This window comes from Hydrogenophaga pseudoflava (genome assembly GCF_031020795.1).
GTDB classification, from domain to species: domain Bacteria; phylum Pseudomonadota; class Gammaproteobacteria; order Burkholderiales; family Burkholderiaceae_C; genus Hydrogenophaga; species Hydrogenophaga pseudoflava_A.
This window is the reverse complement of record NZ_JAVHJP010000002.1, coordinates 389,118-445,542: the sequence shown is the minus strand read 5'-3', so window position 1 is coordinate 445,542 and position 56,425 is coordinate 389,118. Positions and strand designations below refer to the sequence as shown.

52 protein-coding genes and 2 tRNA genes (2 of these 54 only partly in view) are annotated in these 56,425 nt (G+C 66.0%); 16 read left to right on the top strand and 38 right to left on the bottom strand.

Translation table 11 applies throughout. From position 1 onward, the window contains the following. On the top strand, positions 1-1,807 hold the 3' portion of the coding sequence (locus RCO38_RS07835; RefSeq protein WP_308327735.1) for a M3 family metallopeptidase. The gene continues 275 nt to the left of window position 1, outside the view; the window shows 1,807 of its 2,082 coding nt (coding positions 276-2,082); the start codon falls outside the window, past its left edge; it ends in the stop codon at positions 1,805-1,807. A 35-nt stretch (positions 1,808-1,842) separates the two neighbouring features. Beyond that, on the top strand, positions 1,843-2,514 hold the full coding sequence (locus RCO38_RS07830; protein WP_308327734.1) for a glutaredoxin family protein: 672 nt from the start codon (positions 1,843-1,845) through the stop codon (positions 2,512-2,514). 39 nt (positions 2,515-2,553) lie between these two features. On the opposite strand, the gene rpiA is transcribed toward RCO38_RS07830, so the two are convergent. Next, the gene (gene rpiA / locus RCO38_RS07825) at positions 2,554-3,225 is read right to left on the bottom strand and encodes a ribose-5-phosphate isomerase RpiA (RefSeq protein ID WP_308327733.1); all 672 of its coding nucleotides are present in this window, start codon (positions 3,223-3,225) and stop codon (positions 2,554-2,556) included. Positions 3,226-3,265: 40 nt separating this feature from the next. Here rpiA and RCO38_RS07820 point away from each other — a divergent pair, with 40 nt between their 5' ends. Then, positions 3,266-4,345 (top strand): quinone-dependent dihydroorotate dehydrogenase, encoded by a 1,080-nt coding sequence (locus tag RCO38_RS07820; protein WP_308327732.1) that lies wholly within the window; start codon positions 3,266-3,268, stop codon positions 4,343-4,345. On the opposite strand, the gene RCO38_RS07815 is transcribed toward RCO38_RS07820, so the two are convergent. From RCO38_RS07815 to uvrB, 13 genes are all read right to left on the bottom strand, one after another. Further along, a complete protein-coding gene (locus RCO38_RS07815; RefSeq protein WP_308327731.1) occupies positions 4,346-5,458 on the bottom strand; it encodes an NAD(P)/FAD-dependent oxidoreductase in 1,113 nt (370 codons plus the stop codon). Positions 5,459-5,518: 60 nt separating this feature from the next. Next, positions 5,519-5,593 (bottom strand) — tRNA-Val (locus RCO38_RS07810). Positions 5,594-5,684: 91 nt separating this feature from the next. Next, positions 5,685-6,401 carry a DNA polymerase III subunit epsilon gene (dnaQ, locus tag RCO38_RS07805; RefSeq protein ID WP_308327730.1) on the bottom strand — a complete coding sequence of 239 codons (717 nt, stop codon included), beginning with the start codon at positions 6,399-6,401 and terminating at the stop codon, positions 5,685-5,687. Continuing rightward, positions 6,401-6,739, bottom strand: a complete 339-nt coding sequence (gene fdx, locus RCO38_RS07800; RefSeq protein ID WP_308327729.1) for an ISC system 2Fe-2S type ferredoxin — start codon at positions 6,737-6,739, stop codon at positions 6,401-6,403. Before fdx ends, dnaQ begins: the two co-directional genes overlap by 1 nt. 5 nt (positions 6,740-6,744) lie before the next feature. Continuing rightward, positions 6,745-8,616 carry a Fe-S protein assembly chaperone HscA gene (hscA, locus tag RCO38_RS07795; RefSeq protein ID WP_308327727.1) on the bottom strand — a complete coding sequence of 624 codons (1,872 nt, stop codon included), beginning with the start codon at positions 8,614-8,616 and terminating at the stop codon, positions 6,745-6,747. A 41-nt stretch (positions 8,617-8,657) separates the two neighbouring features. Next, positions 8,658-9,176: a Fe-S protein assembly co-chaperone HscB gene (gene hscB, locus RCO38_RS07790; protein ID WP_308327726.1), complete on the bottom strand. Its 519-nt coding sequence runs from the start codon at positions 9,174-9,176 to the stop codon at positions 8,658-8,660. A gap of 8 nt (positions 9,177-9,184) precedes the next feature. Beyond that, a complete protein-coding gene (iscA, locus tag RCO38_RS07785) occupies positions 9,185-9,508 on the bottom strand; it encodes an iron-sulfur cluster assembly protein IscA (protein WP_066151399.1) in 324 nt (107 codons plus the stop codon). 8 nt (positions 9,509-9,516) lie between these two features. Next, on the bottom strand, positions 9,517-9,903 hold the full coding sequence (gene iscU / locus RCO38_RS07780; protein ID WP_066151401.1) for a Fe-S cluster assembly scaffold IscU: 387 nt from the start codon (positions 9,901-9,903) through the stop codon (positions 9,517-9,519). 21 nt (positions 9,904-9,924) lie between these two features. Continuing rightward, the gene (locus RCO38_RS07775; protein WP_308327725.1) at positions 9,925-11,142 is read right to left on the bottom strand and encodes an IscS subfamily cysteine desulfurase; all 1,218 of its coding nucleotides are present in this window, start codon (positions 11,140-11,142) and stop codon (positions 9,925-9,927) included. Between the two features lie 102 nt (positions 11,143-11,244). After that, positions 11,245-11,781 carry a Fe-S cluster assembly transcriptional regulator IscR gene (gene iscR / locus RCO38_RS07770; RefSeq protein ID WP_066259878.1) on the bottom strand — a complete coding sequence of 179 codons (537 nt, stop codon included), beginning with the start codon at positions 11,779-11,781 and terminating at the stop codon, positions 11,245-11,247. A gap of 169 nt (positions 11,782-11,950) precedes the next feature. After that, positions 11,951-13,894: a sensor histidine kinase gene (locus RCO38_RS07765; RefSeq protein WP_308327724.1), complete on the bottom strand. Its 1,944-nt coding sequence runs from the start codon at positions 13,892-13,894 to the stop codon at positions 11,951-11,953. After that, entirely contained in the window at positions 13,891-14,586 is a 696-nt protein-coding gene (locus RCO38_RS07760) for a response regulator transcription factor (protein ID WP_308327723.1), read from the bottom strand. The genes RCO38_RS07765 and RCO38_RS07760 overlap by 4 nt, the downstream gene beginning before the upstream one ends. 93 nt (positions 14,587-14,679) lie before the next feature. Further along, positions 14,680-16,767 (bottom strand): excinuclease ABC subunit UvrB, encoded by a 2,088-nt coding sequence (gene uvrB, locus RCO38_RS07755; protein ID WP_308327722.1) that lies wholly within the window; start codon positions 16,765-16,767, stop codon positions 14,680-14,682. A gap of 105 nt (positions 16,768-16,872) precedes the next feature. Here uvrB and RCO38_RS07750 point away from each other — a divergent pair, with 105 nt between their 5' ends. The 3 genes from RCO38_RS07750 to rsxB all read left to right on the top strand — a co-directional run bounded on the left by RCO38_RS07750 (position 16,873) and on the right by rsxB (position 20,380). Beyond that, a complete protein-coding gene (locus tag RCO38_RS07750; protein ID WP_308327721.1) occupies positions 16,873-18,081 on the top strand; it encodes an amino acid aminotransferase in 1,209 nt (402 codons plus the stop codon). Between the two features lie 219 nt (positions 18,082-18,300). Then, the gene (locus tag RCO38_RS07745; RefSeq protein ID WP_308327720.1) at positions 18,301-19,677 is read left to right on the top strand and encodes a polyhydroxyalkanoate depolymerase; all 1,377 of its coding nucleotides are present in this window, start codon (positions 18,301-18,303) and stop codon (positions 19,675-19,677) included. A 46-nt stretch (positions 19,678-19,723) separates the two neighbouring features. After that, positions 19,724-20,380, top strand: a complete 657-nt coding sequence (rsxB, locus tag RCO38_RS07740; RefSeq protein ID WP_308327719.1) for an electron transport complex subunit RsxB — start codon at positions 19,724-19,726, stop codon at positions 20,378-20,380. 1 nt (position 20,381) lies between these two features. Here rsxB and RCO38_RS07735 read toward each other — a convergent pair whose 3' ends face one another. Both RCO38_RS07735 and RCO38_RS07730 read right to left on the bottom strand, forming a co-directional pair. Further along, on the bottom strand, positions 20,382-22,694 hold the full coding sequence (locus RCO38_RS07735) for a methyl-accepting chemotaxis protein (RefSeq protein WP_308327718.1): 2,313 nt from the start codon (positions 22,692-22,694) through the stop codon (positions 20,382-20,384). A gap of 88 nt (positions 22,695-22,782) precedes the next feature. Beyond that, the gene (locus tag RCO38_RS07730; protein WP_308327717.1) at positions 22,783-23,118 is read right to left on the bottom strand and encodes a hypothetical protein; all 336 of its coding nucleotides are present in this window, start codon (positions 23,116-23,118) and stop codon (positions 22,783-22,785) included. A 127-nt stretch (positions 23,119-23,245) separates the two neighbouring features. On the opposite strand from RCO38_RS07730, the gene RCO38_RS07725 reads away from it, so the two are divergent. Next, positions 23,246-23,617 carry a cupin domain-containing protein gene (locus RCO38_RS07725; RefSeq protein WP_308327716.1) on the top strand — a complete coding sequence of 124 codons (372 nt, stop codon included), beginning with the start codon at positions 23,246-23,248 and terminating at the stop codon, positions 23,615-23,617. Positions 23,618-23,687: 70 nt separating this feature from the next. Here RCO38_RS07725 and RCO38_RS07720 read toward each other — a convergent pair whose 3' ends face one another. The 5 genes from RCO38_RS07720 to scpA form a co-directional block, all read right to left on the bottom strand. Next, a complete protein-coding gene (locus tag RCO38_RS07720) occupies positions 23,688-24,179 on the bottom strand; it encodes a VOC family protein (protein ID WP_308327715.1) in 492 nt (163 codons plus the stop codon). Then, on the bottom strand, positions 24,176-26,227 hold the full coding sequence (accC, locus tag RCO38_RS07715; protein WP_308327714.1) for an acetyl-CoA carboxylase biotin carboxylase subunit: 2,052 nt from the start codon (positions 26,225-26,227) through the stop codon (positions 24,176-24,178). The genes RCO38_RS07720 and accC overlap by 4 nt, the downstream gene beginning before the upstream one ends. Before the next feature lie 323 nt (positions 26,228-26,550). Next, positions 26,551-28,083 carry an acyl-CoA carboxylase subunit beta gene (locus tag RCO38_RS07710; RefSeq protein WP_308327713.1) on the bottom strand — a complete coding sequence of 511 codons (1,533 nt, stop codon included), beginning with the start codon at positions 28,081-28,083 and terminating at the stop codon, positions 26,551-26,553. A 35-nt stretch (positions 28,084-28,118) separates the two neighbouring features. After that, complete coding sequence (gene meaB / locus RCO38_RS07705; RefSeq protein ID WP_308327712.1) at positions 28,119-29,123, bottom strand: methylmalonyl Co-A mutase-associated GTPase MeaB; 1,005 nt, start codon at positions 29,121-29,123, stop codon at positions 28,119-28,121. Further along, complete coding sequence (gene scpA, locus RCO38_RS07700; RefSeq protein WP_308327711.1) at positions 29,120-31,276, bottom strand: methylmalonyl-CoA mutase; 2,157 nt, start codon at positions 31,274-31,276, stop codon at positions 29,120-29,122. Before scpA ends, meaB begins: the two co-directional genes overlap by 4 nt. A 135-nt stretch (positions 31,277-31,411) precedes the next feature. Here scpA and RCO38_RS07695 point away from each other — a divergent pair, with 135 nt between their 5' ends. Then, positions 31,412-32,047, top strand: coding sequence for a GntR family transcriptional regulator (locus tag RCO38_RS07695; RefSeq protein WP_308327710.1), 636 nt, complete (start codon positions 31,412-31,414; stop codon positions 32,045-32,047). Positions 32,048-32,063: 16 nt separating this feature from the next. Beyond that, the gene (locus RCO38_RS07690) at positions 32,064-32,954 is read left to right on the top strand and encodes a Dyp-type peroxidase (protein WP_308327709.1); all 891 of its coding nucleotides are present in this window, start codon (positions 32,064-32,066) and stop codon (positions 32,952-32,954) included. Positions 32,955-32,960: 6 nt separating this feature from the next. On the opposite strand, the gene RCO38_RS07685 is transcribed toward RCO38_RS07690, so the two are convergent. The 5 genes from RCO38_RS07685 to RCO38_RS07665 form a co-directional block, all read right to left on the bottom strand. Then, positions 32,961-33,416, bottom strand: a complete 456-nt coding sequence (locus RCO38_RS07685; RefSeq protein ID WP_308327708.1) for an FKBP-type peptidyl-prolyl cis-trans isomerase — start codon at positions 33,414-33,416, stop codon at positions 32,961-32,963. A 10-nt stretch (positions 33,417-33,426) separates the two neighbouring features. After that, the gene (dusA, locus tag RCO38_RS07680; RefSeq protein WP_308327707.1) at positions 33,427-34,452 is read right to left on the bottom strand and encodes a tRNA dihydrouridine(20/20a) synthase DusA; all 1,026 of its coding nucleotides are present in this window, start codon (positions 34,450-34,452) and stop codon (positions 33,427-33,429) included. Positions 34,453-34,522: 70 nt separating this feature from the next. Further along, entirely contained in the window at positions 34,523-35,260 is a 738-nt protein-coding gene (gene phbB / locus RCO38_RS07675) for an acetoacetyl-CoA reductase (RefSeq protein ID WP_308327706.1), read from the bottom strand. A gap of 47 nt (positions 35,261-35,307) precedes the next feature. Further along, positions 35,308-36,489 (bottom strand): acetyl-CoA C-acetyltransferase, encoded by a 1,182-nt coding sequence (locus tag RCO38_RS07670; protein ID WP_308327705.1) that lies wholly within the window; start codon positions 36,487-36,489, stop codon positions 35,308-35,310. A gap of 75 nt (positions 36,490-36,564) precedes the next feature. Next, positions 36,565-38,394: a PHA/PHB synthase family protein gene (locus tag RCO38_RS07665; protein WP_374694524.1), complete on the bottom strand. Its 1,830-nt coding sequence runs from the start codon at positions 38,392-38,394 to the stop codon at positions 36,565-36,567. Positions 38,395-38,520: 126 nt separating this feature from the next. Here RCO38_RS07665 and RCO38_RS07660 point away from each other — a divergent pair, with 126 nt between their 5' ends. Further along, the gene (locus tag RCO38_RS07660; protein WP_308327704.1) at positions 38,521-38,820 is read left to right on the top strand and encodes a hypothetical protein; all 300 of its coding nucleotides are present in this window, start codon (positions 38,521-38,523) and stop codon (positions 38,818-38,820) included. On the opposite strand, the gene pgeF is transcribed toward RCO38_RS07660, so the two are convergent. From pgeF to RCO38_RS07640, 4 genes are read right to left on the bottom strand one after another with little or no spacing between them, the layout of a single operon-like run. Beyond that, positions 38,740-39,525: a peptidoglycan editing factor PgeF gene (pgeF, locus tag RCO38_RS07655; RefSeq protein ID WP_308327703.1), complete on the bottom strand. Its 786-nt coding sequence runs from the start codon at positions 39,523-39,525 to the stop codon at positions 38,740-38,742. The two genes, RCO38_RS07660 and pgeF, sit on opposite strands and share 81 nt — an antisense overlap. Next, positions 39,525-40,166, bottom strand: coding sequence for a maleylacetoacetate isomerase (gene maiA / locus RCO38_RS07650; RefSeq protein WP_308327702.1), 642 nt, complete (start codon positions 40,164-40,166; stop codon positions 39,525-39,527). Before maiA ends, pgeF begins: the two co-directional genes overlap by 1 nt. Next, positions 40,163-41,083 (bottom strand): ribose-phosphate diphosphokinase, encoded by a 921-nt coding sequence (locus RCO38_RS07645; RefSeq protein WP_308327701.1) that lies wholly within the window; start codon positions 41,081-41,083, stop codon positions 40,163-40,165. Before RCO38_RS07645 ends, maiA begins: the two co-directional genes overlap by 4 nt. Then, positions 41,083-42,654 carry a thymidine phosphorylase family protein gene (locus tag RCO38_RS07640; protein ID WP_308327700.1) on the bottom strand — a complete coding sequence of 524 codons (1,572 nt, stop codon included), beginning with the start codon at positions 42,652-42,654 and terminating at the stop codon, positions 41,083-41,085. Before RCO38_RS07640 ends, RCO38_RS07645 begins: the two co-directional genes overlap by 1 nt. An 83-nt stretch (positions 42,655-42,737) precedes the next feature. On the opposite strand from RCO38_RS07640, the gene RCO38_RS07635 reads away from it, so the two are divergent. From RCO38_RS07635 to RCO38_RS07610, 6 genes are all read left to right on the top strand, one after another. Further along, a complete protein-coding gene (locus RCO38_RS07635; protein WP_308327699.1) occupies positions 42,738-44,123 on the top strand; it encodes an aromatic ring-hydroxylating dioxygenase subunit alpha in 1,386 nt (461 codons plus the stop codon). Beyond that, positions 44,123-45,598 carry a glutamine synthetase family protein gene (locus RCO38_RS07630; RefSeq protein WP_308327698.1) on the top strand — a complete coding sequence of 492 codons (1,476 nt, stop codon included), beginning with the start codon at positions 44,123-44,125 and terminating at the stop codon, positions 45,596-45,598. Before RCO38_RS07635 ends, RCO38_RS07630 begins: the two co-directional genes overlap by 1 nt. A gap of 16 nt (positions 45,599-45,614) precedes the next feature. Further along, the gene (locus RCO38_RS07625; RefSeq protein WP_308327697.1) at positions 45,615-45,944 is read left to right on the top strand and encodes a 2Fe-2S iron-sulfur cluster-binding protein; all 330 of its coding nucleotides are present in this window, start codon (positions 45,615-45,617) and stop codon (positions 45,942-45,944) included. A gap of 31 nt (positions 45,945-45,975) precedes the next feature. Further along, positions 45,976-46,671 (top strand): fumarylacetoacetate hydrolase family protein, encoded by a 696-nt coding sequence (locus tag RCO38_RS07620; protein WP_308327696.1) that lies wholly within the window; start codon positions 45,976-45,978, stop codon positions 46,669-46,671. Positions 46,672-46,755: 84 nt separating this feature from the next. Beyond that, positions 46,756-47,814: a TRAP transporter substrate-binding protein gene (locus tag RCO38_RS07615; protein WP_308327695.1), complete on the top strand. Its 1,059-nt coding sequence runs from the start codon at positions 46,756-46,758 to the stop codon at positions 47,812-47,814. Positions 47,815-47,879: 65 nt separating this feature from the next. Next, positions 47,880-48,434, top strand: a complete 555-nt coding sequence (locus tag RCO38_RS07610) for an NUDIX hydrolase (protein ID WP_308327694.1) — start codon at positions 47,880-47,882, stop codon at positions 48,432-48,434. A gap of 14 nt (positions 48,435-48,448) precedes the next feature. Here the strand turns inward: RCO38_RS07610 and RCO38_RS07605 are convergent, their stop codons facing one another. From RCO38_RS07605 to rpmI, 8 genes are all read right to left on the bottom strand, one after another. Continuing rightward, a complete protein-coding gene (locus tag RCO38_RS07605; RefSeq protein ID WP_308327693.1) occupies positions 48,449-50,947 on the bottom strand; it encodes a membrane-bound PQQ-dependent dehydrogenase, glucose/quinate/shikimate family in 2,499 nt (832 codons plus the stop codon). A gap of 223 nt (positions 50,948-51,170) precedes the next feature. Beyond that, positions 51,171-51,247 (bottom strand) — tRNA-Pro (locus RCO38_RS07600). Positions 51,248-51,282: 35 nt separating this feature from the next. Further along, positions 51,283-51,732: a MerR family transcriptional regulator gene (locus RCO38_RS07595; protein WP_308327692.1), complete on the bottom strand. Its 450-nt coding sequence runs from the start codon at positions 51,730-51,732 to the stop codon at positions 51,283-51,285. Between the two features lie 203 nt (positions 51,733-51,935). After that, on the bottom strand, positions 51,936-52,262 hold the full coding sequence (locus RCO38_RS07590; protein WP_308328070.1) for an integration host factor subunit alpha: 327 nt from the start codon (positions 52,260-52,262) through the stop codon (positions 51,936-51,938). 38 nt (positions 52,263-52,300) lie between these two features. Beyond that, positions 52,301-54,727, bottom strand: coding sequence for a phenylalanine--tRNA ligase subunit beta (gene pheT, locus RCO38_RS07585; protein WP_308327691.1), 2,427 nt, complete (start codon positions 54,725-54,727; stop codon positions 52,301-52,303). Between the two features lie 20 nt (positions 54,728-54,747). After that, on the bottom strand, positions 54,748-55,800 hold the full coding sequence (gene pheS, locus RCO38_RS07580; RefSeq protein ID WP_308327690.1) for a phenylalanine--tRNA ligase subunit alpha: 1,053 nt from the start codon (positions 55,798-55,800) through the stop codon (positions 54,748-54,750). Between the two features lie 118 nt (positions 55,801-55,918). Then, positions 55,919-56,278, bottom strand: a complete 360-nt coding sequence (rplT, locus tag RCO38_RS07575) for a 50S ribosomal protein L20 (RefSeq protein ID WP_066151478.1) — start codon at positions 56,276-56,278, stop codon at positions 55,919-55,921. 24 nt (positions 56,279-56,302) lie between these two features. Next, a protein-coding gene (gene rpmI / locus RCO38_RS07570) for a 50S ribosomal protein L35 (RefSeq protein WP_066151481.1) crosses the window boundary here: on the bottom strand, positions 56,303-56,425 show its 3' portion. It continues 81 nt past the right edge of the window; 123 of the gene's 204 nt are visible here — the last part of the coding sequence; its start codon lies beyond the right edge, outside the window — the gene reads right to left on this strand; its stop codon occupies positions 56,303-56,305.

Here is a 56,425-nt window from a genome sequence, read left to right as displayed (position 1 = left end):
AGCGCTGCCCCGGGTGACCGAGTTCTGGACCCGGCTGGGTGCGGACGAGCGTCTCTACGCCAAGTACAAGGCCATGGACGTCACTAGGCTGAACCCGGAACAGGCACAGGCCCACCGCAATGCCATGCGGGGATTCGTGCTGGGTGGCGCCGAGCTGCAAGGAGTGGCCAAGCAACGGTTTGCCTGGCTGCAGGAACGTCAGGCGGAACTCGCCCAGAAGTTCAGCGAAAACGCCTTGGACGCCACCGATTCGTTCAGCCTGTATGTGCCATCGGCGGACCTCGACGGTGTGCCGGCGGATGTCCAGCAGGCCACCCTCGCGGCAGCTCAGGCCGACGGCCAGGCCGGTCACAAACTCACCCTCAAGATGCCGTGTTACCTGCCGGTCATGCAGTTTGCTCACAGCAGTTTGTTGCGAGAAAAGCTCTACCGTGCGTACGTGACCCGGGCCAGCGAGCAGGCCGAAGGCGATGCCGCCCGCTTTGACAACACAGCCATCATGGCGGAGTTGCTTGCACTGAGGCACGAGGAGGCCCAGCTGCTGGGGCATCGCCACTTTGCTGATGTCTCCCTCGTGCCGAAAATGGCCGAGTCGCCCGAACAGGTGATCGGTTTCCTGCGGGATCTGGCCCGCAAGGCCCGGCCCTTCGCGGAACAGGACGTCAAGGATCTGCGCGAGTTCGCTGCTCGCGAATTGGGCTTCACTGATCCTCAGCCCTGGGACTGGCCCTACATCGGCGAAAAGCTCAAGGAAGCCCGTTACGCCTTCAGCGACCAGGAGATCAAGCCCTATTTCACGGCACCGAAGGTGCTTGCGGGTCTGTTCCAGATCGTCGAGACCCTGTTCGAAGTGAGCATCTGTCGGGACCAGGCCCCGGTATGGCATCCGCTGGTGGAGTTCTACCGCATCGAGCGTTCCACACCCGCTGGCGCCGAACTGGTCGGCAAGTTCTACCTGGACCCCGCGGCCCGCAATGGCAAACGTGGCGGCGCCTGGATGGACGATGTGCGGGCCCGCTGGTTGCGGCCTGATGATGGCAGCGTGCAGACGCCGGTGGCGCATCTGGTCTGCAACTTCGCCGAGGGCATCGAAGTCAACGGCGTCCGGCAGCCCCCGCTGCTCACGCACGACGACGTGATCACGCTGTTCCATGAGTTCGGCCACGGCCTGCACCACATGCTGACCCGGGTCAACGAACGTGACGTCTCCGGTATCAGCGGTGTCGAATGGGACGCGGTTGAGCTTCCCAGCCAGTTCATGGAGAACTTCTGCTGGGAGTGGGACGTGCTCAAGCACATGACGTCGCACGTGGACACGGGCGCGCCCCTTCCGCGCGAACTCTTCGACAAGATGCTGGCGGCCAAGAACTTCCAGAGCGGCCTGCAGACGCTGCGCCAGGTCGAGTTCTCCCTGTTTGACATGCTGCTGCACAGCCAGCCAAGCCCGGTGTCCAATGGCGAGGGCATACTGGCGCTGCTGGCGCAGGTGCGAGATGAAGTGGCCGTGCTGCAACCGCCGGCCTACAGCCGCACCCCCCACACCTTCAGCCACATCTTCGCGGGCGGCTATTCCGCCGGCTACTACAGCTACAAGTGGGCGGAGGTGCTCTCGGCCGACGCCTACGCCGCCTTCGAGGAGGCCGCCCGCGCCAGCGGTCACGGCCCGCTGGACGTGGCGACTGGCCGGCGCTACCGTGAAGCCATTCTGGAGGCGGGAGGAAGCCGCCCGGCCATGGAGTCGTTCAAGGCCTTCCGTGGCCGCGAGCCAGGTCTGGATGCGCTGCTGCGCCACCAGGGCATGGCCTGAACCACCACCATCGATTTCTTTCGAGGACACAAGACATGCGCCCCCACTGCCGCCACCTCGCCTCCGCTGCCCCCAGCCTCGTGGCTGCCGTCACGCTCCTGGGAGCTCTGGTCACGCCGCTGGCGTCGGCGCAAGGCGTCTACCGGATCGTGGGTCCCGATGGCAAGGTCACCTATTCCGACCAGCCGCCACCGGCAGCCTCCAGCGCCCGCCCGGTGGCTGGAGCGGGCGGGACCGGATCGTCCGGCCCTGCCCTGCCCACCGAGGTGCGGCAAGCGGCCGGTCGCTACCCTGTGACCCTGTATTCGGGCAACGACTGCGCGCCGTGCGACAGTGGCCGCAGCTTTCTCAGCGCCCGAGGCATTCCTTTTTCCGAAAAAACCGTCAACAGCAGCGACGACTTCGCTGCCTTCAAGCGCCTGAGCGGCGCGAGCAGCCTTCCGCTGCTGACCATTGGCGGGCAGCAACTCAAAGGCTACTCGGCGACGGAATGGGGTCAGTACCTGGACGCGGCGGGATATCCGAAGAAGTCGGTGCTGCCGCCCGGTTACCGCCGCGAAGCCGCCTCCCCGTTGGTGGAAGCCAAGACGGCGCCCCCACCGGCCACTCCGGCCACCAGAACGCCCGCCGGCCAACCGGCCCCGGAAGCACCGCCGGAAGTCCCTGTGACGCCGCCAGCCACCAATCCCAGCGGCATCCGCTTCTGAGCGAGCCACCGGGGGCGGCCGCCCCCCCTTGCCGACGGATCAGAACGTGAGCGTGCGCACCCCACCCGGGGTGCCCAGCAGGCACACGCTGGCTTTCTGATGGGCAAACACCCCGACGGTCACGACACCGGGCCACTGGTTGACTTCGCACTCGAAGGCCAGCGGGTCACCGATCTTCAGGCCCGTGACGTCCAGGATGTGCTGACCGTTGTCGGTCACCAGCGGATGGCCATCCTTGATGCGGAGTTTCGCGGAACCGCCCATGGCCCCGAACTGGCGCGCCAGACGGGCTGCCGCCATCGGAATCACTTCGACCGGCAGCGGAAATGCTCCAAGCACCGGCACCATCTTGGACTCGTCGGCGATGCAGACGAAACGGCCGGACATCGCGGCCACGATCTTCTCGCGGGTCAGTGCGGCCCCCCCGCCCTTCACCATGTAGCCCTTCGCATCGATTTCGTCGGCCCCGTCGATGTACACCGACAGCCCCTCCACCGCCGACGCCTCCAGCACAGGAATGCCGAGCGCCTTGAGCCGCGCAGTGGAGGCCTCCGAACTGGACACTGCACCGGGAATGCGGTCCTTGATGGATGCCAGGGCATCGATGAATTTGTTGACCGTGGAGCCGGTACCGACCCCCACCACTTCGCCCGGCGTCACGTACTGAAGGGCTGCCTGGCCGACCAGGGCTTTGAGTTCGTCTTGGGTCATTTGAGAGAATCAGGGTTTACGCGAATTTGTTGATTATCCGATGTCACTTCTGCCCTACGCGCTCACCCGCCCGCTTCTCTTCGGTCTGGACCCTGAAACTGCGCACGAGTTGACGCTCGACAACATCGCGCGTTTCCAGCACTCGCCGCTGAGCTGCCTGTGGAGCGAGTCGCGCATCGACGACCCCGTGACGGTAGCCGGGCTGAGGTTCCCGAACCGGGTCGGTCTGGCCGCCGGGCTGGACAAGAACGCACGCTGCATCGACGGCCTGGCGGCCATGGGCTTCGGTTTTGTGGAAGTTGGCACTGTCACGCCCAAAGGCCAGCCGGGGAATCCCAGGCCGCGCATGTTCCGCATTCCCGAGCGCCATGCGCTGATCAACCGGCTCGGCTTCAACAACGACGGCCTGGACGCCTTTCTGGCCAACGTTCAGAAGGCGCGGTTTCGAAGCAAGGGCGGCCCTGCCCCCATGCTGCTGGGCCTGAACATCGGAAAAAATGCCGCCACGCCCATCGAGCAGGCCACCAGCGACTACCTGACTTGCCTCGATGGCGTCTACCCGCACGCCGACTACGTGACGGTCAACATCTCCAGCCCGAACACCAAGAACCTGCGCAGCTTGCAGAGCGACGAAGCCCTGGACGCGCTGCTGGGCGCGGTGATGGAGCGGCGCGAGCGCCTGGCGCAACGCCATGGCAAACAGTCTCCGGTGTTCCTGAAGATCGCCCCGGACCTGGACGACGCGCAGATCGGCGTGATCGCAGCGACCCTTCAGCGCTACGGCTGCGACTCCACGGGCCAGCCCAACCAGCGCCTGGGGGTGATCGCCACCAACACCACGCTCAGCCGCGATGCAGTGGCCGGTCTGGCCCATGCCGAGGAGGCCGGAGGCCTCTCGGGAGCGCCGGTTCTGGCTGCCAGCAACCGGGTCATTCGGCAGCTGCGCGGGTCGCTGGGGAAGGGGTTCCCCATCATCGGCGTGGGCGGTGTGCTCAGCGGCGACGATGCCGTGAGCAAGGTGCGCGCAGGGGCGGACTTGGTGCAGATCTACACCGGCCTGATCTACAAGGGTTCTTCCCTGGTACGCGAGGCCGCCCAGGCCCTCAAGGCCGCCCACTGATCAGCGCAACAGGCGCTCCACACGCTCCGCAATGGCCAGACAACTGGTCAACCCCGGCGATTCGATGCCGAAAAGGTTGACCAGCCCAGGCACCCCGTGGACCGTCGGTCCGTCGACGCGAAAATCGGCCGCAGGTTCGTCGGGCCCGTTGATCTTGGGGCGCATGCCTGCATAACCCGGCAACAGGGCGCCATCCGGGAGTTCTGGCCAGTACTTGCGCACCTCGGCATAAAAGGCATCTCCTCGCGCAGGGTCCACCTCCAGGTCCTGAGGATCCTCGGTCCACTGCACGTCGGGACCGAACTTCGCCTGCCCGCCCAGGTCGATGGTGAGGTGAACGCCGAGCCCGGCCAGGTGCTGCGCCGGCTCAGGCGCCGGGTAAACCAGCCGATCGAACGGCGACCGCCCGGCCGCCAACGTGAAGTAGTTGCCTTTGGCGTACCACGCCCGGGGCACGTGCATAAGATCCAGCCCGATCGTGCGTCGCGCCAGGGCACAAGCGTCGAGCCCGGCGGCATTCACCACCGTTGCCGCGGACAGTTCGGTGCCATCGGCGGTCCGGACAACAAAACGCCCACTGGTCGAAACGACTTCCTCGACAGCGGTGTGGCAGACCACCATGCCGCCGGCGTTTTCCAGATCCCCCTGAAGGGCGAGCATCAGGCCGTGGCTGTCGACGATCCCCGTGGAAGGCGACAGCAGGGCCGCCGCGCAATGCAGGCGTTCTTCCAGAGACTGGGCTTCGGCGGCAGTAAGCCGCACCAGATCGTCCACGCCGTTGGCATGTGCCTTGGCCAGGATGCCCGGCAGACCGGCGACCTGTGATGGCGTGTGCGCCACGATCAGCTTGCCGCACCGGCGATGGGCAATGCCACGCGCCGAACAGTAGGCATAGAGCAGCTCGCGCCCGCGCACGCACAGCTGCGCCTTGAGGGAACCGGCCGGGTAGTAGATCCCAGCGTGGATGACTTCGCTGTTGCGCGAGCTCGTGCCCATGCCAATACCGGCCTCGCGCTCAATCACCAGGACCTCCCGCCCAGACAGCGCCAACGCCCGGGCCACCGCCAGCCCGACCACACCGGCACCGATCACCAACACGTCCACCTGGTCCATGCCCGTCTCCCTCGGCAGCCCAAAAAGAAAAAGCCCCAAGCGTTGGCTTGGGGCTTTGACTGGTGGGCGGTGCAGGGTTCGAACCTGCGACCCCTGCCGTGTGAAGGCAGTGCTCTACCGCTGAGCTAACCGCCCGAAAACCTTGTCTGACTTGTCGCCAGATCCGATTGTTCGGAAGCCTCGCATTATAGCCTGATATTTTAAGTTTTTCGCCGAGCACCGAAAATCAAGCTGCAGGAGCGAGTTGACGCCACAGGGTTTTGCCTTTGCAGGCCTTGTCGATGTCCGCCAGCACGGCGTCGTGTGCCGCAGCTTCCTGCTCGTTGGCTGTCAGCACCGGCAGTTCCAGGCGGCTCAGGTCGACCTGGACCAGCTCTTCGCCCACGCTCACCTCGGCCGGAGTGCCCTCTTCCACGATCAGGGCGTCTTGACCCCGGGTCATGTTGATGTAGACATCGGCCAGCAGTTCTGCGTCCAGCAAGGCGCCGTGCAGCGTGCGGCTGGAGTTGTCCACCCCCAGGCGGTCGCACAGCGCGTCCAGGCCATTTCGCTTGCCCGGGAACATCTCCTTGGCCATCACCAGGGTGTCGATCACGCCACCGACGTAGGCCTTGAGAGGCTTGCGGCCCAGACGCTCCAGCTCCTTGTTGAGGAACGAGATGTCGAACGGCGCGTTGTGGATGATCAGCTCAGCGCCAGAGAGGTAGTCGAGGATCTCGTCGGCCAGCTGCGCAAACTTGGGCTTGTCGCGCAGGAACTCGTTGCTGATGCCGTGGACCTTGAGCGCGTCCTCATGGCTGTCGCGCTCGGGGTTGATGTAGTGGTGCAGGTTGTTGCCGGTGAGCTTGCGGTTGAGCAGTTCGACGCAGCCGATCTCGATGATGCGGTCACCGTTTTCGGCCGACAGGCCGGTGGTTTCGGTGTCGAGAACAATCTGTCTCATCAGTGGTTCTCTTTGGCGTGGTTGATCGAGTATTTGGGGATCTCGATGGTCACATCCTGCTGCGCCAGGATCGCCTGACACGACAGGCGAGAGTTGGGCTCCAGGCCCCAGGCGCGGTCGAGCAGATCCTCTTCCGCCTCATCAAGCTCACCCAGGCTGTTGAAGCCTTCGCGCACCACCACATGGCACGTGGTGCAGGCGCAGCTCATATCGCAGGCGTGCTCGATCTTGATGTCGTTGTCCAGCAGCGCCTCGCAGATCGACGTGCCGGCGGGCGCGCTGATGCTGGCGCCCTGGGGGCAGTACTCGGGATGCGGGAGGATCTTGATCGTGGGCATGGGGTTCAGACTTCTTCGACTTTGCGGCCCGCGAGCGCTTGCTGGATGCCGCGGTTCATGCGCTGGGCCGCAAAGGGTTCGGTGCCCTTGGCAAGGGCCTGGGTGGCGGCTTCGATGTCGGCGGCGCTGCCATCGGCCGCCACCGAAGCCAGCGTGTGGATCAGGGCGTTGATGGCCTCGCGTTCCGCCGCGTCCAGCAGGTCACCGTCGGCAGCCAGCGCGCTGCGGGTGGCCGCGATCATGCGGTCCGCGTCAACACGGGCTTCGACCAGCGCCCGCGCCGCCATGTCCTGCTGCGCGGTGCTGAAGCTGTCCTGCAGCATGGCCGCGATCTGTTCGTCGGACAGGCCGTAGGCCGGCTTGACGTCGATCCTGGCTTCGACACCGCTGCCCTGCTCCTTTGCGGTGACCGACAGCAGGCCATCGGCGTCGACGGTGAACGTGACGCGGATACGCGCCGCACCGGCCGCCATGGGCGGAATGCCACGCAGCGTGAAGCGAGCCAGACTGCGGCAGTCGGCCACGAGATCGCGTTCGCCCTGCACCACGTGCAGCGCCAGCGCGGTCTGACCGTCCTGGTAGGTGGTGAAGTCCTGCGCACGGGCCGTGGGGATGGTGCTGTTGCGCGGCACGATCCGTTCGACCAGCCCGCCCATGGTCTCGATGCCCAGCGACAGCGGAATCACGTCCAGCAGCAGCAGGTCACCGTCCTGGCTGTTCCCAGCCAGGGCGTTGGCCTGGATGGCCGCACCCAGGGCCACCACTTCGTCCGGGTTGAGGTTGGTCAGCGGCTCACGGCCGAAAAAGCCACCCACGCTGCGGCGGATCACCGGCATGCGGGTCGAGCCGCCGACCATCACCACGCCTTGCACATCGTCCCGCGTCACACTGGCATCGCGCAGCACTTTGCGCACAGCGCTCATGGTGCGAGCGGTCAGCTCGGCGGTGCAGCTCTCGAATTCTTCGCGGCGCACCGACTGTTCAATGGCCCGACCGTCCACCTCGGCGCGGAACACCACCTCGTCGTGCGCGGTCAGCTGTTCCTTCACGCGCCGCGCCTCGCGGTGCAAGGCCGCGCGCTCGGCCGCATCCGCCACCGGCCCCAGGCCCGCCTGCTGCAGCACCCAGGCGGCCAGTGCCTGGTCGTAATCGTCGCCGCCGAGAGCCGAGTCGCCGCCGGTGGCCATGACCTCGAACACACCACGCGTCAGGCGCAGGATCGAGATGTCAAAGGTGCCGCCACCGAGGTCGTAGATGGCGTAGACGCCCTCGCTGCCGTTGTCCAGCCCATAGGCAATGGCCGCGGCGGTCGGCTCGTTGATCAGGCGCAGCACATTGATGCCGGCCAGTTGCGCAGCGTCCTTGGTGGCCTGGCGCTGGGCGTCGTCGAAGTACGCGGGCACGGTGATCACGGCGCCGAACAGCTCGTCGTCAAAGCTGTCTTCGGCCCGGAAGCGCAGCGTGGCCAGGATTTCGGCGCTCACCTCCATCGGGGTCTTGCGCCCGGCGACGGTCTCCACCACGGCCATGCCGTTGTCGTCGACAACGGTGTAAGAGAGCTTGTCCACGTCGACCACCTGATCGCGCCGACGCCCCATCAGGCGCTTGACCGAACTGATCGTGTTGGCCGGGTCACCGACCTGCGCGGCCAGCGCGTCGAAACCGATCTGGCGACCGGCCCCCCCGAGCTGGGGATCGAGGTAGCGCACCACACTGGGCAGGATGGCCCGCCCGTCGAGCGCCGGCAGGCATTCGGCCACCCCATGGCGCACCGCGGCCACCAGGGAATGGGTGGTGCCCAGGTCGATGCCGACCGCCACGCGCCGCTGGTGTGGGTCAAGGGACTGACCGGGTTCGGATATCTGCAGGAGTGCCATGGACGGAAGAGGGAAAACGGGTGAGAGACCAGCGCAACCCGCTATTGTCCCAGCTGTTCGAGACGGCTCTCGACGTCGCGCGCAAAACGCTCAACGAACATGAGGGCTCTGACCTGCCCGGCCAACGCGGCCCAGTCCTGCTGCACATCAGCGGTCTGCTGCAGCTCCCCCAGCAGGCGCTTGCGGGCAGCGGCCACCTCGTCGGCCAAGTCTTCCACCACGGAGGCCGAAGACGCCTCTTCGAGCGCCTCCCGCCATTCCATCTGCTGCATCAGGAAGGCCGGCGGCATGGCGGTGTTGTTCTCGGCCTGGACGGAAGCACCATGCAATTCGCACAGATAGGCCGCCCGCTGCAGAGGATCCTTCAGGCGCTGGTAGGCCTCGTTGATGCGGACCGACCACTGCATGGCCTGCCGCTGTGTCTGGGCATCGGCCGCCGCATGGCGATCCGGGTGCACCTCGCGCTGCAGGGCCTTCCAGCGTTCGTCCAGTACGGCGCGGTCAAGGGCGTACGCCGGTGGCAGTTCGAAAAGTTCGAAGTCGTTGGATTGGAGGTTCATTCCCGGAATTAGACCCGGAAACTCTCTCCACAGCCGCAGCGGTCACGCTCGTTCGGATTGTGGAACTTGAAGCCCTCGTTCAGGCCTTCGCGCACGAAGTCCAGCTGCGTGCCATCGATGTAGGGCATGCTCTTGGGGTCCACCAGCACCTTCACACCGTTCTCTTCGAACACCACATCCTCGGGCGCGATCTCGTCGGCGTATTCCAGCTTGTAGGCCAGGCCCGAGCAACCGGTGGTCTTGACACCCAGGCGCACGCCCACGCCCTTGCCCCGTTTGGCAAGGTAACGCGTGACGTGGCGGGCCGCGGCTTCAGAAATCGTGACGGACATGGCAGAGCTCAGTTCGCGTGCTTCTTGCGGTAGTCGTCCACCGCGGCCTTGATCGCGTCTTCGGCCAAGATGGAGCAGTGGATCTTCACCGGCGGCAGCGCCAGCTCTTCGGCGATTTCGCTGTTTTTCAGCGCGGCCGCCTCGTCCAGCGTCTTGCCCTTGACCCATTCGGTCACCAGCGAGCTGGAGGCAATGGCCGAACCGCAGCCGTAGGTTTTGAAACGCGCGTCCTCGATCACTCCGGTCTGCGGATTGACCTTGATCTGCAGCTTCATTACGTCGCCACAGGCGGGAGCACCGACCATGCCGGTGCCGACGGACTCGTCGCCCTTGTCGAACGAGCCGACGTTGCGGGGGTTTTCGTAGTGGTCAACGACTTTTTCAGAATAGGCCATGATGTTTTCTCCTTCAGACGTTCAGTGGGCGGCCCACTGAATGGTGGACAGATCAACGCCGTCCTTGAACATTTCCCACAAGGGAGACAACTCGCGCAGCTTGGCGACGTTGTCCTTGATGGTGGCGATCGCGTAGTCGATTTCTTCTTCGGTGGTCCAGCGGCCGATGGTCATGCGCAGACTGCTGTGGGCCAGTTCATCGCTGCGGCCCAGGGCGCGCAGCACGTAGCTGGGCTCCAGACTGGCCGAAGTGCAGGCCGAGCCCGACGACACCGCCAGGCCCTTGATGCCCATGATCAGCGACTCGCCCTCGACGTAGTTGAAGCTCATGTTCAGGTTGTGCGGCACGCGCTGCGTCTCGTGGCCGTTGATGAACACCTCTTCGATGTCCTTCAGACCCGCCACCATGCGGTCGTGCAGCGCGCGAATCCGCTTGTTTTCTTCGTGCATCTCTGCCTTCGCAATGCGATAGGCCTCGCCCATGCCCACGCACTGGTGGGTGGGCAGTGTGCCCGAGCGCATGCCACGCTCGTGGCCACCGCCGTGCATCTGCGCCTCGATGCGGATGCGCGGCTTGCGGCGCACGTACAGCGCACCGATGCCCTTGGGACCGTAGGTCTTGTGGCTGGTCAGGCTCATCAGGTCGACCGGCAGGCTCGTGAGGTCGATGTCCACCCGGCCGGTGGCCTGCGCCGCGTCCACATGGAAGATCACGCCTTTCTCTCGGCAGATCGCACCGATCGCCGCGATGTCCTGGATCACGCCAATCTCGTTGTTCACAAACATGACCGAAGCCAGGATGGTGTCGGGGCGGATCGCGGCCTTGAACGCATCCAGGTTGACCAGCCCGTCGGCCTGCACGTCGAGGTAGGTGACCTCGAAGCCCTGGCGCTCCAGTTCGCGGCAGGTGTCCAGCACGGCCTTGTGCTCGGTCTTGACCGTGATGAGGTGTTTGCCCTTGGTCTTGTAGAAGTGCGCGGCCCCCTTGAGGGCAAGGTTGTTGGACTCGGTGGCCCCCGAGGTCCAGACGATTTCGCGCGGATCGGCGTGGATCAGGGCCGCCACTTGCTCGCGGGCGGTTTCGACGGCCTTCTCGGCCTCCCAGCCCCAGGCGTGGCTGCGCGAGGCCGGATTGCCGAAGTGTTCGCGCAACCAGGGGATCATCGCGTCCACCACCCGCGGGTCGCAGGGATTGGTGGCGCTGTAGTCCATGTAGATCGGGAAATGCGGCGTGCTCATGGCGACAGTTCTTGAGTTATTTGGAATCGTGGGACCGGATGAAAGCCTGCCCTGAATGGGCGGACAGATCTGGCTCGGGACCGGTGCGGGCACCGGCCCCGCTCATTTGGAGAGGGCCGCGCCTCCGAGCGCGAACACCGAGTTCGGCGCATTGACGCGGATCGGCTTGACCACCGGGGCGCTGGAGATTGCCCGCTTAATCATGGGTGCGTTCTCCACCACCACGCCCTTGGCGATCTGTTCGTCCACCAGCGACTGCAGCGAAACCGAGTCGAGGAAGTCCACCATTTTGGCGTTCAGCTGGGCCCACAACTCGTGGGTCATGCAGCGGTTGCCTTCGCCGAGGCAGTTTTCCTTGCCCCCGCACTGGGTGGCGTCGATCGGCTCGTCCACCGAGACGATGATGTCCGCGACCGTGATTTCCGCGGCCTTGCGGCCCAGGGTGTAGCCGCCGCCGGGACCCCGGGTCGACTCCACCAGTTCGTGACGGCGCAGTTTGCCGAACAGCTGCTCGAGATAGGACAGCGAAATCTGCTGGCGCTGGCTGATGGCAGCCAGCGTGACGGGACCGTTGTTCTGGCGCAGAGCCAAGTCAATCATGGCGGTGACCGCGAAGCGGCCTTTGGTCGTGAGGCGCATGGGGTGCTCCTGTTCGTGAGGTTTGGCTGCCGTTGATGGTTGCACCGTCTGCCTTCTGGGCACACGTTCAACCGCTTCTCCACCCACCCGAGCCACACAGGGTGGCTGCAACGTCAACTCGGTATCCGACTGTTTTTATCGAGTATACACCAATAGCCCAGTGTTTCGCTCAGGCTTGGACCACTCCGGACTGTCCAGCCTCTGGTCGGGCCGGCTGTGCGTCGGCCCGCGGCACCGGGAAGAGGAACCTCACTCTTGTACCGGGCTGCGCGTCCTCGAACAGCACCTCCACACCGAGTTCGGCCGCTCTGAGACGGATGTTGCCCATTCCCCGCCCTCCGCCGCCGGTCGAACCGTCGTCGAGCCGCCCCAGCCCCACACCATCGTCGGACACGCAAAGCTCGACCTGCTCACCCAGATCACGGGTGCTCACAGTGACCCGCCGCGCCCGCGCGTGCTTGAGCACGTTTGCAAACACCTCCTGCAGGCAGCGGAACACATGCAGCACGCCCCGGGCCTCCAGGCCCGGAATCGGAGGCACCTCCTCCACCTGCCACACCAGTTCCACGCCCGCCGCCTGCATCGCCGGCGCAATGCGCTGCCGCAAGGTGCCCAGGATGGTCGGCAGGTCCCCGTCCATGGGTTCCAGGGAGTCCAGGGTCATGCGCAGGTCTTCCAGCGCATGGTGAAGCATGGCGGCCATCGCCGAGGTGTCGACATGGGGTCCACTGCCGCGGACCACGTTGAGCGCCTGGACCAGCTGGCTGCCCAGGCCATCGTGCATGTCGCGCGTGAGGCGGCGGCGCTCGGCCTCCAGCACGCGCTGGCTCTCCACCAGACGCAGACGCTCGAACAGCCGCTGCAGCTCACCTTCGCGCTCGCCCACCTTGCGCGAGAGCTCCGCGTTGAGCAGCCGGACCTGCTCCATGGCCGCCGACACCCTGCGCACCAGCACCCAGCCCAGGGCGTACATCAGCATCAGCGACCCCACGGTCATCCAGCGGATGTCGGCATCGCCGGGCAGCCCCATGTTCACCACCGCGAAGTCCCGCACTCCGGTGGCCATGGTGGCGGCACCAAACACGATGGTGAGCCGCTGGTTGGCATCCAGCCCCCAGCGCGCCCGGTGGAACAGCTTGACGAGCGCCACCGCCGACGTCAGCGTGATGACCGCCATCCAGAGCTGGTACATGGCGTAGCTGCTGAAGTACACGGTGACCGCCAGCCAGAAGGGACCGAGCCACAACAGCCCGTGCACAAAGTTGCGGATCAGGCCCTGCCGGTAGTCGAACAGGTCCCACATGAAGAGATACAGGAATCCGCAGTAGGCCGTGAACGAGAGCTTCTGCAGGTAGTACCAGAGCTCGAAGGACATCGGCGGCGTTTCCAGCGGCGTCAGCCCCAGCCGCACCGCCCAGGCGAAGGTCGCCGCGGCCAGCAGGCCGAAAAGCCGTTCGCGGGTGTTCAGCCACAGGAGCAGGGCCATCAGACCCAGCATCAGCGACACGGCGGCCACCATCCAGGTCACGTAGACCTGCCACCACATCAGGTCGGCGTGGCGCTGGACCAGCGCATCGGCCAGGCCGATCTGCACCTGCGACAGGCCGCTCTTGCGCAACGGCTGACCACGCACCTCGATCTCGATCCGGTTGTCCGCCGGCTCGGCCGCCAGCCAGGCGCGCGGCAGCTGCACGATCTGGGGCACCAGCGAGGTGTCCACGAAACCGTCGTACGACCAGAACCGGTCGGCCACCTCCTGGCCGTTGAGCCACACCCGGTACCGCGCTCCGACCCGCGGGAGCAGCATGGCCAGCGGGGCCTGGTCGCCATCGCTGTAGGACAGGCCGGCGGGCCAAGGCAACCTGTACCGCGCTTCGCCGTCCCAGCGAGGCGTCTGGTCGTCCCAGACATGCGGAAGCACCACCTCGGACACCTGCAGGACGCCCGCCTGCAGGCGCTCCACTTGGGCCTGCCGGACCACCTGGGCGCCCTCGACTGCACTGGTGCGCGAGACCCAGACCAGACCAGCGATGCCCACCGCCAGCAGCATGCCCGCCCACCAGTAGGCCGGCGTTGCCAGCAGCCGCCGCGTCAGGGCGCCTGCCCGGCTCACAGCAACCCCCGCTCCTGGGCGGCGCGGACCACCTGGACCCGGCTGTGAACCGCCAGCTTGCGGTAGAGGTTCTTGATGTGGGAGCCCACCGTGGCGGGCGATATGCACAGCCGCTGGGCAATCTCCTTGTTGACATAGCCCTGAGCCACCAGCCGGAGCACCTCGGTCTCCCGGTCCGACAGCAGCACCTCTTGGAGCTCCTGGGCAGCAGCCGGTGCATCCTGCACCCAGCGGAACTGCCGCAGCAGCATCCGCGCCAGCAAGGGGGAAATCGGTGCGCCGCCGGCCCGGATCTGCTCAATGGCGGTGATCAGCTCCTCGGGCGCACAGCCCTTGAGCACATAGCCTGTCGCACCGGCCTGCAACGCCGCCACGAGGCGGGACTCGTCTCCGAACACGGTGAACACCAGCAACTCGGCGTCGGGGTGTTCGACGGCCAGCCAGTGCAGCAGATCCTCGCCCCGCCCGTCGGGCAGACCGAGGTCGACCAGAAACACATTGGCGTTGGCGTGCAGCGCGTGCTCCAGCGCGTGGTGACGGCTGACCGACACGCCGACCAGTTGCCACTGCGGCCGGGACTGGAAGGCCTGCCGCACAAACGGAAGGATGGCGGGATCGTCTTCGATCAGGTAGATGCGCGTGTCATCGTCCGTCTGTGCGGACTGCTGCAACGCTCGCGGTGCGGTGTTCATGCGTGAACGAAAAGACTTGTTGCGGGCACCGCGACCTGGCACCTGGATGCCGACCCCAGCGCGGCGCCTCGGCCGGTATTGTGCGGCACGCCGTCAGGCCACCTTGTCCTCTCCTGCGGCACCGAACAGCCGTTCCTTGAGGCGAGCCAGCTGGTCGCGCACGGACGCGGCCCTCTCGAATTCGAGGTTGCGCGCGTGCTCCAGCATCTGCTTTTCCAGCCGCTTGATCTCCCGCGCAGCGTCCTTTTCGTCCAGCGCCTCCAGGTCGGCCTGCTGCGCGCTCGCGGCCGCGAGGCGGTCGGCCTCCCGGCCGGCCTTCTCGCTGTACACCCCGTCGATCAGGTCCTTGATGCGCTTGACCACTCCCTTGGGCGTGATGCCGTTCGCTTCGTTGAACGCGATCTGCTTGGCCCGGCGCCGCTCGGTTTCGTCCATCGCTTTCTTCATCGAGTCGGTGATGCGGTCGGCGTAGAGAATGGCCTTGCCGTTGAGGTTGCGCGCCGCGCGACCGATGGTCTGGATCAGGCTGCGCTCGGCGCGCAGGAAGCCTTCCTTGTCGGCGTCCAGGATCGCCACCAGGGACACCTCGGGAATGTCCAGGCCTTCGCGCAGCAGGTTGATACCCACCAGCACGTCAAAGGCGCCCAGCCGCAGGTCGCGGATGATCTCCACCCGCTCGACCGTGTCGACGTCGCTGTGCAGGTAGCGCACCTTGACGCCGTTCTCGGTCAGGTAGTCGGTGAGCTGTTCGGCCATGCGCTTGGTCAGCGTGGTGATGAGCACGCGCTCAGCCTGCTCCACCCGCAGCCGGATTTCCTGCAGCACATCGTCGACCTGGTGTGTGGCGGGCCGCACCTCGACCACCGGATCGACCAGCCCGGTCGGGCGCACCACCTGCTCCACCACGTTCCCGGCGTGGGTCTTCTCATAGTCAGCCGGTGTGGCGGAGACGAAGATGCACTGCCGCATGCGCACCTCGAACTCCTCGAACTTCAGCGGCCGGTTGTCGAGCGCGCTGGGCAGGCGGAAACCGTACTCGACCAGCGTGGTCTTGCGCTGCCGGTCGCCGTTGTACATGGCGTTGAGCTGGCCGATCATCTGGTGGCTCTCGTCCAGGAACATGATGGCGTCGCGCGGCAGGTAGTCGGTCAGCGTGGCCGGCGGGTCGCCCGGCGCGCTGCCGGCCAGGTGGCGCGAGTAGTTCTCGATGCCCTTGCAGTGCCCCACCTCGCTGAGCATCTCGATGTCGAAGCGGGTGCGCTGCTCCAGCCGCTGCGCCTCCACCAGCTTGCCCATGCCCACCAGCTGCGCCAGCCGCTCGCGCAGCTCCTCCTTGATGGCTTCCACGGCGCTGAGCACCTGCTCGCGCGGCGTCACGTAGTGGCTGCTGGGGTAGACGGTGAAGCGCGGGATCTTCTGCCGCACCTTGCCCGTGAGCGGATCGAACAGCTGCAGGCTTTCCACCTCGTCGTCGAACAGCTCGATGCGGATCGCCATCTCGGAATGTTCGGCCGGGAACACGTCGATGGTGTCGCCACGCACGCGGAACTTGCCGCGGCTGAAATCCTGCTCGTTGCGGCTGTACTGCATGCGCACCAGCTGCGCGATCAGGTCGCGCTGGCCGGCCTTGTCGCCCACGCGCAGCGTCATCACCATCTGGTGATAGCTCTCGGGCTTGCCGATGCCGTAGATGGCCGAGACGGTGGCCACGATCACCACGTCGCGCCGCTCCAGGATGCTCTTGGTGCAACTCAGCCGCATCTGCTCGATGTGCTCGTTGATCGCGCTGTCCTTCTCGATGAACAGGTCGCGCTGCGGCACATAGGCCTCGGGCTGGTAGTAGTCGTAGTAGCTGACGAAGTACTCGACCGCGTTCTTGGGGAAGAACTCGCGAAATTCGGAATACAGCTGCGCGGCCAGCGTCTTGTTGGGCGCGAACACAATGGCCGGGCGCCCGATGCGGGCGATCACGTTGGCCATGGTGAAGGTCTTGCCCGAGCCGGTCACGCCCAGCAGGGTCTGGAACACCTCGCCGTCCTCAATGCCTTCCACCAGACCGGCGATCGCCGTGGGCTGGTCGCCGGCCGGCGGGTACGGCTGGAACAGTTCGAACGGGGAATCGGGGAAGCGGACGAAGGTGCCGTCTTGCTTTTCCGTGATGACTTCAGAGAGATCCGGCATGGGCGCAGTCAACGAGTGGTGAGGAGCGGCCGTTAAAATTGGCCGAACCCGGCACACTACACCACGCCCGGACTCTTCGCTACTGACAACCCTCCGAGGATCTTCATGTCCCTGTTCTCCGCCGTCGAAATGGCCCCCCGCGACCCGATCCTGGGTCTGAACGAACAATTCGCTGCCGACACCAACCCCAACAAGGTCAACCTGGGCGTGGGCGTGTATTTCGATGACAACGGCAAACTGCCCCTGCTGGAGTGCGTGAAGGCCGCCGAAAAGGCCATGATGGACAAGCCGGCCGCCCGCGGCTATCTGCCGATCGACGGCATCGCCGCCTACGACGCCGCCGTGAAGGGTCTGGTGTTCGGCGCCGACTCCGACGTGGTCAAGTCCGGTCGCGTGGCCACGGTGCAGGCCATCGGCGGCACCGGCGGTCTCAAGATCGGTGCCGACTTCCTCAAGAAGGTCAGCCCCAATGCCACCGTGCTCATTTCCGACCCGAGCTGGGAAAACCACCGTGCGCTGTTCACCAACGCCGGCTTCGCGGTCGACACCTACCCCTACTTCGACCAAAGCGCCAACGGTGGCCTGGGCGGCATCAATTTCGATGGCATGCTGGCCAAGCTGAACAGCGCTGCCGAAGGCACCATCGTGCTGCTGCACGCCTGCTGCCACAACCCGACCGGCTACGACATCACCGCCGCCCAGTGGGACCAGGTGATCGCCGTGGTGAAGGCGCGCAACCTGACCGCCTTCCTGGACATGGCCTACCAGGGCTTCGGTTACGGCATCGCCGAAGACGGCGCCGTGATCGCCAAGTTCGTGGCCGCCGGCCTGAACATCTTCGTGTCCACCAGCTTCTCCAAGAGCTTCAGCCTGTACGGCGAGCGCGTGGGCGCCCTGAGCGTGGTGGGCAGCAGCAAGGAAGAAACCGACCGCGTGCTGAGCCAGCTCAAGATCGCGATCCGCACCAACTACTCCAACCCGCCGACCCACGGTGGCGCCATCGTGGCCGCCGTGCTGGGCAACCCGGAGCTGCGCGCCCTGTGGGAAAAGGAACTGGGCGAGATGCGCGTGCGCATCAAGGCCATGCGCCAGAAGCTGGTTGAGGGCCTGAAGGCCGCTGGCGTGAACAAGGACATGTCCTTCATCACCACCCAGATCGGCATGTTCAGCTACTCCGGCCTGTCCAAGGACCAGATGGTGCGTCTGCGCAACGAGTTCGGGGTATATGGCACGGACACCGGCCGCATGTGCGTGGCCGCCCTGAACAGCAAGAACATCGACTACGTCTGCCAGGCGATTGCCAAGGTGGTTTGATTTTTCTCACGCCTTCCACCCCAAAGCCGCTCATCGAGCGGCTTTTTTTGTGCCTCTTCGCACTGTTTGCCCGATCTGACCGTGCAAAACTTGGCTTTCGCCGCGGCCGATTCGTTTCACGAAGGTGACAATCCTGCGCTGCGAATTAGGTGTTATTCCCCTCTGGACTGGGGGAGCCACCTGCTATATTGCACTGCAACATAACCTTTTCCCACAGCCATGCTCTACCAGATCTACGAAACCCAGCGATCGATCATGGAACCCTTCGCCGACCTGGCCGAAGTGACCGCGAAGCTGTTCAGCAACCCCATGTCTCCGCTCGGTCAGCTGCCCATGGCGCAACGGATCTCCGCGGGCTACGACCTGCTGCACCGGCTGGGGAAGGACTACGAGAAGCCGACCTTCAGCATCCCGACGGTGAATGTGGACGGCGTGGAGGTCGCGATCTACGAGCGAGTGGAAATCGACAAGCCGTTCTGTGAGCTGCGCCGCTTCAAGCGCTTCTCGGACGACACCACGACCCTGGCCAAGCTGAAGGGCCAGCCGGTGGTGCTGATCGTGGCGCCGCTCTCGGGCCACTACGCCACGCTGCTGCGCGACACGGTCAAGACCATGCTCAAGGACCACAAGGTCTACATCACCGACTGGAAGAATGCGCGCCTGGTGCCGCTGTCGGAAGGCGAGTTCCACCTGGACGACTACGTCAACTATGTGGAGGAGTTCATCCGCTACCTGCAGAAGAACTACGGCAACTGCCACGTGATGAGCGTGTGCCAGCCGACCGTGCCGGTGCTGGCCGCCGTCTCGCTGATGGCTTCGCGCGGCGAGACCACACCGCTGTCGATGACCATGATGGGTGGACCGATCGACGCCACCAAGTCGCCCACCGCGGTGAACAACCTGGCCACCCAGCGCAGCCACAGCTGGTTCGAGAACAACGTCATCTACCGCGTGCCGGACAAGTTCCCCGGTGCCGGCCGCCGTGTGTACCCCGGCTTTCTGCAGCACACCGGCTTTGTGGCGATGAACCCCGACCGCCACGCCAGCAGCCACTACGACTACTTCCGCGACCTGATCAAGGGCGACAACGAGAGCGCCGAAGCCCACCGCAAGTTCTACGACGAGTACAACGCCGTGCTCGACATGGACGCCGACTACTACCTGGAAACCATCAACACGGTGTTCCAGGAGTTCAAGCTGGTCAACGGCACCTGGGACGTGAAGGGTACGAACGGCAAGACCGAGCGGGTCCGTCCGCAGGACATCAAGACCTCCGGCCTGCTGACCGTCGAGGGCGAGCTGGACGACATCTCCGGCTCGGGTCAGACCGCCGCCGCGCACGAACTGTGCACCGGCATTCCCAAGACCCACCAGATGCATTACGAGGCCAAGGGCGCGGGCCACTACGGCATCTTCAGTGGCCGCCGCTGGCGCGAGATGGTCTATCCGGTGGTCAAGAGCTTCATCCTGGCCCACCAGCCTGCCAAAACCGGCGACCTTGCAGCGCCCGCCCCGCGCGCCGCGGTGCCCACGGCTCCTGCGACGCCAGCGGCCAAGCGCCCTGCGGCCAAGAAAACCACGCGCAAGACCGCCTGACGGCCACCCCGGGGCGGCGGATGCCCCCCGGGTACACTCGCGCCCCATGAACGAACTGGCCCGGCGCATCGATGCCGCACTGCCCCAGACGCAGTGCACCCGCTGCGGCTACCCGGACTGCGCGAGCTACGCCCAGGCCGTGGCGGCCGGCGAGGCAGGTATCAACCAGTGCCCTCCCGGTGGCCGCGAAGGTATCGAGCGCCTTGCCGCCCTCACCGGCCGCGCCGCCACACCGCTCAACCCGGCCAACGGGATCGAAGGTCCGCTCACTCTGGCGGTGATCGACGAGGACTGGTGCATCGGCTGCACCCTGTGCATCAAGGCCTGCCCCACCGACGCGATCGTGGGCAGCAACAAGCGCATGCACACCGTCATCGAGCCCTACTGCACGGGCTGCGAACTCTGCATCCCGGTCTGTCCAGTGGACTGCATCTCGCTGGAAGTGGTGAGCGAGGAGCGCACCGGATGGGACGCCTGGACGCCCGCGCAGGCCCTGCAGGCCCGGGAACGTTACGCCCGGCACACGGTCAGGCTGGTACTTGAGCAGCAGGAGCACGAGGACCGCCTGGAGGCGAAGGCCCGCATGAAGCTGGCCGACCTGGCGGCGCACTCGCAGCACACCGACCCGGAGGTGCTCGACCGGAAACGCGCCGTGATCGAGGCCGCGCTGGCCCGCGCCCGCGAGCGCCGCGGCCTGGGCTGACTCAGACCGTCAGCGACTTGTAGACCCCGCAGCCGACGTACAGGTCGTCGACTTTGGTGACGTAGGACATCTTGGTCTGCACGGCTCCGCTCTGCGGATTGGTGATGTCGTACTCGACCCAGCCCGGCTCCAGTTCGGCCTGGGCCACGATGGCTTCCAGCAGCGAGGCACCGTCCACTCCCGGGATGTCCTGAACGCGGCCGCCCACCTTCTCCGGCTTGCCGCCGAAGGCGCGGTAAGCCCCGCTGCGGTCGAGCGCGAAGACGTACATGTCGCGGTCGTGGAAGTTCTGCGCCGGATCGGTGATCTGGTTCACGAAGCCCTCGCGCCCACTGCGGGCCCGCAGTTCGAGCGCCCGCTGGACCAGCCCCATCGCCTCCTCGGCCGCACCCTGCTGAAGCTGGAAGGACGACACGGCCTGCGCCAGCGTGGCGGCCCGGCCTTCGAGCTGGGTGGCCTGCTGGACCGCGCGCTCCACCATGCGGGCATTGCGCTGGGTGATTTCGTCGAGCTGGCCCACGGCGGACGAGATCTCGCTCAGGCCGCTGCTCTGCTCAGCGCTGGCGGAGGAAATCAGCGACATGTTGGCGGCCACGCCGCGCACCCCGTTGACGATCTCGGTCATGCTCGTGCCGGCCGCCCGGATCTGGGCCACGCTGGTCGTGACCTGCTGGCCGGAGGCCTCGATCAGCTCCCGGATCTCCCGCGACGACGCGGCCGAGCGCTGGGCCAGGCTGCGCACTTCCGCCGCCACGACGGCAAAGCCGCGCCCCTGCTCGCCGGCCCGTGCTGCCTCGACGGCGGCGTTCAGCGCCAGGATGTTGGTCTGGAACGCGAGGCTGTCGATGACGCCGATGATTTCGTTCATCTGCTGCGCGCTCTTCTGGATGCCCTCGACCGACTCGACCGCCCGCACCATGGCCTGTGCGCCGCTCTCGGCGATGTCGCGCACGCGGGAGGCCTGGGTGTCCGAGTCGCCCGCGGTCTGGGCGTTGCGCTGCACCGTGCTGGAGAGTTCCTGCACGCTGGCGGCGGTCTGCTCCAGGTTGGCCGCCTGCTGCTCGGTCCGATCGGCCAGCTCGCGGTTGCCCGTGGCCAGGCTCTTGCCGGCGTAGGCGACCAGGGCGGAGTTGCTGCGCACCTCGGCCACCATGGCCGACAGATTGCCGATCATGCCCTCCAGCTGTGCGGCCAGATCGGCCAGCTCGTCGCTGCCGCGGACCATCACATGCGCCCGCAGGTTGCCGCGGGCGGTTTCACTCATTACCTGGCTGACGTGCCGGAAGTCGATCACGAAGCTGAAATAGAACGAGGTGAGCAGGTAAGCCATGGCCGCCAGCCCCAGCACGGCAGCGCCGACAGCCTCCCAGCGAAGGAGCTCGGCCGCGTCCTTGCGTTCTTCCAGTCGCTGCGTCAGGCGGCCCAACACCGCGCTCTGGTAAGACTGAGCCGCTGAGATGGCCGCGGTGCCGGCGGCAAAGTAATCGGCGGCTGCGACCTTGCCCGAGCCATCGGTGGCGCCCAGCGCCAGCACCACGAACGCCTCGGAGGCCTTGATGGCCTCTTCGGCCGGAAGACCGGTCTCGCCGTAGCGTTGGGCGAAGGCGGTGGCGAACCGGAAGTCGTCCGTATCACCCGCGAGCGCCTGCAGCTGGGAGCGCAGGCCCACGCCATCACTGCCCACGCCTTCGGGGCGGCTGAGCAGCCCTGCGCCTTCTCCCCTCAGCCGGGCGATACGCTCGGTCCACGGCACTGCGCGGGAGACCACAATGTCCATGAGGAAGTAGCTTGCGGGATCGGGGTCGAACAGCAGGCTGGAGCGTTCGCCGGTCGTGTACATGAGCCGCTTGATGTCGGCAATGAGGGTGGTGTGGGTGTCGAACGCCTGTTCCCGGGAGAGCTTCTCGGTGTCCGCCAGGCGCTGCACACGCGCTTCCAGACCCCGCCAGTCTTGCGCGAGGCCAAACTCATCCCGCGCTGTCAACGCGGTGCCTGCGGCGGTCAGAGCGCCGGGCAGGGATTCGCGGGTCTTGTCGAGGGAGGAGCGCGCGGCCGAGCTGCCCGCCAGCAGCATGTTCGTCTGCCCCCGGTGGGTCTGGACCAGCGTCACCAGATGACCCAGTGCAGCGATGCCCTGTGCGCCCTGGATTTCATCGTCCAGGACATGGATGTCGTCCGAGATGCGTTGCACCAGCGACACGCACACCACCAGCAGCGGAATGACGATCACCATCGCAAGAATCCCCAGCTTGACGGGGAGTCGCAGTTTGCGCATCAGCCACACGCCGGGCGCGAAAGGTTGAAATCGAGGCATGGCCAGACAGCTCCTTATTGCGGATTTGGTTCTCTATCGGCAATCCAGCGGCGGCATTGAATAGGGAAGGACCCGGATGCGGTGCCCGTCAGTGAAACTGGGGCAGCCCGGACTGGCGGGCCTGGAAATGCCGGAACAGCTGCACCGACAGCAGCCTCAGGGTTTCATCGTCCAGGTTCTGTCCGTGAACCAGTTGCTGCAGCGCGTAGCACTTGTCGCTGAGCATCAGCGGCCGGCTGATCGACATGCCGTGACCAGCCATCCGCAGGCTGAAGGCCTCCAGCAGGTCGGCGGGCCAGGGCAGCGCCGGCTCTCGTTCGCGCCAGGCCGAAGGCTTGCTCGCCCACCGGTGGTCGCCTTGCGACATCTGGGGAGCGCGGCGAAGAGCGGTATCGTTCTGGCTCGGCGGTTCGTGGGTGCCCATGGCGGACTCCTCGGAATGTGGACAGGGGGACTCCAGCGTAGAACCAGAGACCTCCCTGCAATGCACCGAACAGCGCAGTTCTTCCGTGCCAGTTCCGCCCGCATGGACCCGGCGGCACAATCCGCGCATGACCGCGACCGCTCATCTCATCAAACTGACCGCCCGCCCAGCGGGCACGCCATCCCTCGACCACCCGCGCCCCGAGCGCCTGTTGCGCGGAAACCCCATGCGCGAAACCTGGAACCTGGTCGACGAGGGCCTGCCGGCCGGTCAGGTGTACTGCGGCGTCTGGCGCTGCGAGCCGGGGCACTGGCGCATTGCCATGGGACCGACCGAGCGTGAACTGTTCACCGTGCTCGATGGGCGCTGCCGGGTACACGATGCACGGGGCGGCTTTGAGGAAGCCGGGCCGGGAGAAGGCCTCTACATCCCGCCCGGATTCGAGGGCGCGTTCGAGGTGCTGGAGCCCCTGACCAAGACCTACATGATCTGCGAGTGAGGCCCTCGCGCCATTAAAAAACCCCGCCAGGCGTGTACCCGGCGGGGCTGTCTCCTCGGCTCTTGTGGGGTCAACCGGGCTGCATGGCCAGCTTTGCGAAAGCGTCCACCACCTCGGGTGGTGCCTGCACCAGTTCGATCAGCACGCCCTCGCCTGCGATCGGGAACGCCTCGTTGGCCTTGGGGTGCAGGAAGGTGATGTCAAAACCGGCGGCGCCCTTGCGGATGCCGCCGGGCGCAAAGCGCACGCCCTGGGCCGTGAGCCACTCCACCGCCACCGGCAGGTCGTCGATCCACAGGCCGATGTGGTTGAGCGGTGTGGCGTGCACGGCCGGCTTTTTCTCGGGGTCCATGGGCTGCATCAGATCCACCTCGACCTTGAACGGGCCGCTGCCGATGGCACAGATGTCTTCGTCCACGTTCTCGCGTTCGCTCTGGAAGCTGCCGGTCTTCTCCAGTCCCAGCATGTCCACCCACAGGGTCTGCAGGCGCAGCTTGTCGGGCCCACCGATGGCGATCTGCTGGACGCCCAGCACCTTGAAGGGACGTGGGGTACCTTTCATTTTTCGAACTCCACGATGGGCTGGTCGACCACCAGGGACTCGCCCTTGCCGGCCATGACCTTGGCCACCACGCCGTCGGCCGCGGCGAACAGCACGTTCTCCATCTTCATGGCCTCGATCACGGCCACCCGTTCGCCGGCCTGCACCTTCTGGCCGACCTGCACCGCCACGTCCACCAGCAGGCCCGGCATGGGCGAGAGCACGTATTTGCTCATGTCCGGCGGCGCCTTGAACGGCATCAGCCTGTGCAGTTCGGCCATGCGCGGGGAGACCACCATGGTCTCCAGCTTGGTGCCGTTGTGCTGCACCACCAGGGCCAGCGGGTTCTTGGCCGAGCCGCGCTCCATTTGCGCAGTGAAGGGCTGGCCGTTGCACTCGCCCGTGATGACGATGTCGTTCAGACGCGAGGGCGAGCTGATCTTGAAGCGCTTCTCGCCGACGGTAACGGAGGCGTAGCCGGTCTCGCCGACGAACTCGTCCACATGCACGGGGGTGTAGCCGTGCTGGCCGCTGGCCGAGAGACTGATGACCACGTAGTCCTTGCCCACCTTGACGCCGTAGCCAGGAAGCTGGCCCGAGATGCCGGTGGCGCGCTCACGGCTCTTGCGGCGCACGAACGCGGCCAGGGCCACGAGGAAGTCCGGATCGCTGTGCGGCACGTCCTCGGCACGGAAGCCGCTGGCGTAGTGCTGGGCGATGAAGCCGGTGTTGAAGTTTCCCGAGACGAAGTCCGGGTGCGCCAGCAGCGCGGCCTGGAACGGGATGTTGCTGTTGATGCCGCGGATCACGAAGCCGTTGAGGGCCTCGCGCATCTTGGCGATGGCGTCGTTGCGGTCCTTGCCGTGCACGATGAGCTTGGCGATCATCGAGTCGTAGTACATCGGTATCTCGCCGCCCTCGAACACGCCGGTGTCCACGCGCACGCCGTGCTTGTGCGCGGTGTCGGCCTGCCACATGGTCTCGGTCGGTGGCGTGAAACGCACCAGGCGGCCGGTGGACGGCAGGAAGTTGCGGAACGGGTCCTCGGCGTTGATGCGGCACTCCATGGCCCAGCCGTCGCGCTTCACATCGGCCTGGGTGAAGGTCAGCTTCTCGCCGGCCGCCACGCGGATCATCTGCTCCACCAGGTCCAGGCCGGTGATGCACTCGGTCACCGGGTGCTCCACCTGCAGACGGGTGTTCATTTCCAGGAAGTAGAAGTCCTGGTCCTTGCCGACCACGAACTCCACCGTGCCGGCGCTCTGGTACTTGACCGCTTTGGCCAGGGCCACGGCCTGCTCGCCCATGGCCTTGCGCGTGGCGTCGCTGATGAAGGGCGATGGTGCCTCTTCGATCACCTTCTGGTGGCGGCGCTGGATGGAGCACTCGCGCTCGTTGAGGTACAGCACGTTGCCGTGGCTGTCGCCCAGGATCTGGATCTCGATGTGGCGCGGCTGTTCGACGAACTTCTCGATGAAGATGCGGTCGTCACCGAAGCTGTTGCGGGCCTCGTTCTGGCAGGCGGTGAAACCTTCCAGCGCTTCCTTGTCGTTGAAGGCCACGCGCAGGCCCTTGCCGCCGCCACCGGCCGAGGCCTTGATCATCACCGGGTAGCCGATGCCCTTGGCGATCTCCACCGCCCGCTCGGCCGAGGGGATGGGGTCGTTGTAGCCGGGGATGGTGTTGACCTTGGCCTCGTTGGCCAGCTTCTTGGAGGCGATCTTGTCGCCCATGGCCGCGATGGAGTGGGCCTTGGGGCCGATGAAGGCGATGCCTTCCTTTTCGCAGCGCTCGGCGAAGGCCTCGTTCTCGGACAGGAAGCCGTAGCCGGGGTGGATGGCCTCGGCGCCGGTCTTCTTCGCGGCCTCGATGATCTTGTCGGCCACCAGGTAGGACTCGCGCGAGGGCGCCGGGCCCAACAGCACGGCCTCGTCGGCCAGGCGCACGTGGCGCGCTTCCTTGTCGGCCTCGGAGTACACGGCCACGGTGGCGATGCCCATCTTGCGGGCGGTGGCGATGACGCGGCAGGCGATTTCGCCGCGGTTGGCGATCAGGATTTTCTTGAACATGTCGGTCTCCTAGAAGGGAGCAAATGTGTTGTTGGTTCGACGGCGGTTCGCTGTGCCCGCCTTGGGCACGGTGTGCCTGCCTGCGCTCATGTCCCCCGCCGGCCTGCGGCCGGCTCCTCCTTTACTTCGCTGCGACAGGCACACCGCGCCCAAGGCTGCGAAGGAGGAAAAGGCGCTGCAGACCGAACGCAAGCCAACCGGCATCGGGTGGCGCGGGCGTTTTGCGCAGGTAAAGGAGGAGCGCGAAGCGAGGGGGACACGGAGCAAAACGCCCGCGCCACCCGATGCCGCGCCAGAGACGAGAAAAGCACACACGACAGACATCAGAGCGGAATGTTGCCGTGCTTGCGCCACGGGTTCTCGATCTTCTTGTCCTTGAGCATCACCAGCGAACGGCAGATGCGCTTGCGGGTCTCGGACGGCAGGATCACGTCGTCGATGAAGCCGCGCGCGCCGGCCACGAAGGGGTTGGCGAAGCGGGCCTTGTACTCTGCCTCGCGCTCGGCCAGCTTGGCCGGGTCCTTCTTCTCCTCGCGGAAGATGATTTCCACGGCGCCCTTGGCGCCCATCACCGCGATTTCGGCGTTCGGCCAGGCGAAGTTCACGTCGCCGCGCAGGTGCTTGGAGGCCATCACGTCGTAAGCGCCGCCATAAGCCTTGCGGGTGATCACCGTGATCTTGGGCACCGTGCACTCGGCGTACGCGTAGAGCAGCTTGGCGCCGTGCTTGATGATGCCGCCGTACTCTTGAGAAGTGCCGGGCATGAAGCCGGGCACGTCGACGAAGGTCACCACGGGGATGTTGAACGCATCGCAGAAGCGCACGAAGCGCGCGGCCTTGATGGAGCTCTTGATGTCCAGGCAGCCGGCCAGCACCAGCGGCTGGTTGGCCACGATGCCCACGGTCTGACCGTCCATGCGCGCGAAGCCCACGATGATGTTCTTGGCGTAGTCGGGCTGGATCTCGAAGAAGTCGCCGTCGTCGACCGTCTTGAGGATCAGTTCCTTCATGTCGTACGGCTTGTTCGGGTTGTCCGGCACCAGCGTGTCCAGGCTCTTGTCCATGCGGTCGATCGGGTCGCCGCTGGGGCGCACCGGCGCCTTTTCCCTGTTGTTGAGCGGCAGGTAGTTGTAGAGGCGGCGCAGCATCAGCAGCGCTTCCACATCGTTCTCGAACGCGCCGTCGGCCACGCCGCTCTTGCTGTTGTGCGTCACGGCGCCGCCCAGCTCCTCGGCGGTCACTTCCTCGTGCGTCACCGTCTTCACCACCTCGGGGCCGGTCACGAACATGTAGGAGCTGTCCTTGACCATGAAGATGAAGTCGGTCATGGCGGGCGAGTACACCGCGCCACCCGCGGAGGGCCCCATGATCATGCTGATCTGAGGGATCACGCCCGAAGCCATCACGTTGCGCTGGAACACCTCGGCGTAGCCGCCGAGCGAGGCCACGCCTTCCTGGATGCGGGCGCCGCCCGAATCGTTGAGGCCGATCACCGGGGCGCCGACCTTCATGGCCTGGTCCATGATCTTGCAGATCTTCTCGGCGTGCGCTTCGGACAGCGCGCCGCCGAAGACGGTGAAGTCCTGGCTGAACACGAACACCAGGCGGCCGTTGATCATGCCGTAGCCGGTGACCACGCCGTCACCGGGGACCTTCTGGTCCTGCATGCCGAAGTCCACGCAGCGGTGTTCGACAAACATGTCCCATTCTTCGAAGGTGCCTTCGTCGAGCAGCACCTCGATGCGCTCACGCGCGGTGAGCTTGCCCTTGCTGTGCTGGGCGGCGATGCGCTTCTCGCCGCCGCCCAGGCGCGCCGCCGCGCGCTTCTTTTCCAGTTGGTCCAGGATGTCTTGCATGGTGGTCTCTCCGGTGAAAACGGTGTCTTGCCGGTTCAGTCGAACCGTTCGAGCAACTGACGTGCGGCGGTGGAGGCGGCGAGCCCGCCACCCTGAACCTGCCGCGTGAAAATGTCCAGCGCCTCGCGCACCCGCGGGTGCTCGCGAAAGCGCTGCTTGAGGCCCGCGTCGATGCGCTCCCACATCCAGGCCGTGGCCTGCTGCTGGCGGCGTGCGGCCAGGCGGCCATTGGCGGTCTGCAGGCGCCGGAACTCGCTGACGGCGGCCCAGAAGGTGTCCACGCCCTGCCCGTGCAGCGCGCTGATCTGGATCACCTGCGGGTGCCAGACCTTTTGATCGTGGTGAACGTGATCCGGGTTGCCGTGCAGTCCGAGCAGGCGCAACGACGAGGTGATCTGCGCCCGCGCCCGGGTCGCGGCGTCGGGGTCGATGTCGGCCTTGTTGATGACCACGAGGTCGGCCAGCTCCATCACGCCCTTCTTGATCGCCTGCAGGTCGTCGCCCGCGTTGGGCAGTTGCAGCAGGCAGAACATGTCGGTCATGCCGTGCACCGCGGTTTCGCTCTGGCCCACGCCCACCGTTTCCACGATGACGACGTCGTAACCCGCGGCCTCGCAGACGAGCATGGCCTCGCGCGTCTTCTCGGCCACGCCGCCCAGCGTGCCGCTGCTGGGGCTCGGGCGGATGTAGGCCTTCTCGTGCACCGAGAGATGTTCCATGCGCGTCTTGTCGCCCAGGATGGAGCCGCCGGACACGGAGGAAGAAGGGTCGACCGCCAGCACCGCCACACGGTGGCCCTGGCCGATCAGGTGCAGGCCCAGCGCCTCGATGAACGTGCTCTTGCCCACGCCGGGTACACCGCTGATGCCGAGCCGGAACGCGCCGCCGGTGTGCGGCAGCAGCCCGGTCAGCAGCGCATCGGCTTGCTGGCGGTGGTCTGGGCGGGTGGACTCCAGCAGCGTGATGGCCTTGGCCATCGCGCGGCGCTGGACGGCCGCACCACCCGAGACGATGCCGGCCAGGATCTGCTCAGGGGTCAAGCCACGGCCTTCTTGATCTGTTCGAGAACGTCCTTGGCGCTGGCCGGGATCGGCGTGCCAGGGCCGTATACGCCCTTGACGCCGGCCTCGTACAGGTAGTCGTAGTCCTGGCGCGGGATCACGCCGCCCACGAACACCACGATGTCATCCGCGCCCTGGTCCTTCAGCGCCTTGATGATGGCCGGCACCAGGGTCTTGTGCCCAGCGGCCAGGGTCGAAACGCCCACGGCGTGCACATCGTTTTCAATGGCTTGGCGAGCGCACTCTTCCGGGGTCTGGAACAGCGGACCCATGTCGACGTCGAAGCCCAGGTCGGCGAACGCCGTGGCGACGACCTTGGCGCCGCGGTCGTGCCCGTCCTGGCCGAGCTTGGCGATCATCACGCGCGGGCGGCGGCCCTGCGCGGTGGCGAAGTCGGCGATTTCGGACTTGAGCTGTTCCCAGCCTTCGGCAGAGTCGTAAGCAGCGGCGTACACCCCGGTCACCTTCTGTGTGTCGGCGCGGTGGCGCCCATAGATCTTCTCCAGTGCGTCGGACACTTCGCCGACGGTGGCGCGCAGGCGGATGGCCTCGATCGCGAGGTCCAGCAGGTTGCCCTGGCCGCTCTCGGCAGCGGCGGTGAGCGCGTCCAGCGCCGACTGTACCGCCGCGCTGTCGCGACTGGCCTTGATGGTCTGCAAGCGGGCGATCTGGCTCTCGCGCACCTTGACGTTGTCCACCTCCAGGATGTCGATGGCGTCTTCCTGCTTGAGCTTGTACTTGTTGACGCCGACGATCACGTCCTTGCCGGAGTCGATGCGGGCCTGCTTCTCGGCCGCGGCGGCCTCGATCTTGAGCTTGGCCCAGCCCGAGTCCACCGCCTTGGTCATACCGCCCATGGCGTCGACCTCCTCGATGATCTTCCAGGCCTCGTCGGCCATCTGCTGGGTCAGCGTCTCCATCATGTAGCTGCCGGCCCAGGGGTCCACCACGTTGGTGATGTGGGTCTCTTCCTGGATGATGAGCTGTGTGTTGCGCGCGATGCGGGCGCTGAACTCGGTCGGTAGCGCGATGGCTTCGTCGAACGAGTTGGTGTGCAGCGACTGCGTGCCGCCGAAGACAGCCGCCATGGCCTCGATGGTGGTGCGCACCACGTTGTTGTAGGGGTCCTGCTCGGTCAGCGACCAGCCCGAGGTCTGGCTGTGCGTGCGCAGCATCAGGCTCTTGGGGTTCTTGGCGTTGAAGCCCTTCATGATGCGGCACCACAGCAGGCGGGCCGCGCGCATCTTGGCGATCTCCAGGTAGAAGTTCATGCCCACCGCCCAGAAGAAGGACAGGCGACCGGCGAACTCATCCACGTCCATGCCCTTGGCGATGGCGGTCTTCACATACTCCTTGCCGTCGGCCAGGGTGAAGGCCATCTCCAGCGCCTGGTTGGCGCCCGCCTCCTGCATGTGGTAACCCGAGATCGAGATCGAGTTGAACTTCGGCATGTTCTTGGCCGTGTACTCGATGATGTCGCCGATGATCTTCATCGACGGCTCGGGCGGGTAGATGTAGGTGTTACGGACCATGAACTCCTTGAGGATGTCGTTCTGGATGGTGCCGCTGAGCTTGTCCTGCGAGACGCCCTGTTCCTCCGCCGCCACCACGTAGCCAGCCAGGATGGGCAGCACCGCGCCGTTCATGGTCATAGAAACCGACACCTTGTCCAGCGGGATCTGATTGAACAGGATCTTCATGTCCTCGACCGAATCGATCGCCACGCCTGCCTTGCCGACGTCACCGGTCACGCGCGGGTGGTCGCTGTCGTAGCCGCGGTGCGTGGCCAGGTCGAAGGCCACCGAGACACCCTGTCCGCCGGCGGCCAGCGCCTTGCGGTAGAAGGCGTTGGATTCTTCGGCGGTCGAGAAGCCCGCGTACTGGCGGATGGTCCAGGGGCGCACCGCGTACATCGTGGCCTGCGGGCCGCGGATGTAGGGCTCGAGGCCCGGCAGTGTGTTGGTGTACGGCAGGTCCTTGGTGTCCTCGGCGGTGTACAGCGGTTTGACGCTGATGCCGTCGGGCGTGGTCCAGTTGAGCGCATTCACGTCGCCACCGGGTGCGGATTTCTGGGCCGCCTTGGTCCAGGCTTCGAGGCGGGCGGGGGCGAATTCGTTGGGTTTCTGGCTCATGACAGGGGCTCGCTCAGGCAGACGGACGGCGATCTGCAACAGATCAGTGCGTCGAGTTTACATCATTCATAATTATTGATGCAAAATATTCCAGCGGGCTTACAATGCGGGCTTGCTGTCACCGTCCCCATCTGCATGTCCGCCCTCTCCCTCGCCCCCCGCGCCCTGTACGAAGAAGTCGCCGAGCTGCTGCGCCAGCGCATCTTCCGCCGCGAGCTGGAGCCGGGCAGCTGGATCGACGAGCTCAAGCTGGCCGAGGAATACGGCATCAGCCGCACACCGCTGCGCGAGGCGCTGAAGGTGCTGGCGGCCGAAGGCCTGGTGACCATGAAGGTGCGCCGGGGCGCTTACGTGACCGAAGTGTCCGAGAAAGACCTGGCCGACGTCTACCACCTGCTCTCGCTGCTCGAATCCGATGCCGCGGGTGTGGTGGCCGAGCGCGCCAGCGACGCCCAGCGCGCCGAACTGCAGGCCCTGCACGCCGAACTGGAATCGGCCCTCCCCCACCGCGACCGATTCTTCGCCATCAACGAGCAGTTCCACATGCGGCTGCTGGAAATGGCCGACAACCGCTGGCGCCAGCAGATGGTGGCCGACCTGCGCAAGGTCATGAAGCTCAACCGCCACAGCTCGCTGTTCAAGTCGGGCCGGATCGAGGAGTCGCTGGCCGAGCACCGCGCGGTGATGGCTGCCCTGCTCGCACGCGACGCCGACCTCACCCGCCGGCGCATGCAGGAGCACTTCCGCAACGGGCTGGAGGCGGCGACCTGAGCCGATAATCCCGGGCATGAACATTGCCCTTCTCGCCCAGCCCGGCATCCTCGAACCCGTGCCCGCCCATGGGCGCTACCTCACCTGCCAGTTGCGGGTCGGCGCCGACCCGCGCGTGGTGCTCAAGCGGCTGGCCAGCCAGGCCAATGGCCGTGACACCGTGGTCGGCATCGGCGCTTCGCTGGTGCGCGAACTGGGCGCCCAGTTGCCAGGCTTGAAGACATTCACTGGCGTCGACGGCGCCCGCATCAAGCTGCCCGCCACGCCCACCGATCTCATGCTCTGGCTGCGCGGTACCGACCGCGGCGACCTGTTGATCCGCAGCCGCCACCTGGAAACCCTGCTGGCGCCGTCCTTCGACGTGACCGACATCACCGACGCCTTCAACCACAACCAGGGCCGGGACCTCACCGGCTACGAGGACGGCACGGAGAACCCCCAGGGCGACAAGGCTGTGGCCGCGGCCCTGCTGCCCGAGTCGGCGGGACCACTCGCGGGCAGCAGCTTTGTGGCCATGCAGCGCTGGCACCACCACATGAGCCGCTTCGAGGCCATGTCCAGGCAGCAGCAGGACGACACCATCGGCCGCGAACGCGAGAGCAATGAGGAACTGGAAGACGCGCCCGCCTCGGCCCACGTCAAGCGCACCGCCCAGGAAAGCTTCGACCCGGAAGCCTTCGTGCTGCGCCGCTCCATGCCCTGGGCCGAAGGCAACGACGGCGGCCTGGTGTTCGCCGCCTTCGGCTGTTCCTTCGACGCGTTCGAAGCCCAGCTGCGCCGCATGTCGGGGGCGGAAGACGGCATCACCGATGCGATGTTCAGCTTCACCGAGCCACAGACCGGCGCCTACTTCTGGTGTCCGCCAGTCCGGGACGGGCTGATCGACCTGCGCCCGCTGGGGCTTTGACGGGCCTCAGCGGCCGGCGATGCCCAGCAGTTCCACCTCGAACAGCAGCGTGGCATTGGGCGGAATCACCCCACCCGCACCGCGCTCGCCGTAGGCGATCTGGCTCGGGCAGGTCAGCTTGGCCTTGCCGCCGACCTTGATGCGTTGCACGCCCTCGGTCCAGCAGGGAATCACCCGGCCCAGGGGAAACTCGATCGGCGTGCCCCGCGCGTAGGAGCTGTCGAACTCCTTGCCATCGGGAAAGGTGCCCTTGTAGTGCACCTTGACCGTGTCGGCCGCCGTCGGGCTGGCGCCCGTGCCGTCCTTGAGCGAGCGGAACACCAGGCCGGTCTTGGTGACCACCGCCCCCGGTTCTTTGGCGGCGGCGTCCAGGATGGCATTCGGGGCAGCGCTCTGGGCCAAGGCGGCGACAGCGCACAGACCCACGGCAAGGGCCAGCAGGCGGGAAACGGTTCGGTTCATTCGGGTTCCTTCAGTGGATGGAAACGGGGACGCCGGGGGCGGTCTCGGCCTCGGGCTGACCGACATGGGCCTGGGCCAGTGTCCAGACCTCGCGGGGTGGCAAAGGCTTGAGACGGTGGTCGCTCCAGACTTGGCGCCACTTGCGGGCACCGTGCAGGCCGTGGCGCAGGCCCAGCATGTGGCTGGCGATCGAATACCAGTTCACGCCGTCTTCGGCGTGGGCGCGTTCCATGTAGTCGATCATCGCCAGTTCAACCTCTTCCCGCGTAGCCGCGGGGCGGCTGTCGTCACCATAGAAGCGCGCGTCCCACTCGGTCATCAGCCAGGGGTTGTGGTACGCCTCGCGGCCAATCATCGCTCCGTCGACACGCTGCAGGTGCGTTGTGATCTGTTCGTTGGTGGTGATGCCTCCGTTCACCGCAATGGTGAGGTCGGGGAAGTCCTGCTTCAGCCGGTAGGCCAGCTCGTAGCGCAGCGGCGGGATCTCGCGGTTCTCCTTGGGCGACAGGCCCTTGAGCCAGGCGTTGCGGGCATGCACCAGAAACACCTGGCAACCGCCCTCGGCCACCGTCCCGACGAAATCGCGCACGAAGTCGTAGCTTTCGACCTTGTCGATGCCGATACGGTGCTTGACCGTCACTGGAATGTCGACCACATCCACCATCGCTTTGACACAGTCGCGCACCAGGGCCGCCTCCCCCATCAGGCAGGCGCCGAACGCACCGCGCAGCACCCGTTCGCTCGGGCAGCCACAGTTGAGGTTGATCTCGTCGTAGCCATGGTCCTGTCCCAGCTTTGCACAGACGGCCAGGTCCGATGGTTCGCTGCCACCAAGCTGCAGCGCCACCGGATGCTCCTCGTCGTTGAAGAACAGGTGCTGGGCGGCGTTGCCATGGATCAGCGCGCCCGTGGTGACCATTTCGGTGTAGAGCAGCGTGTGGCGGGTGAGCAGGCGGTGGAAGTAGCGGCAGTGGCGGTCGGTCCAGCCCATCATGGGGGCGACCGACAGGCGCCAGGGAGAAACGGAAACAGACATGGGGCCGATTATCCCAGCGGGCAACAAAAAACCCGCCGAAGCGGGTTTCATGTCTGTGCCCTGTGCACCGTCACCCCATGTGCAGGCCGCCATTGACCGAGAAGTCGGCGCCGGTGGCGTAACCGCCCTCTTCGCTGGCCAACCAGGCGATGATGGAAGCGATCTCCGATGGCTCGCCCAGGCGCTTGACCGGCACCGTGGCGACAATCTTCTCCAGCACGTCCGGGCGGATGGCCTTGACCATGTCGGTGCCGATGTAGCCCGGGCTCACGGTGTTGACCGTCACACCCTTGGTGGCCAGTTCCTGCGCCAGGGCCATCGAGAAGCCATGCATGCCGGCCTTGGCGGCCGAGTAGTTGGTCTGGCCGGCCTGGCCCTTCTCACCGTTGACCGACGAGATGTTGATGATGCGACCCCAGCCCTTTTCCACCATGTCGGGCACGACCTGCTTGGTCACGTTGAACATGGAGTCGAGGTTGGTGTTCATCACCGCATCCCAGTCCTCCTTGGACATCTTCAGGAACATGCGGTCCTTGGTGATGCCGGCGTTGTTGACCAGCACGTCGATGCTGCCGTGTTCGGCCTTGGCCTTGGTGAAGGCCTCGACGGTGGACTCCCAGTCACCCACGTTGCCGACCGAGGCGTAGAAGGTGTAGCCCAGCGCCTTCTGTTCGTCCAGCCACTTGTTGTAGTCGCGGGTCGGGCCGCAGCCGGCGATGACCTTGAAACCGTCTTTGTGCAGGCGCTGGCAGATGGCGGTACCGATGCCGCCCATGCCTCCGGTGACGTATGCGACTTTCTGGCTCATTGTGATGCTCCTCTTGGTGGTGCCGTGTGGCGAAAAATGGTTGGGTGTCAGGCGCGTTCAATGGCGAGGGAAACGCCCATGCCGCCGCCGATGCACAGCGCGGCCAGGCCCTTCTTGGCGTTGCTGCGCTGCATCTCGTGCAGCAGCGTCACCAGGATGCGGCAGCCGGACGCGCCGATGGGGTGGCCGATGGCGATGGCGCCACCGTTGACGTTGACCTTGGCCGGGTCGATGTCCAGCGCCTTGTTGACGGCGCAGGCCTGGGCGGCAAAAGCCTCGTTGAGTTCGAACAGATCCACATCCGACGCCTTCCAGCCGGCGCGGGCCAGGGCCTTCTGCGACGCAGGCACCGGGCCCATGCCCATGGTGGCCGGATCCAGGCCGCTGGTGCCGAAGGCAGCGATGCGGGCGAGCGGCGTCAGGCCCAAGGCCGCGGCCTTCTTGGCGCTCATCACCATCACGGCGGCGGCGCCGTCGTTGATGCCCGAGGCATTGCCGGCCGTCACCGAGCCCGCCTTGTCGAAGGCCGGACGCAGACCGGCCAGTGCTTCGGCGTTGGTCTTCTTGTTGATGAACTCGTCGCTGTTGAACACCAGCGGATCGCCCTTGCGCTGCGGGATCAGCACGTCGACGATCTCGTCCTTGAACTTGCCGGCTTCTTGCGCGGCGGAGGCCTTCTGCTGGCTGCCCAGCGCCAGCGCGTCCTGCATCTCACGGGTGATGCCGTGGGCCTTGGCCACGTTCTCGGCGGTGATGCCCATGTGGTACTGGTTGTAGACGTCCCACAGGCCGTCGACGATCATGGTGTCGACCATCTTCCAGTCCCCCATGCGCTGGCCGTCGCGGCTGCCGTTGAGCACGTGCGGGCTGGCGCTCATGTTTTCCTGGCCACCGGCGATCACGATCTCGCTGTCGCCCCAGGCGACGGCCTGCGCGGCCAGCATCACGGCTTTGAGGCCCGAACCGCAGACCGCGTTGATGGTGAGCGCCGGGGTTTCCTTGGCCACACCGGCCTTCATCATGGCCTGACGGGCCGGGTTCTGACCCACGCCAGCGGCCAGCACCTGGCCCATGATGACTTCGCCAATGGCATCGGCGGGCAGACCGGTGCGCGCCAGCAGGCCCTTGATGACGATGCTGCCGAGTTCGGTGGCCGGTGTCTTGGCCAGCGATCCGCCGAACTTGCCGACGGCGGTGCGGGCGGCGGAAACGATGACGATGTCTTCCATGTGGTTCTCCTTGAGAGGTGGGTGCAGCAAAGTGGGGGGCTTGCGTTCAGGGCTGAACGCAAGCGGTCAGGACGTTCAGGCCTTCGCCTTCACATAGCGGCCGGGCGCCGGCTCGATGGCGACGTACGCTTTGCCCTTGCCATAGGTCTTGGGCGCAGCAATTTGCTTGCCAGCCAAGGGTTTGAGCCAGGCGGCCCAGTCGGTCCACCAGCTGCCCTTGTGTTCGGTGGCGCTGTCGATCCACTTGTTCACATCCGCCGGGAACTGGCCGGCCGGCCCGGTCCAATGGCTGCGCTTGCCCGCGGCCGGCGGGTTGATCACACCGGCGATGTGGCCCGAGGCGCCCATGACGAAGCGCTTCTTGCCAGGGAACACCTGCGTGCTGGCATAGGCGCCGCCGATCGGCACGATGTGGTCTTCGCGCGAGCCGTAGATGTAGACCGGCAGCTTGACCTTGCGGAAATCCACCTCGTGCCCGCAGACCGTCGTCTTGCATGGCTTGACAAGGTTGTTCTCAAGGTACATGTTGCGCAGGTACCAGGCGTAGTACGGGCCGGGCAGGTTGGTCGCGTCGGAGTTCCAGTACAGCAGGTCGAACGGCGGCGGCGACTCGCCCTTGAGGTAGTTGCCAACCACATAGTTCCAGACCAGGTCGTTGGGCCGCAGGAAGCTGAAGGTGGTGGCCAGGTCGCGGCCGGGCATGAGCCCGCCCTGCGCGAATTGCATTTCGCGCATCTTGACGAAGGCCTCGTCGATGAACACGTCAAGAATGCCGGTGTCGGTGAAGTCCACCAGCGTGGTCAGGAAGGTGGCGCTGTGCACCCGCTCCTCCCCGCGCGCCGCCAGCACGGCCAGCGCGTTGCTCAGCATGGTGCCGCCCACGCAGAAGCCCAGTGCGTTGATCTGCTCGGCACCGGTGATGTCCTGCGTGGTCTTGATGGCCTGGATGACGGCGTCCTCGATGTAGTCGTCCCAGGTCTTGTGGCCCAGCGAGGCGTCGGGGTTGCGCCAGCTCACCACGAAGGTGCGGTGGCCCTGCTCCACGCAGTAGCGGATGAACGAGTTGGTCGGCTGCAGATCGAGGATGTAGAACTTGTTGATGCAGGGCGGCACCAGCAGGAACGGACGCTCGTACACCTTGGCCGTCAGGGGCTTGTATTCGATGAGCTGGAACAGCTCGTTCTCGAACACCACGGCGCCTTCGGTGGTGGCCACGTTCTTGCCCACCTCGAACACGCTTTCGTCGGTCATCGAGACGTGGCCCTGCTTGATGTCGTGCAGCAGGTTGGCCACGCCCTTGGCAATGCTCTCGCCCTGGGTTTCGATGGCCTTCTTCTGCGCCTCCGCATTGAAGGCCAGGAAGTTGCTCGGTGCGCTGGCGTCGATCCATTGCTGGACCGCAAAACGCACACGCGCCTTGGTCTTGGCATCGCCTTCAACCGCCTCGGCCAGGGCCATCAGGGTGCGGGCGTTGAGCAGGTACACCGCCGCCGAATAGGCCGCCACCGGGTTGCTGCCCCAGGCTTCGTCGGCAAAACGCCGGTCCCCCTTGGGCTTGACATCCATGCCCTGGTTCCAGAGCCCGGTCACGTCCTTGAGGTACTGGTTCTGGATTTCCAGCAAACGGGCCGGATCGAAGCTGACCTTCTGACCCGCTGCCTGGTGGAACAGGTCGCCCATGCCCGGCAGGCTGCCCATGGCCGGCATGGCCATGCCGAACGGGTTGCCGGCGCCGGCCTGCGGCATGAACGCCTTCAAGGCCGCGAACGGATCAGAGGGGGAAGCGGGGTGCTGGGCTGCACCGGGAAAGGCCTGCGCGGCCTGGGTCCATTGCTGGATGAGCTGGTTCTGCAACTGCTCGGCCGCCTGCAGCCAGTCGGGCTGAGGTGTCTTACCAGATGTCATGCAAGTCTCCGATGTTTGTCCTGCGGCTTATTATCAAGTCCTATCGGGCTTGAGGCCGGGTTTTCCCTAGTGTCTGTCTGCTCACTTCCAACAAACTGACAACAAACTTCCCGGTCGCAGGTCGCTATGTATCTGGTTGTGATCGCTTGGCTCTACGTGGTGCTGATGATGTCGGTGGCGGAAGCCACCGGCAGCAACGGCTCTCTTCTTGGAGCCATTGTGACCTTTTTTCTTTACGGTTTAGTGCCACTTTCATTGGTGGTTTACCTGATGCTCACGCCCCAGCGGCGCAAAGGCCTCCGTGAGCGCGAGGCCGCCGAAGAAGCACAGCGCCGGCAAGCAGCTTCAGGCCTTCCAGACGCAGGCGGCCATGCGGCCGGTGCTGCCGAGCCGGGCGGCGTCCCGACGGTGGGAAAAGAACCGTGACGACTGGGTGACGGTGCACCAGGCATCGCTGCCGTCGTTGCCGAAGATCTTCGTCACGCCCATCGCACGCAGCCGACGCCGGGCCAGCGCCGGCAGATCGGCCAGAAACTTGCCTTCGGCTGGCAGCGCCTCAAAGCAACATGCAGCCTCGTTGTCGACCGCCACGAACGCGTCGCGCACTTCCGCGCCCACTTCAAACGCTTTGGGTCCGATGCAGGGACCCAGCCACACCAGCGGCGCCACCTCCGGGGAAGACGGAGCCATGAAGGCCTGAAAAGTGGCCTCCAGAACGCCATGGCCGCCCTGCCCTGCCAGTCCGCGCCAGCCGGCATGAGAGGCGGCCACCGCTGATCCGTCGGGCAGGCACCACAGCACCGGCAGGCAGTCGGCCACCATCACGGTGCAGACCACGCCGGCCCGCGCCGTCAGGCAGGCATCGGCCTCGGTGCCGTCGGGGGTTTTTGCGTCGATGGACGCAACTTTCAAGCCGTGAACCTGGGACAGGAACACCGGGCGTGCGCAGCAGACGTCCTTCAGCCGCCGGCGGTTGGCGAGCACCGCCACCGGATCGTCTCGCACGTGATCACCGAGGTTGAAGCTGTCAAAGGGCGGCGCCGACACGCCACCGCCCCGGGTCGTGAACACGGCGCGGACGCCCGCGGGCACCGGCCAGTCGGGCACCAGCCAATCGGACGGGAACGCCATCAGGCCTCGTTGTCCGGACAGGCCGATGGCTGGGCCTGCTGGAACGCCGGCAGGGTCATGCAGGCTTCAAAGGCCGCCATGGTGCGCGGCAGGCCGTCCATGGGCGTGTTGAAGCGCTGGCCGTTGAAGATCTGCGGCACCAGGCAGCAGTCGGCCAGGGTCGGCGTGTCGCCGAAGCAATAACGCCCGGCGGGCAATTGGTTCAACTGGCGCTCGAAGGCTTCCAGCCCGGTGCGCACCCAGTGGCGGTACCAGGTGTTCTTCGTCTCCTCGTCGACCTTGAGCGTGCCCGAGAGGTACCTGAGCACACGCAGGTTGTTGATCGGGTGGATCTCGCAGGCGATCGACTGCGCCAGCGCGCGCACGCGGGCGCGGCCGATGGCGTCGCCGGGCACCAGCGCCGGCGCGGGATGGGTCTCGTCGAGGTACTCGATGATGGCCATGGACTGAGACAGTCGGGTCCCATCGTCGAGCTCCAGCAGCGGCACCAGACCGTCGGCGGCGATGTCGGCGTAGGCCGGCTGCCTGTGCTCACCCTTGGCCAAGTGCACGGGCACGTAGTCGTAGGCGATGCCTTTGAGCGCCAGCGCGATGCGCACGCGGAAGGACGCGGAGGAACGGAAGTAGTTGTAGAGCTTCATGGCGCGAGCATAAGGGGATGTACAAGGCTGCGCAGCCGTGCGGCCACGGCCGGCACGATGCTCGCGGCATTGCTCTCGTGAGGGATGCAGTCGGTGCTCCAGATGCGGTCCACGCCTGCCTCGCGGATCAGCGCCACTGCGCCCTGGGCGAACAGCGCATGCGTCACCGCCACATCGACCGATGCCGCACCGGCATCCCGCAGCATTTGGGCCGCCCGCGCCAGCGTGTGCCCCGAGCTGGCGACATCGTCCATCAGCACCACCGGACGCCCCTGCACCCGCACGGATGGCAGTTCGATGTCGACCTGGCGGTCGCCGTGGCGGGTCTTGCGGCACACACCGTACTCCCAACCGTGGCGCCGGGCGGCCTGCGCCACCCATTGCTGCGACTCTTCGTCCGGACCGATCAGCAGCACGTCGCCCGCACACTGGCGGGCGATGTGGTCCGACAGCAGGGGCGCGCCGTCGAGCACGATGGCGTCTTCTACCGGGATCGCCTCTTGCAGAGTAGCGACGCGGTGCAGGTGGGGGTCGACCGTGATCACTGCGTCGAACAACTGCGCCAGAAACGCACCCACGATGCGCTGGCTCACCGCCTCGCCCGGGTTGAAGGCGATGTCCTGTCGCATGTAGGCCAGATAGGGCACGACCAGGGTCAGGTGCCGCGCGCCGAGCGTGCGCGCCGTGCGCGCCACCAGCATCAGTTCCACCAGCTTGTCGTTGGGCTGGTGCAGGCCGCGCCAGAGCACCACGCGCGCGGGCAGCGACTCAGGCAGCCGCACCCGCACTTCGCCATCGGGGAAGCGGTGACGCTGCACCACCGCCAGCGACAGCCCCGTCTGGTCGGCACAGGCCTGCGCCAACGGGCGTTCGTCGTCAAAGCACAGCAACACACCGGACAGGTCGTCAGAAGGCATCAGGACTCCACAAACACCTGGGGTATCTGGGCAGCCGTGCCCAGCGAGACGCCGCAGTGCCGCTCCACCGCGTGGCGTGCGAACTGCAGGTCGGACGGGTAGTCGGCGTGCACCCGGAAGAGCACTTGCCCGGCGCGCACCGTGTCGCCCAGCCGGCACAACAGGTCCACGCCCGCGCCCTTGACCTTGGGCGCGCCGGCCAGGCGTGCGATCTGGGCGATCTGCAGGTTGTCGATGCCGATCACCACGCCATCGGACGCCGCCGGCACCTCCAGCGTGAGGGCCCCGAGCGCGGGATGGTGGTGATCGAAGCTGTGCGAACCCTGTGCCGTGATGATGGCTTGCATGCGGGACAGCGCCCGACCGGATTCCAGGATGTCGCGCGCGATCGCGTAGCCCTGGCCACCGCGCACATCGGGACTGCACTCGATCAGCCGGCCGGCCAGCCGCAGCGACTTCTGGCGCAAGTCGTCGGGCGCCTCCGGATCGTTCTCCAGCACGCGCATCACGTCGCGCGCCTCCAGCGCCGGCCCGATGCCGCGGCCCACGGGCTGCCGGCCGTCGGAGATGACCACGTCCAGCGAGAGGTGCAGGCGCTGCGCCACGTATTCGAACAGGCGGCGCAGCTTCTGCGCCTCGGGCATGGAGCGCACCTTCGCGGTGGGACCGATGGGAATGTCCAGCACGAGGTGCGTCGCACCCGCCGCCATCTTCTTGGACAGGATGGAGGCCACCATCTGGCCCGGCGAATCGAGGGCCAGCGGCCGCTCCACCGAAATCAGCACGTCGTCGGCCGGCGACAGGTCGGCCGTGCCGCCCCAGGCCAGGCAGCCCCGGTGGTCCCGCACGATGTCGGTCAGCCGGTCGAACGGCAGCTCCACATTGGCCAGCACCTCCATGGTGTCGGCCGTGCCGGCGGGCGAGGTGATGGCGCGCGAGGAGGTCTTGGGGAACACCAGTCCGTAGGCCGCGACGATGGGCACCACCAGCATCGAAGTGCGGTTGCCCGGGATGCCGCCGATGCAGTGCTTGTCCACCACCAGGGGTTCGCGCCAGTCCAGCCGGCGCCCGCTGGCCACCATGGCCTCGGTCAGGAACGACACCTCTTCGCGGTCCAGCTCGCTGCGGTTGCAGGCCACGACAAAGGCGGTGAGCTCGATCTTGGAATAGCGGTGGCGGGCGATGTCGCCGACGATGGACTGAAAGTCGTCGCGGCTGAGCCGCTCGCCGTTGATCTTGCGGAACAGCGCCGGAATCGAAGCCGGCGGTTCGGCCTGGGTCACCGACGCGGGATGGCCTTCGGGCACGGCCAGCTGCGCAAACGCATCCTCGGACACGCCGATCTGCTCGCAGCCCACCAGCGCCGGGTCGTCGACCACGTTGAGCGTGGCCAGGATGCTGCGCCCGTTGGCACGCACCTCGACCTTGGACAGGGCCTGAAAGCCCTCGGCCCGCACCACGGCGCAGTCGCGATGCAGGTAGGCCACGTTCTCGCGCCAGGTGTCGATCGCCACGCGGCGCAGGGTCAGCCCTGCACCGGCGCAGGGAGTGGTCGTTGCAGGTGTCTCCATGGCTCCACGATACACCGCCCCGGGGCGCTTCTAGGCCACGGAAATCGGTTAATGTTTTGCCACCCCACGCAGGAGACGTGCCCATGAAAGCAGAACAGAACCAGCGCCTGACCCAGGTCGGCCCCGGCACGCCCGGCGGCGAGCTGCTGCGCCGCTACTGGCAACCGGTGGCCATGCTGGACGAGTTCGACCCGTCGCTGGCCCCGCCGATGGCGATCCGTCCGGTCAAGGCGGTGCGGCTGCTGGGGCAGGACTTCGTGCTGTTCAAGGACGCCCAGGGGCGCTTTGGTCTGCTGGACCGCGACTGCCCGCACCGCGGGGCCGACCTGGCCTACGGCCGCAACGAGGGCGACGGCCTGCGATGTCCGTTCCACGGCTGGAAGTTCGACGTGAGCGGCCAGTGCACCGAAACGCCCGCCGAGCCCGCAGGCAGCACGCTCTGCCAGCGCATCCGCCAGCGCAGCTACCCGCTCGTGGAGAAGGCTGGCGCGCTGTTCGCCTGGCTCGGTCCGCAGGACCGGACCCCGCCGCCCTTCCCTGCGCTCGACTGTTTTGTGGCCCCGGCCAGCCACAGCTTCGTCTTCAAGGGCCTCTGGCACTGCAACTGGCTGCAGGCCTTCGAGGTCGGCATCGACCCGGCGCACGCGTCCTACCTGCACCGCTTCTTCAACGACGCACCGCTCGAAGGCAGCTACGGCAAGCAGTTCCGCGGCGCCAGCGCGGGCGACATCGGCGGCGAGCGATGGCCCATGACGCGGGTGATGCGCGAGTTCGACCGCCCCGAGATCAGCTTCACCCAGCAGCCCTGGGGTCTGCAGCTGACCGCGCTCCGTCCGCTGAACGAAGCGTTGACCCATGTGCGGGTCACCAACGACGTGTTCCCGCAGACCTTCGTGATCCCGCTGTCGGAGACCATGACGATCACGCAGATGCACGTGCCGGTGGACGACACCCGCAACTACTGGTACGCCTTCTTCACCAGCTTCGACGCGCCGGTCGACAAGGCCACCATGCGCCAGCAGCGGCTCAAGGCCGTGACCATGCCCGACTACATCCCCAAGGCAGGCCGCTGGAACCAGTGGGGCTTCAATCCGGAAGAGCAGATGACCCGCACCTACCTGGGCATGGGCGAGGACGACATCAACGTGCACGACCAGTGGGCCTGCGAGAGCATGGGGCCCATCCAGGACCGCACGCGCGAACACCTGGGCACCACCGACAAGGTCATCATGGCCCACCGCCGCCTGCTGCAGCAGGCCATGGACGCCGTGGCGCAGGGCGGCCCGGCGCCGGGCATTGGCGACCCGGCGCTGGCGGCGGCCATCGGTGGGCCCGACACGGTCGACGGCATTGCGCCCGCGCCAGGTTGGCAGGACTGGTGGCAGCACGCCGTGCGCGAGAAGCGCGCCGGGGCGCCGTGGTCGACCGCCGACTCGCCGACACCAGACCTGGTGGCAGGCGCCCGATGATGTCGTTCGCAGAACGCTGCGGCGAGCACGACAGCCACCGGGAGCAGTCCTGCCTGCGCGCTGCCCGGCTGATCGAGTCCAGCGGGGTCCAGCGCGTGCGCATGGGCTGGTGCGATGTGCATGGGCAATTGCGCGGCAAGACGCTGATGGCGCACGCCGCGGTCCGGGCCCTGCGGGAAGGTGTGGGCATGGTCGGCACGATGATGCTCAAGGACACCTCGGACCACACGGCCTGGAAGGTGTTCGAGGCGAATGGCACGGAAGGTCTGACGGGATTCGCCGGCGCGGCCAACCTGATGCTGCTGCCCGACCCCGACAGCTTCACCCTGCTGCCGTGGACCGACGGCACGGGCTGGCTGCGCTGCCAGCCCTGGCACACCAGCGGCGCTCCGGTGGAGCTGGACAGCCGGCGCGTCCTGCAGCAGGCGCTGTCGAAGCTGGCCGTCACCGGCTTCGGCTTCAAGACCGGCCTCGAGGTCGAGTTCCACATCTACCGCATCACCGACGCAGCGCCGCAGCTCGACCCCGAACGCGCGGACTGGCCCGGCTTGCCGCCAGCGGTGCAGATGATCCACCCCGGCTACAACCTGCAGGCAGAGTCCATGATGGACATGGCCGACGAGCCGCTGCGCATCGTGATGCAGACCGCGCAGGCGCTGGGCCTGCCGCTGCAGTCGCTGGAGATCGAGCTGGGCCCGAGCCAGGTGGAGGCGGTGTTCGACGCCACCGACGCGCTGACCGCCGCCGACCAGATGGTGCTGTTCCGCAACGGCGTGCGCCAGGCGCTGCGCCGCGCCGGCTACCTGGCCACCTTCATGTGCCGCCCGCCGTTCCCCCACATCATGTCCAGCGGATGGCACCTGCACCAGTCGCTGGTCGAACTCGACAGTGGCCGCAACGGCTGCGCGCGCGGGGCCCCGGCCGAGGGCAGCACGGCGCGCGACGCCCGGCACACCCTCTCGGACGCCGGCGCCCACTGGCTGGCCGGCCTGCTGGCGCACGCGCCGGGCATGACCGCCCTGTGCACCCCCACCATCAACGGCTTCGGCCGCTTCCGGCCCAACGCCCTGGCGCCGCAGCACATCCTCTGGGGCCAGGACAACCGGGGCGCGATGCTGCGGGTGGTGGGCGCCGCTGGCGACCCGGCCACCCGGATCGAAAACCGCATCGGCGAGCCGGCGGCCAACCCCTATCTCTACATCGCGTCGCAGATCCACAGTGGGCTGGACGGACTGTTGCGCGGACTGACGCCACCGGAGGCCACCGACAGTCCTTACGCCAGCGGACATGAACGCCTGCCCGACAACCTCGGGGATGCGCTGGCCGCGCTGCAGGCCGACGAGGCGCTGACCAACGGCCTGGGGACCGCCGTGGTCGAGCACTTCTGCCGCATCAAACAATCCGAAATCAACCGCCACACCGACGCCAAGGACAAGGCCGACTTCGAACGGCGGGAATACTTCAGCCGCTACTGACCCAACTCTTTCTCTCATGAGCACCATCCACATCCGTTTTGTCCACGCCGACCAGACCGAAGAAACCATCACCGTCGCCACCGGCCAGAGCCTCATGAAGGCCGCCGTCGACGCGAACATCCACGGCATCGAGGCCGACTGCGGCGGCGTGCTCACCTGCGCCACCTGCCACGTCATGATCGACAGCCCTTGGGCCGAGAAGCTGCCCAAGCCCGTGGCCGATGAAACCGACATGCTCGACTTCGCCGCCAGCCCGGTCGAGGCCGGCAGCCGGCTGAGTTGCCAGGTGCGGCTGACGCCCGAACTCGATGGCCTGGTGGTCCGCCTGCCCGCCTCGCAACACTGAACCACCGAGCCCCTGTTCTGAAAGGTCTCCCATGAGCTACGTCTTCCCTCCTCCCGCCGTCGTCTCGGTGCCGGTGGTCGGCCGCGCCGAACGCTTTCCCGTGCACCGCATCTACTGTGTCGGCCGCAACTACGAAGAACACGCCAAGGAAATGGGCTTCACCGGCCGCGAACCGCCGTTCTTCTTCATGAAGCCGGCCGACGCCATCGTGGTGGCCGAGGCGGGACAGGCGGCCACCATCCCCTACCCCCCGCTCACCCGCAACCTGCACCACGAAATCGAGCTGGTGGTGGCCATCGGCCGTGGCGGGCGCGCCATCAAGGCCGCCGACGCGGCCGGCCACATCTACGGCTACGCCGTGGGACTGGACATGACCCGCCGGGATCTCCAGAACGACATGAAGAAGCAGGGCCGCCCCTGGTGCATCGGGAAGGCCTATGACCACTCGGCACCGATCGGCCCCATCACGCCCGCAGCGGAAGCGGGCGACATCGGCAACGCGGCGATCTGGGTGCAGGTCAACGGCAGCGACCGCCAGCGCAGCAATGTCTCCAAGCTGATCTGGAACATCGCCGAGACCATCGAGCACCTGTCGGCGGCCTGGGAGTTGCAGCCTGGCGACCTGATCTACACCGGCACGCCCGAAGGCGTGGCCGCCGTGGTCAGCAGCGACACCATGACCGGTGGCGTCGACGGGCTCACGGGCATCACCGTGCATGTGGCGTGACGCAGCAAGGGTAAACCCCCAGAGGTCGCTCCCTAGAATGGAACGCCTCTGATCCGCTGTTCCCAAAACCACAGGAGCCACAACATGATCCAGCGCAGAACCCTGCTGCAATCCGGTGCCGCCGTCGCCTTCGGCGCACCCGCCCTCGTCGGCTTTGCCCAGCAAAGCGTGACCCTCAAGTTCCACACCTTCATGGCGCCGCAGTCCAACGTGTGGCTGAACATGCACAAGGCCTGGATGGACAAGGTCACCAAGGACTCCGATGGCCGCATCAAGTTCGAGGCCTACCCGGCGATGCAGCTGGGCGGCTCGCCCGTGCAGCTGTACGACCAGGCCAAGGACGGCGTGGTGGACATCGTCTGGACCCTGCCGGGCAACACCCCGGGCCGCTTCCCGCGCATCGAGGTGTTCGAGCTGCCCTTCATGATGAACAACGCCGAAGCCACCTCGCGCGCCTACTGGGAGTATGTGCAGACGGTGGCCGTGGACGAGTTCAAGGAGGTGCAGCCCATTGCCCTGCAAGTGCACGGCCCCGGCATGTTCCACATGCGCGACAAGCTGGTGAAAACCGCGGCCGACCTGCAGGGCTCCAAAGTGCGCGGCCCCACCCGGCAGATCACCAAGATGCTCGGCTACCTGGGCGCCACTCCGGTGGGCATGCCGCTGCCGCAGATTCCTGACGCGCTGTCCAAGGGCGTGATCAACGGCTGCGTGATCCCCTGGGAGGTCGTGCCCTCGGTGAAGGTGCACGAGCTCACCAAGTTCCACAGCGAGTTCGACCCCGCGGGCGGCGCGCTGTACACCACCACCTTCATCATGGCCATGAACAAGGCTAAGTACGCCTCGCTGCCGCCCGACCTCAAGGCCATCATCGACAAGAACTCCGGCATCGACACCTCCGGCTGGCTCGGCAAGGTGCAGCAGGGTGGTGATGTCCCGGGCCGCGAGTCGGCCGTCAAGCAGGGCAACACCATCCACACCATTCCCGCGGCAGAGGCCCAGGAATTCAAGCGCAAGGCGCGCCTGGTCGAGGTCGAGTGGATGCAGGACATGGACAAGCGCGGCTTCAACGGCAAGCAGCTGCTCGACACCGCCAGGGCCTTGATCGAGAAGCACGGCAAGGCCACCCCCAAGAAAGCCTGACGACCGTCGGCTTCACAAGGGCTCCCATGGGAGCCCTTTTTTGTTTCGCCCCTACACTCGACACCATGTTTCGCAGCCCGATCCAGCACTGCCGCCAATGCGGCGCACCCGTGGTCTACCGACTGCCAGACGACGGCGACACCAAACCCCGCGCGGTCTGCACCGCCTGTGCCACCGTGCACTACGAGAACCCGCTGAATGTGGTGGGCACCGTGCCGGTCTGGGGAGACGACGGCGCCCAGGTGCTGCTGTGCCTGCGCAACATCGAACCGCGGCGGGGCAAGTGGACCTTGCCGGCCGGTTTCATGGAACTGGGCGAGACCACAGCCGAGGGTGCGCAGCGTGAAACCATCGAGGAAGCCGGCGCCACCATTGAAATCGGCCCGCTGTTCACGCTGATGAACGTCGCGCGCGTCGGTCAGGTCCACATGTACTACCGGGCACGGCTGCTGAACGACCGCTTTGACCCGGGCGTCGAGACCATCGAGGCCCGGCTGTTCACGGAAGACCAGATTCCCTGGGACGAGATCGCCTTCCGCACCGTCCGCGAAACCCTGGAGCGCTACTTCGCCGATCGCCGCCAGGGTCACTTTGGTTTTCACACCATCGACATCGCCTGAGGGGTGGGCGCGATTCACCGCCTGGGCAAGGCGTAGGCGATCACGGAGTCACCCGCTTTGGTGCCGAGCGAGCCATGCCCGCCCGCCGCCACCACGATGTACTGCCGACCGTCCGCACCGAGGTAGCTGATGGGCGTGGCCTGGCCGCCTGCCGGCAGCCGGCTCTGCCACAAGGTCTCGCCGGTCGCCGTGTCGTAGGCGCGCAGGTAGTAGTCCAGCGTACCGGACAGAAATGCCACGCCACCCGCGGTCAGCAAGGGACCGCCCAGGCTGGGCACGCCCATCTTGAACGGCATCGGCACGGGTGCCAGGTCCCGCACGGTGCCGTTGCGGTGCCGCCAGACGATGCGACCGCTGTTGAGGTCCACGCCCGCTACATAGCCCCAGGGTGGTGCCTGGCAGGGAATGCCCAAGGGAGAGGTGAAGGCGGCCAGCTTGACCGCGAACGGTGCGCCAAAGTTCTCGTTGAGAGCCGGAAGCGATTCGTCGGGCCGTTCGCTGCCCTGCACCATGAGAGAGGTGTCGTCTGGCCGGCGGACCAGTTGGGAGGTGAACGCGAGATAGCCCGGCGTGGTGAAGGCGATCTGCCGCTGCGGATCCACCGCGATGCCGCCCCAGTTGAAGACACCGAAGTTCCCCGGATACACCAGCGAGCCTTCGACGGAAGGTGGTGTGTATCGGCCTTCGTAACGCAAGCGGCGGAACGCGATTCGACAGGCGAGCTGGTCAAAAGGCGTCGCCCCCCACATGGCTGCTTCGGTCAGCGGAGGCGGATCGAACGAGATCGCCGACACCGGCTGGGTGGGCGCGGTATGGTCACCACTCGCAGCGCCTTGGGGCACCGGCACTTCCCGGACCGGGTGCACCGGGATGCCCGTCCGGCGATCAAGCACGAACAGCTCGCCCTGCTTCGTGGGCTGGACCAGGGCGGGCACCGGGGAGCCGCCCACGGTCAGATCGATCAGTGTGGGCTGCGCGGGCACGTCGTAATCCCAGAGGTCGTGGTGGACGGTCTGGAACACCCAGCGCATGCGGCCGGTGGCGAGATCCAGCGCGACCACCGAAGAGCCCACTTTTTCGCTGGCGTCGGTGCGGCGCCCACCCCATTGGTCGGGAGGCGGGTTGCCCAGCGGCAGATACACCAGTCCCAGCGCCTCGTCCACGCTCATGATGGACCAGACGTTGGGTGAGCTTGGCTCATAGGTCTTCCCGGGAGCGATGGGTGCCGTGTCTCCGTCCGGCCGGGCCGGGTCCCAGTTCCAGAGCAGTTTGCCGGTCTGGATGTCAAAGCCGCGCACCACACCCGAGGGCTCGCGGGTGGACACGTTGTCGAGCACCGTGCCCCCTACCACCAGCACCTTCTGCGAGGCGACCACCGGAGACGTGGAGTAGTAGCCTCCCAGGCGCACATTGGGCATGCCCTGCCAGAGGTTGATCTGCCCGGTGCCCCCACCAAAGCTGCGACACACCGCGCCCGAGGCCGGATCGAGTGCAATGATGCGACCGTCCGCAGTGGGCAGGAAGAGCATGGCGGTGCAGGAGTCCACGGCGGGTCCGTCTCGGGACGCCACCGGCAGCGCGGGCATGCCCGGCACCTGAGCGTCCTCGCCCCCCGGCACTGTGGTTTCGGCGGAGGGGGCACCACCCGCCCAGTAGGACAAACCCCGGCAAGTCTGGTGCTGCAAGGCCAGACCGGAAAGCACGCCTGGGTTGAATCGCCACAACTCCTGCCCGGTCGTTGCGTCCAGCGCGATGGCGAACTGGTGAGGTGTGCAGAGGAACAGGCGGTTGCCCACTTTCAGAGGTGTCGCTTCAAAAGTGGTTTCCTCCGGGTCGCCGGGCTGCCCCCGAAGGTCACCGGTTCGGTAGTGCCACGCGACTTCAAGCCGGGCCACATTCCCGGGGGTGATCTGGTCGATGGGCGCATAGCGCTGCCCGTGGCCAGTGCGCCCGTAGGCATGCCACTCACCGGCGGGCACGGCGCCGTCGTGGGGGGCGGTGGGCGACGCGCCCGCGAACTCGCCTTTGATTGCAGCTGGGTCGACCACCCACGTGGTGACCGCCACTCCGACATAAAGCATCAGTGCCCCGGCCAGCGCAACACGTCCAGCACACCAGCGTTGGCGCGGCCGTGGAGCACGCCGTCCGCCTGCTCCGCGCGCAGGCGCATCCGCGAGCCGACGGGCCACCCAGGGGCTCGCCATCAGCAGGCCGATCAGAAAAAACACATCGGTGCGCGCCGCCAGAGGCCACCACGCCCAACCCGCTTCCCAGAGACTCCAGCCCAGTGTGATCAGGAAGAACAGCGCGTACAGACTGAGCGCCACCCGGCGAGCCCGCCACATCAGAAGAGCCACGCCCAGCAGAGCGATGCCCGCCAGCACGTAGTAGTAGGAACCCTGCAAAGTCACGAGCAGGGCACCGCCGCCAAGGAATCCGATCCCAGTCAGCGCCACGATGACCGCTGTGATGGACAGCAAACGGCTTTTGTTGTGAATGGGCGAAGTGCTCATGGTGCGGCTCCAGTCGGATCGATAGAAACGATGGAGGGCAAGGTGCATTCCCACGACGCGATGTCCGTACCGGTTGGCCCCCCCCCGCTGCGGGTGGTGGTTCTGAGACGAATGCTGGTGAGCAGGGTTAAAACAGTCGTGGTCCACCAATCTGCTATGGAGGACTGGGCCATGCAAAAACAAAAAAGCCCGGAGTCGTGAAACTCCGGGCTTTTTGCGTTTTTGGTCGGCGTGGCGGGATTCGAACTCGCGACCCCTTGCACCCCATGCAAGTGCGCTACCAGGCTGCGCTACACGCCGTCAAGCCTTGCATTATAGCGTGCAAACTGGTCAATTTACACCGGCGAGCTCAGAAGCTCACGTATTTCAAGCAGTTCCCGTCGGACACCCAGCAACGCTGACGATGGCTGTTCGGAAACCGCGGGCTCGACGTCCACGACCATCTCGTCCTCTGCATCTCCAACCACCTCGTAGCCCACCGAGTCCGCAAAGTCACCGTCCTGCAGACGGCGTTTGTCCCTCTCGGCCTGCACCAATTCCTGCAGCTTGTTGCGTGCTCCACTGATGGTGAATCCCTGGTCATACAGCAACTCGCGAATACGCCGGATCATGAGCACCTCGTGGTGCTGGTAGTAGCGCCGGTTGCCGCGCCGCTTCATCGGACGCAACTGGGTGAACTCCTGCTCCCAGTAGCGCAGCACGTGCGGCTTGACACCACACAATTCGCCCACTTCCCCGATGGTGAAGTAGCGTTTTGCGGGAATCGGGGGAAGCGATTTTTCCATCAAAATCAATGCGGTATAGACCGAACCTTGAAATTTACTCTAAGCGTCGGCTGCGCGCGCTGCGCAGCTGAAAAAACCGTACAAACTGTTGCAAATCCATCTCTTTCATACTTTTTTGCGGATGTGTGAAGGAGAAAAAAAGCCCGGCAACCAGCGGTCCCGGGCTTTTTTCGACCTGGCTGACCAGGCCTGGCGCAAGAACGTCAACCGGTGATGACCGCCGCCTGCACCTGTTCCTTGAGTTTCGGACTCGCATGGAAGGTGACCACACGACGGGCCTCGATGGCCACGGGCTCGCCTGTCCGGGGATTGCGGCCCGGTCGCGGTGCCTTGGTTCGGATCTGGAAATTGCCAAAGCCGGAAATCTTGACATCGGTTCCTTCGACCAGACAGTCCGTGATCAGGTCAAAGAACGCATCAATCATGTCCTTGGACTCGCGCTTGTTCAGACCGATCTGATCAAACAGCAATTCGGCCAGCTGTGCCTTTGTCAGCGCGGGGGTCTCCAGACTCTCGACTGCCAGTTCCATCGGGATGTGCTCCAGGTTCTTGTCCATGTGCCGTGTGTTCAACGCAAGCGTGCTCCCACGCGCTGCTCCAACGAAACGAGCGCACCTTTGACAGCCGCCTCAATCTCCTGCTCAGTCAGTGTAGCGTCCTCACGGCTGAGCGTGAGGCGAACGGCCAGGCTCTTTTCGTCCGCCGCCAGGCTGCCGGCCGCCACCGCCTCTGCGGTCTTCTTGGGCCGGTACACATCGAACAGCACGGCGTCGCGAAGAAGCTCGCTGCCCCCCGCGCGGATCGCATCCATCACGGCAGCGTGCGTCACCGACTCCTTGACCACGACGGCAATGTCGCGCTCCACAGGCTGCTGGCGGCTCACGGGACTGAACGCAGGAACATCGCGGTGCAGCACGGCATCCAGCGCGAGTTCGAACATCACCGGCGCCTGCGCCAGCTCGTAGGACTGGCGCCACTTCGGGTGCAGTTCGCCCACATGGCCGATGCAACGATCATCCAACCAGACACTGGCGCAACGACCCGGGTGCATGGCCGGGTGCTCTGCCGGCTTGAACAGGGCCTGAAGCGGCGCCAGCAGCGCCTGCACGTCGCCCTTGATGTCGAAGAAATCGATGTTGCGCTCTGCGCTGCCCCACTGCAGGCTGTCCACCCCGCCATAAGCCAGACCGGCCACTCTCATGGGCTGGTCGAAACCAGCGACGCTGGTGTCGCTGTCCTGCACCGAAGCATCCTTCCGGAACACGCGGCCCAGCTCGAACAGGCGCACACGCTGTGCCTTGCGGTCGAGGTTGAACTTGAGCACGGCGATCAGGCTGCCCAGGAGCGATGAGCGCATCACGCTCATCTGGCTGGCGATGGGGTTCAGCAGCTTGATCGGGTCAGCGTTGCCCGCCAGCTCACGCTCCCAGCGCTCTTCGACGAAGCTGAAGTTGATGGTCTCCTGGTAACCCAGTTGCGCCAGTTGGCGGCGCACCGCGAACGGACCGCGTTTCGACTCAGCGCGCAGCTTGGCGGTGATGGGTGCCAGCGGCGGGTTGGTCGGCAGCTGTTCGTAGCCGATCACGCGCGCCACTTCCTCGATCAGGTCTTCCTCGATCTGCAGGTCGAAGCGGAAAGCGGGCGGCGCCACGGTGACGGTGCCTTCGCCTTCTGTCACCTCCAGGCCCAGGCGTCGCAGCGCTTCAGCACACTGGTCTTGCGTGACGGGCATGCCAATTACTTTGGCCGCACGGGCCACGCGCAGCGTCACCGGCGTGCCTTCGGGCAGCGCCAGGGTCTGGTCGTCCAGCGGGCCGGCCTGGCCGCCACAGATGTCCAGCACCAGTTGCGTGATGCGCTCGACGTGTTCGACGGTGGTGGACGGGTCCACGCCACGCTCGAAACGGTGACCCGCGTCGGTGCTGAAGTTGTAGCGGCGTGAACGGCCAGCAATCGATTTGGGCCACCAGAAGGCGGCCTCGATGAAGATGTTCTGTGTGTCGTCGGACACCGCAGTGGCGTCACCGCCCATGATGCCGGCCAGCGATTCGACTTCCTTGTCGTCGGCGATCACACCCACTTCGGCGTCCACCGTGACGGTGTTGCCATTGAGCAGCTTGAGCTGTTCACCCTCTCGGCCCCAGCGCACCTGCAGGCCGCCATGGATCTTGTCGAGGTCGAAGATGTGCGAGGGGCGGCCCAGCTCGAACATCACGTAGTTGGAGATGTCCACCAGCGGCGAAATGCTGCGCTGGCCGCAGCGCGCCAGGCGCTCGACCATCCAGGCCGGCGTCTGTGCCTGCGTGTTGACACCACGCACCACGCGGCCACTGAAACGGCCACACAGGTCAGGCGCCTGCACGCTCACCGGCAGACGGTCCTGCACCTGCACGGCGACCTGGGGGAGCGTGGGTTGCTGCAGCGGCGTGTCGGTCAGCGCCGACACCTCGCGCGCGATGCCGTACACGCTCAGGCAGTGCGCCAGATTGGGCGTGAGCTTGAGCGTGAACAGCATGTCGTCCAGACCCAGTTGCTCGCGGATGTTGCGGCCGATCACCGCGTCGTCGCCCAGTTCCAGCAGGCCATTGCTCTCTTCCGAGATCTGCAGTTCCTTGGCCGAGCACAACATGCCCTGACTCTCGACGCCGCGCAGCTTGCCCAGCTTGATCGCAAACGGCTTGCCATCTTCTCCGGGCGGCAGCAAAGCCCCGACGGTGGCACACGGCACCCTGATGCCGGCGCGGGCGTTGGGCGCACCACAGACGATGTTCAACGGAGCATCCCACCCCACGTCCACCTGGCACACGCGCAGACGGTCGGCATTGGGGTGTTGCTCGGCGCTCAGGATCCGACCCACCACCACACCAGTGAAAGCAGGCGCAAACGGGCGCAGCTCCTCAACCTCCAGACCGGCCATGGTCAGGGTATCGGCCAGCTGCTGGCTGGTCAGGGGCGGATTGCAGAAGGCACGCAGCCAGGATTCGGGGAATTGCATGGGTTCAGCTCAACAAGACTTCAACGGAACTGCGACAGGAAGCGAATGTCGCCGTCGAAGAACAGGCGCAGGTCGTTCACGCCGTAACGCAGCATGGTCAGGCGGTCCGGCCCCATGCCAAAAGCGAAGCCGATGTAGCGCTCGGGGTCCAGACCCATGTTGCGCACCACGTTCGGGTGCACCTGGCCGGAGCCGGCCACTTCCAGCCAGCGACCGGCCAGTGGGCCGCTCTGGAACTGGATGTCGATCTCGGCGCTGGGCTCGGTGAACGGGAAGAAGCTGGGACGGAAACGCAGCACCAGATCGTCGGACTCGAAGAAGGTGCGGCAGAAATCGGTGAACACGACCTTGAGGTCTTTGAAGCTCACGTTCTCGCCGATCCAAAGGCCCTCGCACTGGTGGAACATGGGCGAATGGGTCGCGTCGCTGTCGACGCGGTAGGTGCGGCCCGGCGCGATCACGCGGATTTCGGGCATCGGCAAGCCTGCGTCAAGAGCGGCGCGGTGGCGCTTGACGTGCTGCACCGCGTGGCGGATCTGCATCGGGCTGGTGTGGGTGCGCAGCAGGTTCGGCGCCTTGGCACTGCCGCCCTCCACGTAAAAGGTGTCGTGCATGGAACGCGCCGGGTGGTCCTCGGGCGTGTTCAGTGCGGTGAAGTTGAACCAGTCGGACTCGATCTCGGGGCCCTCGGCCACTTCGAAGCCCTGCGAACCGAAGATGGCTTCAATGCGTTCCAGCGTCAGGCTCACCGGGTGCAGACCACCCTGGCCACGCTGACGGCCCGGCAGGCTCACGTCCAGCGCCTCGGCCTTCAACTGGGCTTCCAGTTCGGCTGCGGCCAGCGCCTGCCGGCGCTCGGTGAGCGCGGCTTCAATCGCCTGCTTGGCCACGTTGATGGCCGCCCCACGGGTCTTTTTCTCCTCCACCGACAGGGCAGCCATGCCCTTCATCAGTTCGGTGATGCGACCCGATTTGCCGATGTACTGCGCCTTGGCGTTTTCCAGATCGGCGGGAGTGACGGCCTGCGCGAACGCGGCGCGTGCGCTGTCGACCAGTGCGTCCAACTCGTTCATGTGTGTCTCGTGCGGGAAAACAAAAAAGGGGCTGAGAGCAGCGAGGGAACCCCTCAAGCCTCAACCCCTTTGAGCGACGTTGTCAACGCCAGCCGAAGCCGGCGTTGACAGTCGTGAATCAAGCGGCCAGCTTGGCTTTGACTTGCTCCACGATGCTGTTGAAGGCAGCGACGTCATTGACGGCCAGATCGGCCAGGACCTTGCGGTCGATCTCGATCTGGGCCTTCTTCAGGCCATTGGCGAACTGGCTGTACGTCAGGCCGCAAGCGCGTGCACCGGCATTGATACGCGCGATCCACAGCTGACGGAAGACGCGCTTCTTGGTGCGGCGGTCACGGTAGGCGTACTGACCGGCCTTCATCACCGCCTGTTTGGCGATGCGGAAGACGTTGCCGCGGCGACCGCGGAAACCCTTGGCAAGGGCGAGAACTTTTTTGTGACGGGCGCGTGCCGTTACACCACGTTTGACGCGAGGCATGTGTTGCTCCTTGTTCGTCGTTGATCAAATGCCCATGCCGGGCAGCATCTGTGCCATGTGACCCATGTTGGTCTCATGAACAGTCACCGCACCACGCAGATGGCGCTTGTTCTTGGTGGTCTTCTTGGTCAGGATGTGACGCTTGAA

Coding starts and splice junctions, on each gene's coding strand:
- RCO38_RS07620 (WP_308327696.1), top strand. CDS start 45,976: ATGAGCTACGTCTTCCCTCCTCCCGCCGTCGTCTCGGTGCCGGTGGTC.
- hscA (WP_308327727.1), bottom strand. CDS start 8,616: ATGGCACTCCTGCAGATATCCGAACCCGGTCAGTCCCTTGACCCACAC.
- RCO38_RS07685 (WP_308327708.1), bottom strand. CDS start 33,416: ATGAACCGAACCGTTTCCCGCCTGCTGGCCCTTGCCGTGGGTCTGTGC.
- RCO38_RS07660 (WP_308327704.1), top strand. CDS start 38,521: ATGTATCTGGTTGTGATCGCTTGGCTCTACGTGGTGCTGATGATGTCG.
- RCO38_RS07605 (WP_308327693.1), bottom strand. CDS start 50,947: ATGAGCACTTCGCCCATTCACAACAAAAGCCGTTTGCTGTCCATCACA.
- maiA (WP_308327702.1), bottom strand. CDS start 40,166: ATGAAGCTCTACAACTACTTCCGTTCCTCCGCGTCCTTCCGCGTGCGC.
- RCO38_RS07730 (WP_308327717.1), bottom strand. CDS start 23,118: ATGGGCACCCACGAACCGCCGAGCCAGAACGATACCGCTCTTCGCCGC.
- RCO38_RS07760 (WP_308327723.1), bottom strand. CDS start 14,586: ATGAACACCGCACCGCGAGCGTTGCAGCAGTCCGCACAGACGGACGAT.
- rplT (WP_066151478.1), bottom strand. CDS start 56,278: ATGCCTCGCGTCAAACGTGGTGTAACGGCACGCGCCCGTCACAAAAAA.
- RCO38_RS07665 (WP_374694524.1), bottom strand. CDS start 38,394: ATGACATCTGGTAAGACACCTCAGCCCGACTGGCTGCAGGCGGCCGAG.
- hscB (WP_308327726.1), bottom strand. CDS start 9,176: ATGAACCTCCAATCCAACGACTTCGAACTTTTCGAACTGCCACCGGCG.
- accC (WP_308327714.1), bottom strand. CDS start 26,227: ATGTTCAAGAAAATCCTGATCGCCAACCGCGGCGAAATCGCCTGCCGC.
- RCO38_RS07820 (WP_308327732.1), top strand. CDS start 3,266: ATGTCACTTCTGCCCTACGCGCTCACCCGCCCGCTTCTCTTCGGTCTG.
- RCO38_RS07725 (WP_308327716.1), top strand. CDS start 23,246: ATGACCGCGACCGCTCATCTCATCAAACTGACCGCCCGCCCAGCGGGC.
- RCO38_RS07625 (WP_308327697.1), top strand. CDS start 45,615: ATGAGCACCATCCACATCCGTTTTGTCCACGCCGACCAGACCGAAGAA.
- iscA (WP_066151399.1), bottom strand. CDS start 9,508: ATGTCCGTCACGATTTCTGAAGCCGCGGCCCGCCACGTCACGCGTTAC.
- scpA (WP_308327711.1), bottom strand. CDS start 31,276: ATGAGCCAGAAACCCAACGAATTCGCCCCCGCCCGCCTCGAAGCCTGG.
- fdx (WP_308327729.1), bottom strand. CDS start 6,739: ATGCCCACGATCAAGATCCTCCCGCATCCCGAGTACTGCCCCCAGGGC.
- RCO38_RS07670 (WP_308327705.1), bottom strand. CDS start 36,489: ATGGAAGACATCGTCATCGTTTCCGCCGCCCGCACCGCCGTCGGCAAG.
- RCO38_RS07720 (WP_308327715.1), bottom strand. CDS start 24,179: ATGAAAGGTACCCCACGTCCCTTCAAGGTGCTGGGCGTCCAGCAGATC.
- RCO38_RS07645 (WP_308327701.1), bottom strand. CDS start 41,083: ATGCCTTCTGACGACCTGTCCGGTGTGTTGCTGTGCTTTGACGACGAA.
- pheS (WP_308327690.1), bottom strand. CDS start 55,800: ATGAACGAGTTGGACGCACTGGTCGACAGCGCACGCGCCGCGTTCGCG.
- iscU (WP_066151401.1), bottom strand. CDS start 9,903: ATGGCCTATTCTGAAAAAGTCGTTGACCACTACGAAAACCCCCGCAAC.
- RCO38_RS07815 (WP_308327731.1), bottom strand. CDS start 5,458: ATGGACCAGGTGGACGTGTTGGTGATCGGTGCCGGTGTGGTCGGGCTG.
- RCO38_RS07595 (WP_308327692.1), bottom strand. CDS start 51,732: ATGGAAAAATCGCTTCCCCCGATTCCCGCAAAACGCTACTTCACCATC.
- RCO38_RS07640 (WP_308327700.1), bottom strand. CDS start 42,654: ATGGAGACACCTGCAACGACCACTCCCTGCGCCGGTGCAGGGCTGACC.
- RCO38_RS07610 (WP_308327694.1), top strand. CDS start 47,880: ATGTTTCGCAGCCCGATCCAGCACTGCCGCCAATGCGGCGCACCCGTG.
- rsxB (WP_308327719.1), top strand. CDS start 19,724: ATGAACGAACTGGCCCGGCGCATCGATGCCGCACTGCCCCAGACGCAG.
- iscR (WP_066259878.1), bottom strand. CDS start 11,781: ATGCGCCTCACGACCAAAGGCCGCTTCGCGGTCACCGCCATGATTGAC.
- RCO38_RS07735 (WP_308327718.1), bottom strand. CDS start 22,694: ATGCCTCGATTTCAACCTTTCGCGCCCGGCGTGTGGCTGATGCGCAAA.
- RCO38_RS07710 (WP_308327713.1), bottom strand. CDS start 28,083: ATGCAAGACATCCTGGACCAACTGGAAAAGAAGCGCGCGGCGGCGCGC.
- phbB (WP_308327706.1), bottom strand. CDS start 35,260: ATGAGCCAGAAAGTCGCATACGTCACCGGAGGCATGGGCGGCATCGGT.
- dnaQ (WP_308327730.1), bottom strand. CDS start 6,401: ATGAGACAGATTGTTCTCGACACCGAAACCACCGGCCTGTCGGCCGAA.
- uvrB (WP_308327722.1), bottom strand. CDS start 16,767: ATGCCGGATCTCTCTGAAGTCATCACGGAAAAGCAAGACGGCACCTTC.
- RCO38_RS07635 (WP_308327699.1), top strand. CDS start 42,738: ATGAAAGCAGAACAGAACCAGCGCCTGACCCAGGTCGGCCCCGGCACG.
- RCO38_RS07830 (WP_308327734.1), top strand. CDS start 1,843: ATGCGCCCCCACTGCCGCCACCTCGCCTCCGCTGCCCCCAGCCTCGTG.
- RCO38_RS07690 (WP_308327709.1), top strand. CDS start 32,064: ATGAACATTGCCCTTCTCGCCCAGCCCGGCATCCTCGAACCCGTGCCC.
- RCO38_RS07630 (WP_308327698.1), top strand. CDS start 44,123: ATGTCGTTCGCAGAACGCTGCGGCGAGCACGACAGCCACCGGGAGCAG.
- RCO38_RS07750 (WP_308327721.1), top strand. CDS start 16,873: ATGTCCCTGTTCTCCGCCGTCGAAATGGCCCCCCGCGACCCGATCCTG.
- RCO38_RS07615 (WP_308327695.1), top strand. CDS start 46,756: ATGATCCAGCGCAGAACCCTGCTGCAATCCGGTGCCGCCGTCGCCTTC.
- pheT (WP_308327691.1), bottom strand. CDS start 54,727: ATGCAATTCCCCGAATCCTGGCTGCGTGCCTTCTGCAATCCGCCCCTG.
- rpiA (WP_308327733.1), bottom strand. CDS start 3,225: ATGACCCAAGACGAACTCAAAGCCCTGGTCGGCCAGGCAGCCCTTCAG.
- pgeF (WP_308327703.1), bottom strand. CDS start 39,525: ATGGCGTTCCCGTCCGATTGGCTGGTGCCCGACTGGCCGGTGCCCGCG.
- RCO38_RS07695 (WP_308327710.1), top strand. CDS start 31,412: ATGTCCGCCCTCTCCCTCGCCCCCCGCGCCCTGTACGAAGAAGTCGCC.
- RCO38_RS07775 (WP_308327725.1), bottom strand. CDS start 11,142: ATGAGCACGCCGCATTTCCCGATCTACATGGACTACAGCGCCACCAAT.
- RCO38_RS07590 (WP_308328070.1), bottom strand. CDS start 52,262: ATGGAACTGGCAGTCGAGAGTCTGGAGACCCCCGCGCTGACAAAGGCA.
- dusA (WP_308327707.1), bottom strand. CDS start 34,452: ATGTCTGTTTCCGTTTCTCCCTGGCGCCTGTCGGTCGCCCCCATGATG.
- RCO38_RS07745 (WP_308327720.1), top strand. CDS start 18,301: ATGCTCTACCAGATCTACGAAACCCAGCGATCGATCATGGAACCCTTC.